Below are 54,887 nucleotides of genomic sequence, written 5' to 3' on the forward strand. Positions count from 1 at the left end.
CGCCGGGTGGAGTGATGCGTTTCTTCTCAGCCTTCTCAATAACTTAGCCAACCCTTAGGTCAAACGCGATTGCCCTGGGTACCGACTGGCGGCTGATCAGGGTTCCGACAATGCCCTAAAAAGTATTGGCGGGATGTACTTTAACGGCAACGGCGTCCCGCAGGATTACGCGGAAGCGATGACGTGGTTTCGACTGGCCGCAGAGCAGGGCGATGCCGGTGCCCAGAACAATCTCGGCATGATGTACAAAATTGGCTGGGGCGTTCCGCAGGACAATCAAACAGCGCATATGTGGTACAACTTGGCAGCTGCAAGCGGCAACCCAAAGAGTGGAAAATGGCGCGATGAGTTGGCTGCAATGATGACTCCACCTGCAATCGAAGAAGCCCAACGACGCGCTCGCGTCTGCTTGGCATCGAAGTACCAGGACTGTGACTGAGCGTAAATACGGGTGGCGGGTCTGACTTCAAAGAGCCTAATAAAATAGGCTCATCTAGGGGATTGGTAGGCCAATACGCGCGCCCGCGCGAGGCGTGGCCGTTAAGCAAACGGCGGAAAACATAATCCGCACCCTTTGCAGGGGCGTGGCATCGACCGATTGAAATACCGACGGATAATCAAAACCCGTTCTGTTTCAAGCAAGGGGGGCGGGGGCTTCCACCTTCAGGGCTGACCGCGCCGGAACCTGTGGGGGGAGCCTCATTCACACTGCGATCAAATTCAAAGGGGGGTGTCGGGCGAACGATTGAAATCAGCGCTAGCTGGCTCTGACGTTACAGAACTCGACGTTGCGACCGATGCCGCGAACAATCCGACGTTCCGGCTTTACGCCCGCAAGAGTAGCCACAAACCGATTCATCGCGGCTGGAATTTGAACCGCTGTTCCGCGCAATTCCAGCATGTTCTCGAAAGAGGTGGGGGATATTGCGGGAGATGAAATTGGCTATACGTCAATAAAATAAAGAAAAATCAATATCTTAAATGGACATGGTGGCGGAGAGATAGGGATTCGAACCCTAGGAACCCTTGCAGGCTCAACGGTTTTCGAGACCGCCCCATTCGACCACTCTGGCACCTCTCCGCAAGGTATGATCGACGCGTGATTTAGTGTGAACTGCGAAGACGTGCAACCATTTTTCTGCAGGATTGCGCTCATTGCGATAAAAAGCGGGCGGGGCCGTGCGGGCTTGGGGTTTGAATGCACGCGGTGTTGTGATCTGCGGGCGCTTGGCATCCACGCCGCAACCCCGTATCTCTGTGTGGCTTGTATTATCGGGGACCTTCGCTATGCGCCTTTTCGCCACCGCCGCCCTTCTGATCGCGACCGCCTTGCCCGTCTGGGCGCAGAACACCGACAAGGTGGATGCGCTGATTACGGCGTTGTCCTTGCCCGATATCATCGAGATCATGCACGAAGAGGGTGCCAGCTATGGCGCCGAGGTCGAGGCCGAGATGTTTCCGGGCAAGGGGGGGGCCGCATGGACCGCCCAGGTGCAGGGCATCTATGACACCGGTAATATGGCGGCCAAATTCCGCACAAGGATGCTGGCCGAACTGGCAAACGCCGACGTCGATACGATGGTGGATTTCTTCGGGTCGGACACGGGGCGCCGGATCATCGCGCTGGAGGTCAGCGCCCGCCGTGCGCTGATGGACGAGACCATCGAGGAGGCGGCGCGTGACACGGCGCAGGCGATGCAGGACAACGCCGATCCGCGCTTTGACCGGCTGGAGGCCTTTGCCGAGGCGAATGACCTGATCGAAGAGAATGTCGTGGGCGCAATGAATTCGAACTATGCCTTTTATCAGGGACTGATGGATGGCAATGCGTTTCCGTCCGAGATGACCGAAGACCAGATCCTGACCGATGTCTGGGGGCAGGAGCCTCAGATCAGGATCGACACGGTGGAATGGTTGTATGGCTATCTGTCGCTGGCCTATCAACCGCTAAGCGACGATGATCTGGAGGCCTATATCGCGTTTTCGGAAACCGACGCGGGGCAGGATCTGAACCGCGCGATCTTTGCCTCGTTCGATGTGGTGTTTACGGACATCAGCCGCAATCTGGGGCGTGCGGCCAGCCTGCATCTGTCGGGCGAGGACATCTAGGCGCCATTCGCCCGCAGGGCCAGGATCAGCGCGGCGGGGCTGGTGCGATACAGCGGCAGTTCCGATTGCAGGCGAAGGATCATCAGGTCGCGGTTCTGCGGTGGAATGCCTGCCGCATCCATCGCCGTCGTCAGGGCAGGCCCGCCGCCCGCCTCTATATCGGCCACGACGGCCCCGTAGTTCGACTTGACGGCGATTTCGGTGCCCGCTCGCGTGGAGGGATCGGCCCCGCCCATCGCGGCCACGTCACACCCCGCAAGGGCCAGAAGGGCCAGTGCGGTGGCGTATCGGAAAAGGGGGCTGAGACGGGGCATGGCGATCTCCGGTTGCGACTTGACTTTGCTAGCACATTCCCCGATAAGCCGCCATCTGCCGTTGGGCTTTCCATAGGCGGATTTATGCAATGTCGCCCGAACGGGCGCGCTGTCCGAGGTGCCGCAAGGTGTGAACTCCTGCTTGGCAGGGACCAAAGGATGCGAAAAAATGAAGGAATACCATATGTTTGCGGTCCTCAAGACCGGTGGCAAGCAGTACAAAGTCCAAAGCGGTGACGTTCTCCGCGTGGAAAAATTGGCTGCTGCAGCTGGCGAAAAAATTCAGTTCAACGAGATTCTCATGCTTGGCGGCGACTCTTTGGTCGTGGGCGCCCCCCTTGTGGCTGATGCTGGCGTTCAGGCCGAAGTCATCGACCAGATCAAGGGCGAGAAGGTCATCCACTACGTCAAACGTCGTCGGAAGCACTCGTCGCAGCGCACCAAAGGCCACCGTCAGCAACTGTCGCTGATCCGCGTGACCGACATTCTGGCAACCGGCGCAGACAAATCCGGCGTCAAGGCCGCACTCGGTGCTGGCTCTGTTACGCCTGCGGCCATGGCTGCCATGATCGAAGCCGGCACGCCGCTGTCGCAAAAGCCGGCCAAGAACACGGATGCGGTCAAAAAGATCGCCGTGAAGAAAGCCGCTGCCAAGGCTGCTGCCGCGCCTGCAAAAGCAACCCGTGCAAAAGCTGCCAAGGCCGAAACAGCCGACGCGGCCGACGCGCCCAAGAAAAAGCCTGCCGCCAAAAAAGCGGCCAAGGCCAAGACCGAGGAGTAAGAACACATGGCACATAAAAAAGCAGGTGGTTCATCCCGCAACGGCCGCGACTCTGCCGGCCGTCGTCTCGGTGTGAAAAAGTTCGGTGGCGAAGCCGTCATTCCCGGCAACATCATCACCCGTCAGCGCGGCACAAAGTGGTGGCCGGGCGAGGGCGTTGGCATGGGCAAGGATCACACCATCTTCGCCGTTGTCGAAGGTAAAGTGACCTTCCACAAAGGCCTTAAAAACCGCACCTTTATTTCGGTTCTCCCGGTGGCGGAGGCCGCTGAGTAAGCCGAACCTGATAGGGTCAAGATATCATGGGGATCGGCGCGTAGCCGGTCCCTTTTTCGTTTTGGTGCAAGAATTTCATATCTTTTCGGGAATAGAATGGCGGATAAATTGGTCCGCCCTCTGAAACTGCAGGGATTTAAGACTTACGTAATGACCATTGTCCGCAACGTGCTCTGGGAGGAGCGACGCATGACGATTGAATTGAGAGCGACCCAGCCTGTCATCGAAACAGAGCGGTTCACCCTGCGCCTCTTGCGCAAGTCGGACGTTGGATTGATGCAGATGTATACCGCCGACAAACGCGTGGCTCAGGCCACGCGGTCGATCCCGCATCCGTTGCCGCCCGGCGCGACAGAGGCGTTCATCGCCCGCTCGATGTCCGAAGGCCGGACCGAGGATATCTGGGCGATGGACGGGTCAAAGCAGGGTCATGCAGAGGTTCTGGGGGTGATCGGGCTACAGCGCATGGACCGCGACCAGTCCGAGGTCGGCTATTGGGTCGCGCCCGCGTTCTGGAATACCGGCTTTGCCTCCGAGGCGGTCAAGGCCCTGCTAGATGCGAACCCGCAACAGCGCAAGACGATCTTTGCCGCGGTGTTTCAGGACAACCCGGTGTCTGCCCGCGTGCTGACCAATGCGGGTTTCGAATATCTGGGCGACGCGGAAGCGTTCAGCGTGGCCCGCAATGCAACCGTTCCCACGTGGACCTACCTGCGCAAGCTGGGGTAGGGGCTTGAGGCGGGGGGCAATTTGCTCTACCGCCTGAGCCATAGCTAGAATAAGGCCGAATACCGATGAAATTCCTCGATTACACCAAAGTCTATATCCGCTCTGGCGGCGGCGGCGGCGGTTGCGTCAGTTTCCGGCGCGAGAAGTTCATCGAATACGGTGGCCCGAACGGCGGCGATGGCGGACGTGGCGGCGATGTCTGGGCCGAAGCCGTGGACGGGTTGAACACGCTGATCGACTTTCGCTATCAACAGCACTTCTTCGCCAAAAGCGGGCAGGCCGGCATGGGGCAGGGTCGCACCGGCGCGGGCGGTGACGACATCATCCTGAAGGTTCCCGTGGGCACCGAAATCCTCGACGAGGACGAAGAAACCGTGATCGCCGACATCACAGAAGTCGGACAGCGGGTGCTTCTGGCCAAGGGCGGCAACGGGGGCTTTGGCAACCTGCACTTCAAAACAGCGACAAACCAGGCACCGCGCCGCGCCAATCCCGGCCTCGAAGGGGTCGAGCGGACCCTGTGGCTACGCCTGAAACTGATCGCCGACGCGGGCCTTCTGGGCCTGCCCAACGCGGGCAAGTCGACCTTTTTGTCGGCCACCTCGAATGCGCGGCCAAAGATCGCCGATTATCCCTTTACCACCCTCGTGCCGAACCTTGGCGTTGTGGGCGTGGACAATGCGGAATTCGTCGTGGCCGACATTCCCGGCCTGATCGAAGGTGCGCACGAAGGCCACGGTCTGGGGATCGAATTTCTGGGCCACGTCGAACGCTGCGCCGTGCTGTTGCACCTGATCGACGCGACATCCGCGACCGTCGCCGAGGACTACCAGACCATCATCGGAGAGCTGGAGGCCTATGGCGGCGCGCTTGCCGACAAGCCGCGCCTGACCGCGTTGAACAAGATCGACGCGCTTGACGACGAGGAACGCGCCGAGAAACTGGCAGAGCTGAAAGAGGTCTGCGATGGCCCGGTCATGCAGATGTCGGGTGTCAGCCGCGAAGGTCTGGTGGATGTTCTGCGCGCCCTCAAGGCCGAGATCGACGCGCACCACCAGCGCGAACTCGACCCCGCGATCGAGGACGAGACGTGGCGTCCCTAAGCACGGCCAAACGGCTGGTTGTCAAAATCGGATCGGCTCTTCTGGTCGATCGCACCACCGGCGCCCTGCGGCAAGAGTGGCTGACCGCCCTTGCCGCCGATGTCGCGCGGATCAAGGCGCGCGGCACCGATGTGATCCTTGTGTCCTCCGGCTCTATCGCGCTGGGGCGCGGGGTTCTGGGGCTGCCGCGCGGCACACTTGCGCTGGAACAATCGCAGGCCGCCGCCGCCGTCGGCCAGATCCGGCTGGCCCGCGCCTATGAACAGGCGCTGGAACCCTTGGGGATCACGACCGCACAAGTTCTTGTTACGCTTGAGGATTCCGCAGATCGCCGCCGGTATCTCAATTCCCGCGCAACGATGGAAACCCTGATTTCACTGGGGGCCGTGCCCATCGTCAACGAAAACGATACCGTCGCCACCGACGAGATCCGCTTTGGCGACAACGACCGGCTTGCGGCGCAGATGGCGGTGACGGTGGGTGCGGACCAACTGATCCTGCTGTCCGATGTCGACGGCTTTTATTCCGCCAACCCGAACGAAGACCCCACCGCCTACCGCTTTGACATCATCGACCGCATCACCCCGCAGATCGAGGCGATGGCGGGCGACCCCACATCGGGCCTGTCCAAAGGCGGGATGAAGACCAAACTGATGGCCGCCAAGACTGCCGTTGCGGGGGGCTGCGCCATGGCGATCACCGAAGGGTCCTGTCTGCAACCGTTGCTGGCGCTGGAAAACGGCGCGAACTGCACCTGGTTCACGCCGCAGGACGACCCGCAGGTGGCCCGCAAGCGTTGGATCGCCGCGATGAAACCAAAAGGCGAGATCCGCGTTGACACAGGTGCCGCCAATGCACTGGCCCAGGGAAAATCGCTGTTGCCCGCAGGGGTCATCGCCGTTTCCGGGCGCTTTGGCCGGGGTGACCCGGTGACGATTGTCGGCCCCGATGGCGCGCTTGGCAAAGGCCTTGCACGGTATACCGCGGACGAGGCCAGCCAGATCATGGGGCGACAGTCGGGTGACATCGAGGCGATCCTGGGATACGCAGGGCGCGCCGCCCTGATCCACCGCGACGACATGGTCACCTGACCTGTCACTTTGTTCGAAAAATACTCGAATTCCGCGGCTCAAACTTTGACCAAAGGCTGATCTGATGAATGACGCAACCACGATACCCGCTTTGATGTCCGAAATTGGCGCCCGCGCCAAAGCCGCCGCCGCAACGCTTGCCTTCGCCAGCGCAGAACGCAAGCATGCCGCGTTGATCGGCGCTGCCGAGGCCGTTTGGCGCCGTCGTCAGGACATCATCGACGCCAATCTTGAAGATCAGGTGTACGCGGGCGAAAAGGGCATCAGCCCCGCAATGATGGACCGCCTTGTTCTGGACGAGGCCCGTATCCGCAGCATCGTTGACGGTTTGCGCGCGGTGGCAGAGCAAAAAGATCCGGTGGGCGAAACCATCACCGAATGGGATATGGCCAGCGGGCTGCATATAAAACGCGTGCGCACGCCGCTTGGCGTGATCGGTGTGATCTACGAATCGCGCCCCAACGTCACCGCCGATGCGGGGGCCTTGTGTCTGAAGTCCGGCAATGCGGTCATTCTGCGCGGCGGTTCCGAAAGCTTTCATTCGTCGGGCGTGATTCATGACTGTCTGGTCGAGGGGCTGACCTCGGCCAATCTGCCCGCCGACGCGATCCAGCGGGTTCCGACCCGTGACCGCGCCGCCGTCAGCGAAATGTTGACCATGACCGACACCATCGACGTGATTGTTCCCCGCGGCGGCAAGGGGCTTGTTGGCCTTGTCCAGCGCGAGGCCCGCGTGCCTGTGTTCGCCCATCTCGAAGGGATCTGCCACGTCTATGTCGATGGCGACGCCGACCCCGACATGGTGCGCAAGGTGGTTCTGAACGCCAAAACCCGCCGCACCGGCATTTGCGGAGCGATGGAATGCCTGCTGATCGACCAGACCTTTTATGACACGCACGGCGCGCCGGTGATCACGGACCTGTTGAACGCGGGTGTAGAGGTGCGGGCCGCCGGTGAATTGGCTAAGATCGAGGGCACAACCCCCGCAAACCCCGGTGATTTCGGGTTCGAGTTTCTGGATATGATCTGCGCCACCAAACTGGTCGACGGTGTCGATGCCGCGATCGAGCATATCCGCACCTATGGCTCTAACCACACCGAATGTATCCTGACGGACAATCAGGCCGTCGCCGACAGGTTCTTCACCCATCTCGACAGTGCGATTTTGATGCACAACGCCTCGACCCAGTTCGCCGACGGTGGCGAATTCGGTATGGGGGCCGAAATCGGCATCGCGACCGGAAAACTGCATGCCCGCGGTCCGGTTGGGGCAGAGCAGTTGACCAGCTTCAAGTATATCGTGGTGGGAAACGGTGCCGTGCGCGGCTAGACGCGGATGCAGATCTCTGTCTCGGACAACTCGATCTGCGACCGGCGCCCCAGCGCCTTCAGCAGATCGGGGGCGAGCGCGAATTGAACATGCGCGGCACTGATATCACGCTCTGTCGCGGGGGTCGCAAGGACATCCCAAAGATCGGGCGTCACCAACAGTTTCGCGCCCGTCGCGCGCAACGTCCAGCGCCGGTCGGTCAGGCTGACAGTGACCTTCCCGCCGTAAGGCATTGATGTTTCAAGGCATTGCAGCAAAAGAAATGCCAGCTTGACCTCGCTGCGCAAGCAGTCCCCGATCGGTTGCCAATCGGTCTTGACCCTGCCACCCTTGCCATAGCCGTCAAGGATCGACAGGATTTCCCTGCGCCCCATGCTTTGCCGCGCACTCGCCGCACCAAAAGCCACGCGAAAATACCGGATCCGCGCATTTGCGCTTTCGACGCTTTGCGCGATCAGCCGCATTTCGGGACCAACGCTATGCCCCGCCAGTTCCAACAACTCGACCCCATTGCCGATCGCGCCCAGAGGGCTGATAAGGTCGTGACAAATACGAGAGCCGACAAGAGAGGTCAGATCGACGGACTGATCAGGCATCGGCAGGCTCCGCTTTCAAGGGATGGGGATATGGACGATTTGAATTCAATGCTGGAACCGGGCATGATTGTTCGCCATCCTGATCGGCCCGATTGGGGGCTGGGGCAGGTGCAATCCAACGTCAAAGGTAAGATCACGGTCAATTTCCGCGAGGAAGGTAAGGTTGTGATCGACGGTGCGCATGTGTCCCTGATCCCTGTTTTCGACGCATAATGGCACTATCGCCACTTTGCATTTCCTCATTAGGGTTTCACGAAATGATTAATGCAACCTTAAAGGGAGTTGCCGCACCGTCAGAATTTACGGTTTGTTGCAAAACGGGCATAGAGTCCCTACACATCGCAGATCTTTGCATATGGAAAACACCGAACGCCCCACATGCCGACCGATAACCCCCAGTTTTTGGTGCGCCTTGCCCGCACCCCGGAAGATGTGACAGGTGCGCAGCGCCTTCGCTACCGTGTGTTCGTGTCGGAACTGGGCGGCGATGGCCCGATGGTGGACCATGCCGCCGGTCTGGAGCGCGACAGCTTTGACGCCCATTGCGACCACCTTGTGCTGATCGACAGCACCCGCGCGGCGCCTGAGCATGTCGTGGGCGCCTATCGCTTGATGCGGACAGAGCAGGCAGAAAAGGCCGGGCGGTTCTATTCCGAGGCCGAATACGATCTTGCGCCGCTGAAATCCAGCGGTCGCACGCTGCTTGAACTGGGCCGCTCCTGTCTTGACGCGGACTATCGCGGCGGCATGGCGATGCATCACCTTTGGCAGGCGCTGGCCGCCTATGTGCTGGACCACAGGATCGAGGTGCTGTTCGGCGTCGCCAGTTTTCATGGCACCGATATCGACAGCCTTGCTGGCCCGCTGTCATTGCTCCACGCGCGGCATCTTGCACCCAAAGCGTTGCGGGTGCGGGTGCGCGACGGGCATTTCCAGCGGATGGACCTGATGCCAGAGGAGGCCATCGACCGCCCCGCCGCGATGAAGGCCACTCCGGCGCTGATCAAGGCGTATCTGCGGCTTGGGGGGTGCGTGGGCGAGGGCGCCTTTGTCGACCACGCCTTCAACACCACCGACGTCTGTCTGGTGATGGACACCGAACAGATGAACGCCCGCCAGCGTGACATTTACACCAAGGCCCGCACGCCGTGAGCGGCTGGAGCGAGGCGGCAGAGCCGATTCACCCGCCGATCACGGCGGCGGGCTGGGCGCGCGTAGCGCTGCGCGGTCTGGTGCTGGGGGGGGTGACCTTTGGCGGGCTTGCGGTCTTGCTGCTTGTCCGGCTAATGGAGCGTCCGATCTGCGGCACCGGGCGGCCCGTCACGCCCTTTATCACGCAATTTGTCTGTAAATCCGCCTTTGTGATCCTTGGTATGGGGCATTCGGTGCGCGGATCGCAGATGCGCCAGAAGGGGGCTGTGGTGGCCAACCACGCGTCTTGGCTGGATATTTTCGCGCTGAACGCCACCAAGCGGGTCTATTTCGTCTCCAAGTCAGAGGTGGCAGGCTGGCCGGGCATCGGTTGGCTGGCCCGGGCGACCGGCACGGTCTTTATCAACCGCCGCGCAAACGAGGCCGCAGCGCAACGAACCATATTCGAAGACAGGCTGAAGGTCGGCCACAAGCTGTTGTTCTTCCCCGAGGGGACGTCGACCGATGGGGTCAGAGTTTTACCCTTTAAATCAACGCTTTTTGCGGCGTTCTTCGCGCAGAACCTCAAGAGTTTCCTCTGGGTTCAGCCGGTCACGGTGATCTACCGCGCGCCGCAGGGCGAAGACCCGAGATTTTATGGCTGGTGGGGCGACATGGAGTTCGGCCCGCATTTGCTGCACACCTTGGCGGCGCGGCGTCAGGGATCGGTTGAAATTGTCTATCATGCGCCGGTCAAGGTCGCGGATTTCGAGAACCGCAAGGCGCTGGCGCTTTGGTGTGAAAACACGGTGCGCAGCGCCTTGCCGTTTTAATGGAAACTCAACTAAATCAGGACATTGCCGCGTAAAGCTGCTGTAGTTTCATGGCGGGATCGCCGCTGTTCCAGATCTCTTCTCCGATCCCGAAGAAATCGGTCATCGGGGCCATGGCGCGGATATTGTCCTCGGTCAGGCCGCCTTCGGCGACGCAGGGCACCTCGATCACTTCGGACCAGAACTGGAACAATTCCGCATCGGCCACGGTGCCGTCGCCAAGGGCTCCGGCACCGATCGGGCCAAAGCTGACGTAGTCGGCACCAGCCTCGCCCGCGCTCATCCCGTCGTGACGCGAGGCGCCGCAGAATGTGCCGATGATCGCGTCGGCACCCAGATCGGCGCGGACCTTGCGGACAGAGCGCGGCCCGTCCAACAGGTGAACACCGTCAAGCCCCAGGCGTTCCACCATCAGGACGTGCCGCTCGATCACCAGCGCGATGTCCCGCGCATGGCAGATCTCGCGCAAGGCGTCGGCAGCGCGGGAAATCCGGTCTTCGTCCACCGTGGCAAGGGCAAGGCGCACGCAGGCGACCTCTGCCGCGTCAAGGGCGCTGGACAGGATGTCGGGGAAAACCGACAATTCGAACTCTGGCGGGGTGATCAGATAAATTTGCGGAACGATCCGTTCGTCGACGGGTTCCGGGGCGGTGGTTTTAGCTTTGGATTTGGACATGGCGCGGCCTTTCACGTTTGCGCCCTCATATCCTGCGGCGCGTGTCGTCACAAGGCCATTGCCCTTGGGCGCAGGCTTGCCTAAACGCATCGCCCATGAGCGATGATATGACAGACATGACAGAGGACTGGACCGGCCCGCAGCCGGTCGTGGTCCTTGTGAACCCGCAAATGGGCGAAAACATCGGCGGCGCGGCCCGTGCGATGTGGAATTTCGGCCTGAACCGCATGCGCCTTGTCGCGCCCCGCGACGGATGGCCCAACAGCCGCGCCACGGCGCTGGCCAGTGGTGCGGGTCGTGTGCTGGACCACGCCGAAGTCTACCCGACCACGGCACAGGCGCTGGCCGACTGTAATTTCGTCTTTGCCACGACCGCGCGACACCGCGACTTGACCAAGCCGATCATGACGCCGGAACGCGCGATGGAACACACCCGCGCCCTGACGGCGGCGGGTCAGACCGTTGGAATATTGTTCGGACCGGAACGCGCCGGACTGGAAAACGACGACATATCGCGCGCCAATGCGATTATTTCGGTGCCGGTGAACCCGCTGTTCGCCTCGCTGAACCTGGCGCAATGCGTTTTGCTGACCGCCTATGAGTGGCGCCGTCAGACCAGCATCCAGCCCGCCGAGGTGGTGGGGATGGCCAAGACCGACTTTGCCAGCGCGATCGAGGTCGAGAAGCTGGTCGAGCATTACGAGGCGCGGCTGGAGGAGGAGGGGTTCTTTTTCCCCGAGACCAAGGCGGCGGGCATGAAGACGGTTCTGCGCAACATGTGGTCGCGGATGCCGCTGACCAGTTCCGATGTGCAGATGCTGCACGGGATGCTACGCCAGCTGCTGCGCTGGAAAGACCGCGAGCGGTAGCGGGTCTGGGGCGGCGGGATTGCCTTTGGCGAGGATATTTTCAGAACAAAGAAGGGCAAGGGGCGCGACGCTTTGACGGGGTGTGCCATCTTGCCCTGCGGGCCCGCGCGGCCTAGGTTCTGCGCCAGGACATGGAGAGCGGAATGAGCACCAAACGCAGTATTTTCGAAGAGGTCGGCGCAGGCGCCAAAGCGGCACAGGCGAAAGATGTGGCGGGCGGTATCGATCGCACCCGAAAAGGCGCGCGGCGTGGTGTCAGGATCTGGCTGATGATCCTGTTCACGCTTGTCGCCGTGATGATCGCGGTGGGCGGTCTGACGCGGTTGACTGATTCCGGCCTGTCGATCACCGAGTGGAAGCCTGTCACCGGAGCGTTGCCGCCGATGACCGGGGCCGACTGGGACCAGGAATTCGCGAAATATCAGGCAAGCCCGGAATATCTTTTGCAGAACAAGGGGATGACCCTTGAGGCGTTCAAAACCATTTTTTGGTGGGAATGGGGCCACAGGCAGCTTGGCCGCGTGATCGGCCTTGTCTGGGCGATCGGGTTTTTCGGGTTTCTGGTGGCGCGGCGCATTCCGGCGGGTTGGACCGGACGCCTTGTCCTGATCGGCGCACTTGGCGGGATGCAGGGTGCGATCGGCTGGTGGATGGTGGCGAGCGGGTTGCATGGCCGGATGGTTGATGTGGCGTCCTACCGGCTGGCGACGCATCTGGGGCTGGCCTTTGTCATTCTGGGGTTCATCACCTGGTATGTGCTGCACCTTGGACGCCCCGAGGCGGCGCTGATGCAGGCGCGGCGCGGGCGCGAGGGCAAGTTGTTCGGGCTGTCCACAGGGCTGATGCATTTCGCCTTTCTTCAGATCATCCTTGGCGCGCTTGTGGCGGGGATAGATGCGGGGCGCGGCTATATCGACTGGCCGCTGATGGCGGGGCAGTTTTTTCCCGACGCCGCATTTAACCTCACGCCGCTTTGGACGAATTTCTTTGAAAACCCCGCGCTGGTGCAATTCATTCATCGCATGTCGGGTTATGGGCTGTTTGTGTTCGGGGGCGCGGTCTGGTGGACGGCGCGCGGGTCTGCGCATCCGGTGACCCGCCGGGCGTTCCATCTGGTGATGGGGATGATGGTGCTGCAAATGGTGCTGGGGATCGTTACCGTGATGCAGGCCGCCGCACCGCATATCGCGATCACCCATCAGATCGGGGCAGTGGTGTTGTGGGTTCTGATCCTGCGCGCGCGGTTTCTCAGCCAATATCCAGTCACGCAATCCATCCGGGGCACAAAAGCATGAAAACCTATACCGAACTGATGCTGTTTCAGCGCGAGACAGAGGCGCTGGCGCAAATTGCGGGGCGTCTGGGCTGGGATCAGGAAACCATGATGCCGCACGGCGCCGCCGATCAACGGGGCGAGGAAACGGCGGCGTTGGAAGGTGTGCTGCATGCCCGCCGCAGCGATCCGCGTCTGGGCGACTGGCTGGCGGCGGTGGACGAGGGCGCGTTGGACGAGGTCGGGCGGGCGCAAATGCGCCAGATCCGCCGCAGCTACGCCCGCACGATGAAGATCCCCGCGCGTCTGGCGTCGGAACTGGCGCGCGTGACTTCGGTCAGTCAGGGCAAATGGGCCGCGGCGCGGGCGGCAGACGATTTCAAGGCCTTTGTGCCGGTTCTGGAACAGGTGGTGACGCTGAAGCGCGAGGAGGCGGCGGCCCTTGCGGCGGGCGGTGATCTTTACGACGCGCTGCTTGACGACTACGAGCCGGGTGCCACGGCGGCAGAGCTGAGCGCGATGTTCGGGGCGCTGCGGCCGCGTCTGGTGGCGCTGCGCGACAAGGTTCTGGGCGCGGATCAGCCCAAGGCGCTAAGCGGAACGTTCGACGAGGCGGGGCAGCTGGCGATATCCCAGAAGCTGGCGCGGGCCTTTGGCTATGACATGGGGCGGGGCCGGATCGACAAGGCGGTGCATCCGTTTTCCAGCGGGTCCGGCAGTGATGTGCGGATCACCACGCGCACCAATCCTGCCGATCCGTTCAACTGTTTCTATTCCACCATCCACGAGGTCGGCCACGCCGCCTATGAGCAGGGGATCGACGGCCGCTATGCGCTGACGCCTTTGGGGCAGGGCGTGTCGATGGGCGTCCACGAAAGCCAAAGCCGGATTTACGAGAACCAGCTGGGCCGTGGCCGCGCCTTTACCGGCTATCTGTTTGGCGAGATGCAACAGCAGTTCGGCGATATCGGGGTCAAGGATGCCGATGCGTTCTATGCCGCGGTGAACCGCGTGACGCCGGGCTATATCCGCACAGAAAGCGACGAGGTGCAGTATAACCTGCATGTTCTGTTGCGGTTCGATCTGGAACGCGCCCTGATGTCGGGCGATCTGGCGGTGGCCGATCTGGAAACCGCATGGAACGACCGGTTCGAGGCGGATTTCGGGGTCAGGGTTGACCGCGCATCGAACGGCTGCTTGCAGGACGTGCATTGGTCCTGCGGCCTGTTCGGTTATTTCCCGACCTATTCGCTGGGCAACGTCTATGCGGGGTGTCTGTATCAGGCCTTGCGCGGCGCGGTGCCACAGTTGGACGCAGATCTGGCGCGGGGCGACACATCGGCGGCCACGGGCTGGCTGCGCGAGAACCTGCAACGCCATGGCGGGCTATACATGCCCGTCGAGGTGATCACCCGCGCCGCCGGAAAAGCCCCGAACGAGGCGCCGCTTCTGGACTATCTGGAGGCGAAGTTCGGGGCGATCTACGGGCTATAGCGGACGGATTTTCAGGCGCGTCAGCCGGTTGTCCTTGCGCTGTAGCACCTCGAAGCGAAAGCCGTGGAACGAGAACACCTGACCCTGCGTCGGGATCGACTGGGCCTCGTGGATCACGAGGCCCGCAATCGTATTGGCCTCGTCATCGGGCAGGTTCCAGTCCGTCGCGCGGTTCAGGTCGCGGATGGTCATGGACCCGTCCACAAGGAAATGCCCGTCGTCGGATTTACGCAGGGGGTTTTCGGCGTCGATGTCGAATTCGTCGGTGATTTCCCCCACGATTTCCTCGAGGATGTCTTCGAGCGTGATCAACCCCTGAAGCGAGCCGTATTCATCCACCACCAACGCAAAATGGGTGCGGCGGTGCAGGAACTGGCGCATCTGTTCGTCAAGCGCGGTGGTTTCAGGCACGAAATAGGGCTTCATCGCCACATCCATGACGTTGAAGCCCCGCAGCCCGTCAGGGGCTGCATCGGGGCCCATCGCCATCTTGTGCATGGCCCGCAGCAGGTCCTTGGCGTGGATCACCCCGATGACATTGTCGGGGTCGTCGCGGTAGACCGGCAGGCGGGTGTGGGCAGAGTTCAGGCAATGCGCCAGGATCTCTTCCGGCCCCAGCGTCACGTCGATCATTTCGATCTTGGAGCGGTGAAGCATGATCTCTTCCACTGTCCGCTCCGACAGATCCAGCGCACCCAGGATGCGGTCGCGATCGTCTTTGTGCACGACGCCTTCGGAATGGCCAAGCGACAGCGCGCCGGCGATTTCGTCATGAACGGCAAGGATATGGCTGTCGGGGTCCGCCTTTACGCCGAACATGCGCAGGACCTGCCGCACCAGCGCCCGCACCGCCATCACCATGGGTGAGAACACCAGGATCACCAGCCGCACGATCGGCGCGACGCGGCTTGCAGCGGTTTCGGCATTGGTGATCGCATAAGTCTTGGGCAGGACCTCGGCAAAGATCAGCACCAACAGGGTCATCACAAGGGTCGCCAGCGCCACGCCGCTGTCACCGAACGCGCGGGTGAACAGCGAGGTGGCCAGCGAGGTGGCGAGGATGTTCACAAGGTTGTTGCCCAGAAGGACCGAGCCGATCAGGCGCTCGTTGTCTTCGGTGATGGTCAGCGCCATCTTGGCACCCAAATCGCCTTTGTCGGACTTCGAGCGCAGCTTGCCCCGCGACGCGGCGGTCAGCGCGGTTTCGGAGCCGGAAAAGAAGGCCGATAGCACCAAAAGCCCCAGAATGGCGGCAGAGGTCATCCAGAAGGCGCTGTCGAAGACGGAGGCGGCGGTGTCCATTGTTCAATTCCCCGAGTGTTCAAAACCTTATGGAGTTGCGCGCGCTGTTCTTCAAGAGCGGGTCTTTCGGGGGCGGGTCGGGCGCATGCGGCGGGCGCAAAAGTTTTCTTGCCTTCGGCGAGGATATTTTTTCCAACAAGAACGGAAAGATCCGGGCCGTTCGCGGGTTTTTGTCCGGTCAGGGCTTACGGGCAAGCGGGTGATGGTCCATCACCAGATCCTTGAGCCTTTGGTCGAGAACATGGGTGTAAATCTCTGTTGTGGCCACGTCGGCGTGCCCCAGCAGGGTCTGGATCGAGCGAAGGTCGGCGCCATGTGCCAGCAGATGTGTGGCGAAGGCATGGCGCAATGTGTGGGGTGTGACCTTGTCGGGAGAGACACCGCCCGTGACGGACATTTCCTTGATCAGGACGTAGAAGCGGTGGCGCGTCAGGTGGCCTTGCGCCCCGGATGAGGGAAACAGGTATTTCGAGGCGGGTTTGCCCGCCAGCCGCGCGAGATCTTCTGTTGTATCGCGGGCCTTCAGCCAAAGCGCCAGCGCCTTGCGGGCCGGAGGCGACAGGGGCACCATGCGTTCCTTGCCGCCTTTGCCCCGGATCAGCAGCATACGCGGATCGCCACGCGCGGCCGAGACCGGCAGCGACACCAGTTCGGTCACCCGCATTCCCGTGGCGTAGAGCAGCTCCATCAGGCAGGTGTTGCGCGTTCTGTCGACGGGACTGCGGCCGACGCAGCGGGCGGCGGCGAGCAGTTTGTCCACCTCGGTTTCCGACAAGACCTTCGGCAGGCGCTTGTCGCGCCCCGGCCCCTTGATCTGGATCGCCGGATTGTCCTTGCGCCAGCCTTCCTCGAAGGCGAAGCGGAAGATCTGTTTGATCGCCGACAGCCTGCGGGCACGGGTCGCGGTGGCCAGTCCCTGCGCGTCGCAGTCCACCAGATACTCCTCGATGTCGCTGCGGGTGGTTGTCTCGAATGTGCGCCCGGTCCGGTTCAGCCAGTCGATGAACTTTTTCAGGTCGCGGGCATAGGCGAGCTGCGTGTTCGTTGCGGCGTCAAGCTCTGCGGCCTGCGCCTCCAGAAAGGTCTGGACCTGACGCAACATCATAGCCGCCGCTCCAGCAGCATTAGGTCAAGTGCCGTGCGCCGGGCCACGTCCTCCAGCCCGACGGCGCGCAAGAGCGACAGAGCTTCGGTGATATCGCGCATCTGCCCAGATGCCCCCCGCGTCAGTCGCTGGATCGCCATGAGGATCGCCTCTCCGAGTTGGTCGCCCGACAGCATCCGCGCGTAGGTCGCGGGGGGCGATGTTGCGGCAAAGCTTTCGGCGATGGCAGAGGCCAAGGCATCGCCTGCGGGGGATGCGGAGGGGGTGCCTGCCGCAAGGGTTTTCAGAAAGACGTCGATCGGGGTGTCGGGGGTGTAGCCTGCCGTTGCCTCTTCGTAGGTGTTGGACAGAAGGGCGACGCGAAAAGCCAGCGCGGCGCTTGCCCCGGTCAGCGGCAAGCGCGACAGGGCGGTGGCGTAGAGACGGGCAAAGGGCACCTCGAGGCCCGCGCTTTTTGCCGCGTCAAAGGCGGGGCGCAGGGTTTTATCGACCGCCGAGGGGTCGGACGCGGTCAACGCCATGTCGAAGGCCTGAAAGGCGTCGACGCGGTCCCAGATCCCCCCGGACGCGGCGGGCAGACGGTCGGTGTAAAGGGCCTGAATCCGGTTTTCGGACAGCGCACCGCTGCGCCCCAGACGCTCTGCCGCCTCGAGCTGAGATTTCCACCCTGCAGTGTCGCGCAGGTCGGCCTGTGCAAAGGCCAGCGGCAGGTCGACGGTAGACAGGGGCTCTCCTATGGCTTCGAACATGCGAAAAACCAGCGGGCTTGGCAGGGGGGGCGGTGTCAGGGGCGGTTCTGTGTCGGCCAGTTCGGGGTCAAGGAAGCGCGACAAAAGCTGGTCCTCGAAATCGGTGAGATAGCCCAGGGCCTGTGCCGTATGCAGGGTCAGGGCCGCCGCCGACCAATCGCCGTTGCGCGCAAGGCAAAAGATGCGGGCGGAAAATGTGGGTGCGATATCGGGCGTGACGCCAAGTGCCGCACACGCGCGATCCTCGGTCCCGGTCAGAAGCGAGACGTCGAACCAGAGGCGGAACAGTTCCGGCGTCTTTGGGTCGACAAGGTCGATCAGCGCCTGTGCCTGATCCAGCGCGCCAAGGTCGATCAGCTTGTCCAGACGCGCCATCAATAGCACACCGCCGCCGCCCGCATCTTGCGGCGGGTCAAGTTCGGCCAGCAGCAACGTGAACAAAAGATCTTGCAGGGCGGGCAAACCGGGGCTGGATGTGTCGCGGATCAGCTGCGCAAGACGGTTCGTGCCGGTGGCCCCCCATAAATTCTGCGGCAAGCCGGTGACAGAGACCGGCAAAAGCCCCACCGCATCAGGGCGCGGCGCATCAAGCGGCAGCATGGTGATGTCGCCGACAGAGGCGCTGCCGGTGACGGCAGGTTCGTTCGGCCATGCGGGCGACGCAGGCACTGCGGCCGGAATTGTCACTGAATCCGACAGCCAGTTTATCGCCGACATCGGCGCATCCTGCGCAATGGCGGATGAGGTGAGAAACGCACCATAAATTACTGATAAAAAAAGACTACTTTTAATCAACATTCACTGAAACCGATTGTGTGACCTCGTCCTGAACAGGGGTAAGGTCACCAAGATACGCAAAACCAACCAGCCCAATAAAGCCGATCACAGCCAGAAAGACGAGTGCCTTAAGTAATCTTACCATGTTTTTCTGCCTTTTGTTGCCTGCGGTCTGCCGTCGGGTGTCGCTGCTCTTTGGTCAGCTTACAAGTTTATATATGGCCTTTTCGGCAAGATCACGCCATTCAAGGGCAGAAATGTAAATTGAGCGGGACAACGCCCACTTGGCCTACCGTCTGAAAAAAACTGTCGTGCTTGTCGGTATGATGGGTGCGGGAAAAACCGCAGTTGGAAAAGCGCTGGCGGCAAAGCTTGGCGTGCCCTTTCTTGATTCGGATGAAGAGATCGAGATCGCCGCCGCCCGCAGCATATCCGAAATATTCGAGCGGGACGGAGAGCTGTTCTTTCGCGCCAAGGAGACCCAGGTGATTTCCCGCCTTCTGGAAACCCGTCAGGGGATTCTGTCGACCGGCGGCGGGGCGTTCATGGCGGCGGGAAACCGTCAGATCATATCCAGCAAGGGCGTCGCGGTCTGGCTGGATGCGGACCTTGATCTGCTGTGGTCACGGGTGCGGCACAAGTCCTCGCGCCCCTTGCTGCAAACTGCGGACCCGCAAGGGTCGTTGCGGTCGCTCTACGAGTCGCGCGTGCCGGTGTATGCGCTGGCCGACCTGACCGTGAAGTCAAAGCCGCGCTATTCGATCGACGACATGGCCCTGGCTGTGATTGACGAATTGCTGACCCGCCCCGATGTGCTGGAGACAACCGAATGACCGAAACCGTCCATGTCGCCCTTGGGGACCGCGCCTATGATGTCCGCATCGCCGAAGGTCTGATCGGTCGCGCCGGTGCCGAGATCGCGCCGCTGCTGCGCCGTCCACGTGTCGCCGTGATTACCGATGAAACCGTCGCCGCCCTGCATCTGGACGCGCTGCGCGACGGTCTGGCGGCGTCGGGTGTCACGATGACCGCGCTGGCGCTGCCGGCGGGCGAATCGACCAAGGGCTGGCCGCAATTCACCCGCACGGTGGAATGGCTGCTGGACCAGAAGATAGAGCGCAGCGATGTCGTGGTTGCCTTTGGTGGCGGTGTGATCGGCGATCTGGCGGGGTTTGCGGCGGCGGTTCTGCGGCGCGGCGTGCGGTTTGTGCAGATCCCGACCAGCCTGCTGGCGCAGGTCGACAGTTCGGTCGGGGGGAAAACCGGGATCAACGCGCCGCAGGGCAAGAACCTGATCGGCGCGTTCCACCAGCCAAGCCTTGTGCTGGCCGACATCAGCGTTCTGGGCACCCTGACGCCCCGCGATTTTCTGGCGGGCTGCGGCGAGGTGGTGAAATACGGCATGCTGGGCGACGCCGGGTTTTTCGGCTGGCTGGAGAAAAACGGCCCCGCGATGGCGGCGGGGGATAGGGCTGCGCGGGCCTATGCGGTGCGCCGGTCCGTTGAAATGAAAGCGGAAATTGTGATCCGCGACGAGACAGAACAGGGTGATCGCGCTCTTTTGAACCTTGGGCACACCTTCTGTCACGCGCTGGAATCGGCCACCGGATATGGCGACCGCCTGATGCATGGCGAGGGCGTGGCGATCGGTTGCGCGCTGGCCTTCGAGGTGTCGCAACGCCTTGGGTTCTGCTCGCAAGAGGACCCGAGCCGCGTGCGGGCAATGCTGAAACTGATGGGGATGAAGACCGATCTGGCGGATATCGACGGCGACTTGCCCGATGCCGATGCGTTGATCGTCCTGATGGGACAGGATAAAAAAGTGCAGGACGGCAAGTTGCGGTTCATCCTTGCGCGGGGCATCGGGGATGCCTTTGTGGCGGATGGTGTGGATATGGCGGTCGTGCGCAGCGTTCTGGCCGAAGGGCTTGCCGCGCGCGGATAACCGGGCGTATCGGGGTAAATCCGCGCTAAAGCATGGACAGCGGCCCGCGCAATTGATACGCGAGCGCAAACAACGCCACAGACGCGTTACAGACACGCTACAGACAAGGATTTGCCCCATGACCCACGGTAAAAACGGTCTCACCTATGCCGATGCAGGCGTGGATATCGACGCGGGCAATGCACTTGTCGAGCGGATCAAGCCGGCCGCGAAACGCACCCAACGCCCCGGCACGATGTCGGGCCTTGGTGGTTTCGGCGCGCTGTTCGATCTGAAGGGCGCGGGCTACTCCGACCCCATTCTGGTCGCGGCGACCGACGGTGTCGGCACCAAACTGCGCATCGCGATTGACACCGGCGAAGTCGACGGCGTGGGCATCGACCTTGTTGCCATGTGCGTCAACGATCTGGTCTGCCAAGGGGCAGAGCCGTTGTTTTTCCTGGACTATTTCGCCACAGGCAAGCTGGAACTTGACGTGGCCGCCCGCATCATCGAGGGCATCGCAGAGGGCTGCGCACAATCCGGTTGTGCGCTGATCGGCGGCGAGACGGCAGAAATGCCCGGCATGTATCCTGCCGGTGACTTCGACCTTGCGGGCTTTGCCGTCGGCGCGATGGAACGTGGATCGGACCTGCCGTCAGGCGTTGTGGCGGGCGATGTTCTGCTGGGCCTTGCATCCAATGGCGTGCATTCCAACGGCTATTCTCTGGTGCGCAAGATTGTCGAATTGTCGGGCCTTGGCTGGCACGATGACGCGCCCTTCGCCTTTGCGCCGCTGGGGCGCGCGTTGCTGACGCCGACACGGCTTTACGTCAAACCCGCGCTGGCGGCGGTGCGGGCAGGGGGCGTGCATGCGCTGGCCCATATCACCGGTGGCGGTTTGACCGAAAACCTGCCGCGCGTGCTGCCCGACGATCTGGGGGCCGACATCGACCTTGACGCGTGGGAATTGCCGCCTGTGTTCAAGTGGTTGGCCGAGACCGCCGCGATTTCCGAAAAGGAGCTGCTGAAGACGTTCAACTCTGGCATCGGGATGATCCTGTCGGTCGCGGCAGACCGTGCCGACGATCTGAAAGCCCTGCTGGAGGCCGAAGGCGAGACCGTCTATACCATCGGCACAGTGACCCAAGGGGCGGGCATGCGCTATCGCGGCAGCCTGCTTTGACCAAACGCGTCGCGATCCTGATTTCCGGCGGCGGATCGAATATGATCAAGCTGGTCGAAAGCATGACCGGCGACCATCCGGCGCGCGCCGCTCTGGTGTTGTCGAACGACGCCAATGCGGGCGGGCTGAAACGCGCGGCAGAGATGGGGATCGAGACCGATTTCATCGACCACCGCCCGTTCAAGGGCGACCGCCCCGCGTTCGAGGCCGCCCTGCACGCCCGCCTGATGCAGGCGCAGCCCGACATTCTGTGCCTTGCCGGTTTCATGCGGGTGCTGACGGCGGGTTTTGTGGATCGGTGGCAGGGGCGGATGCTGAACATCCATCCGTCGCTTTTGCCGAAATACACCGGCCTGCACACCCATGCCCGCGCGATTGCCGCAGGCGACACCGAACATGGCTGCACCGTGCACGAGGTGACGCCGGTTCTGGATGACGGCCCCGTTCTGGGACAGGCCCGCGTGCCGGTCCTGCCCGATGACACGCCCGAAACCTTGGCGGCGCGCGTGCTGGTGATGGAACACCGGCTCTATCCTGCGGTCCTGCGCCGATTTGCGGCGGGCGACCATCGCCCCGTGATGTTGCCCTAACGGCCTTTCCTTTCCTGGCGCAGGTGACTATGACGGATCAACCTTAAGGGTCGCCTCTGGCGGCCGCCAACGAACGGCTCCGTATGAAAACCTTGACCACGACCGAGGCGCTTGCCGAATTTTGCGCACATGCCGCCAATTTTCCCTATGTCACGATCGACACGGAATTCCTGCGCGAACGCACCTATTATTCGAAACTGTGCCTGATCCAGATGGCGCTTCCGGGCAAGGGCGTGGATGACGCGGTTCTGGTCGATCCGCTGGACGGTATGTCGCTGGAACCGTTGTATGAACTGTTCCGCAACGAAAACGTCGTAAAAGTGTTTCATGCCGCGCGTCAGGATCTGGAAATCTTCTTTGTTGACGCGCAGGTTTTCCCCAAGCCCTTGTTCGATACGCAGGTCGCCGCCATGGTCTGCGGCTTTGGCGAACAGGTGGGCTACGAGACGCTTGTGCGCAAGATTGCCAAGGAAACCGTCGACAAGACCTCGCGGTTCACCGACTGGTCGCGCCGCCCGCTGACCGAGGCGCAAAAGATCTATGCGCTGGCCGATGTAACGCATTTGCGGGTCGTCTACGAATACCTTGCCGCCGAGATCAAACGGTCGAACCGTCAGGCATGGGTCGAGGAGGAGCTGGAGGTTCTGCTGAACCCCGCCACCTATATCGTCACCCCCGAAGACGCCTGGCAACGGGTGAAAACCCGCACCACCACGGGAAAGTTCCTGGCGGTTGTGCGTGAATTGGCGCGGTTCCGCGAAGATTACGCGCAGACCCGCGATGTGCCGCGCAGCCGTGTCTACAAGGACGATGCGCTGTTGGAACTTGCCTCGACCAAGCCGCAAAACATGGAAGATCTGGGGCGGTCCCGTCTGTTGCTGCGTGAGGCCCGGCGCGGAGAGATTGCCGATGGTATCATCGCGGCGGTGACCGCAGGTCTGGCCTGCCCGCCCGACAAACAGCCAAAAGTCGCGGCCTTCAACGACAAGATGCAGGTGAACCCCGCACTGGCCGATTTGCTGCGGGTGCTGCTAAAGGCCAAGGCCGAAAACGCGGGCGTCGCGCAAAAACTGATCGCTACGGCGTCGGATCTGGACGCGATTGCCGCAGGGGAACGGGACGGTCTGGCCCTGCATGGCTGGCGTCACGAGGTGTTCGGGGCCGATGCGATCCGCCTGTGCGAGGGCAAGCTTGCGCTTGCCGCCAAGGGGCAGACGGTTCAGGTCATCGAGCTTTAGCGCTTGGCTGTCCGCGCGTTCCGCTCGCCCAGAATGCGGATAGAGCGGACGCCGGCCAACCGGTAGTCGGACACAAACTTCGCCACCACAACCTCGCGCGACCGCTCTGTGTTGATCTGTTCGAACCCGGCGGGCTGCTGGATACGGAACATGTAGGTCAGCACGCCGTCGACAGGCTGCTCGTCCGTGTCGGACACCAGCTCTGCGTTCCAGAAGCCCTGGGTCGGGGGCAGGCCTGTCGCACGCAAGATCGCGCCGCCCTGTGCGGGTTCGACCGAAAAGCTGACCACCTGATCGACCAATGTCCTGCCATCGGAGGCGACGACCATTTCCTCTGGCGTTATCATTTCCTCTTGCGATCCGCCGAACCAGTTGAACGGGTTCAGCCGCGATTGGCTGATGCCGGAACAGGCAGACAGGGCCATCATGGCCAGAAATGCGGCGACTAGTGGTTTGTTCATAACACGGCCCTCATTGGTGCCCCACCGAGTTAGCCCATCCTGCGCGACTTGAAAAGCCACTCGGCATGCTCTGGACGTTTGGCGCGGCGCAACTTAGGTGGATACTGTATGAAACGGAGACCGAACAGTGACCACTGACCGCTTTGAAGAGATCGCCGAGACCTTTGAATTCCTGGAAGACTGGGAAGAGCGGTATCGCTATGTCATCGAATTGGGCAAGGCGATGCCGCCTCTGGATGACGCGTTCCGCGTTCCCGCGACCAAAGTGACCGGCTGCGCCAGTCAGGTCTGGATCGTTCCGGTGATCGAAGGGCAGGGCAGGGATGCTGTGTTCCGCTTTGACGGCGACAGCGACGCGTTGATCGTGCGCGGGTTGATCGCGGTGCTGCACGCGCTGTATTCCGGCCTGACGGTCGACGAGGTGATGAAGGTCGATGCGCCCGGTGCCCTGAAACGTCTGGGGTTGGACGACCATCTGTCCGCGCAACGCTCTAACGGGGTGCGTGCCATGGTGGACCGTATCCGCAGCGTAAGCGCGGCGGCGATCGGCTAAAGCGACGCCAGCGTCGTTTCCAGATCGCCGTAGCCGGTGAACCGCCGTTCATAGGCCAGACCCAGCCGCGCCGCGCAGTCCTGCGCCTTGGCATCCAGCGCCCTGTTGTCGGTTTGGGCCTGATACACCAGTTTGGTGTAATTGCCGAAGTACATGTCGCGCAGGTCCGGGTGGCGGTCCAGACCAAGGGGTTTCCAGACAAAGGCGTCGAACTGTTTGACCAGAAAATCGGTCAGGTAAAAGGCAGTGAATTCGTCTTCGGATGTTTTGGCAAAGATGTCGTTTCCCTCAAAAAACGAATAGCAATGCGGGCCTTCGACCATTCCAACGCCAAGTTCGGCGCATTTCTTCAACAATTGCCCACCGGTGCCACAATCGGCGTAAACCACAAAGATCTCGTCATATCCGGCGCGATGTTTCAGCACCATTGCCTCGACCGCGCCGGTGATTTTATCGGGGTGATTGTGCAGGATGGCGGGCAGGCACGTCAGGTCCATATGGTCCCAGCCATTTGCGGCCTTCAGCGCCAGTATCTCATGGGCAAGGGCACCACAGGCCAGCAGCAAAATCCGGCCCGAAGATGCCGCAAGGTCCAGGCCGGTCGTAGTCAGCCTTTGGTCGTCGATGCTCATGGGTGCGCCCATCGCCGCAGGGCCAAAGCGATGATTATGATGGCCGGAACCACCACAAACCCGCCCCATGTCGGCATTGTGGCACTGACCCGGTAGGCCACGCCGATGGTCAGGGCGGCGGCGAACAGGACTGTCGCCAGAAGGATATAGAAGCGGCGCATCCGTGCCTTCCTTTGCGTAGGTTTCACCTTGAACGTGGGGCCGCGCCGCGAAAAAGAAAAGGCCCCGCACGCGATTGCGTCGGGGCCTGTTCGCGGAATATGCCCGATCTAGCTTGCTATGGCGCTGTTATGCTTGCGCGCCATCCATGTTTTGGCCGTTTCCACCGCCACGGCCGCATCGCGGCAATAGGCGTCCGCGCCGATGGCCTTGCCGAATTCCTCGTTCAGGGGAGCGCCGCCCACAAGCACGATATAATCGTCGCGAATGCCTTTTTCGATCATCGTGTCGATCACGACCTTCATATAGGGCATCGTGGTTGTCAGCAGGGCGGACATGCCCAGAATATCGGGCTGTTCGGCTTCCATCGCTTCCAGGTATTTCTCGACCGAGTTGTTGATGCCAAGATCCCGCACTTCGAATCCGGCCCCTTCCATCATCATTCCGACAAGGTTCTTGCCGATGTCGTGGATGTCGCCCTTGACCGTGCCAATCACCATTTTGCCAACGCGCGGTGCGCCGGTTTCCGCCAGAAGCGGTTTCAGGATGAACATCCCGCCCTTCATCGCATTGGCGGCAAGAAGCACCTCGGGGACGAACAGGATACCGTCGCGAAAGTCGTTGCCAACGATGGTCATACCCCCGACAAGCGCCTCTGTCAGCACGCGGTAGGGCGCCCAGCCACGACCCAGAAGGATGTTCACCGATTCCTCGATTTCCTCTTTCAGGCCGTCGTAAAGGTCGTCGAACATCTGCATGACCAATTCATCATCGGGCAGGTCGGCAAGGATGATCTCGTCGTTTTCGTCGGCCATCGAAATATTCCTGTCTTGAAGCGGGCGCGCCGCGTGTCACTCTGTCCTAAATGGTCCGATTGTCGCGGTCGCACTCGTATAAATGCGACATCCGCCAATCTGCGACCGACCCTTGGCGGTCTAACCCTGACGGCGGCGGCGGGTCACGCGGGCCGTGGGCGCGTTGTCATCGGTCCCGTCAGAGTTGGAACTGAACCCGCCGAGGGTCTGTGTGATCTGGTCCAGTGTCGGGCGCGGGCCCTTGGGGCGTGTTTCAAGCGCCTCGCGCATGGCGCGCAGGTGCTCTGGCGTGGTGCCGCAGCAACCGCCAATGATCCGGGCGCCGCAATCGCGGGCCAGAACCGCATATTCGCCCATCAGTTCCGGGGTGCCATCATAGTGGATGTGGCCGTCGTGGTATTTCGGGATGCCGGCGTTGCCCTTGGCGATGATCGGGGTCTCGGTGCCTTGCGCGGCAAAGCCCAGCACGGTGCGCAAAAGGTCGGACGCCCCGACACCGCAATTCGCCCCGAACGCCAGCGGCGGGTTCTTCATGCCTTCGACCATCGCGACCATCGCAGAGGAGGTGACGCCCATCATCGTGCGACCGGCGGTGTCAAAGCTCATCGTGCCGCACCATGGCATACCTGCCAGGGCAAAGGCCTCTGCGGCGGCTTTGTATTCCTCGGGGGCGGAAATAGTTTCCAGCCAAAGCACATCGGCCCCGCCAGCCTTCAGGCCTTCGGCCTGCTCGTGGAACATTTCAACCGCATTCGCGTGGGTCAGGGTGCCCATCGGGACAAAAATCTCGCCCGTTGGCCCGACGGACCCCGCAACAACGATCGTCCGGCCAGAGGCATCGGCAATCTCGCGGCCCAGTTCTGCGGCCAGTTTGTTCAACTCGAACACGCGGCCTTCGGCGCCGTGCAGTTTCAGCCGCGAGGCGTTGCCACCAAAGCTGTTGGTCAGAAAAATGTCGCTGCCTGCGTCTGCGGCCCCTTTATACAGCGCCTTGATGCGGTCGGGGTGTTCCTCGTTCCACATTTCCGGGGCGTCGCCGGATTGCAGGCCCATGTTGAACAGGTTCGTTCCGGTGGCGCCATCGGCCATAAGCCAATCATTGGTTTCCAGCAGGCGGGCGAGGACATCAGACATGGGTTAACCTTTTTTCCGAAGGCAGGCCGCGTTCTGCGTCTGCCCCTTTGGTTTGCAAATCGCACGTCGCGGCAGGATGCGCAAATTGATTGTTGTCATAATGGTGTTGAGGATGGCTCACATTCAAGGGGCCCAAGGGGCAGCGGTTCGGGGTTCAGAATGGCCCGCGCCACGTCGAACCCCGCCAGACAAAGGTCCAGACGGGTGGGGGCAGCCGTATAAAGGGTTTCCCAGTGCGGGGCAAAGGCCCCCTTGAACTGGCGCAGGCCATTGCCGCCGCAGATCCTGTCGAGCCGTTCGGTCATGGGCTTTGGCAGGTCACGGACCCAGCGCGGCATCAGTGGCACTGCGGCCAGCGAAACCCTTGGGCAGGCGTCCGCTGCGGCATCCAGCAGCGCATGGGTGACCAAGGCGTGCATCAGGCCGTCCGGCGCGCCGGGTGTGTGGCGCATCAGGTCAAGGGTGCGTTCCTGCGGATTGGCGTGGAAGGTGACAAAGCCTGCCAAACAGCCCCGGACCCACCCCAGATAGATGATCTGACCAGCCATATAGTCGGGCGAAAATCGCCCCATCGAAAAGCCGCGCTCTGCCCCGTGGTGTAGGGTCCAGTCGCGCGCCACCTGCGCCATCTGCGGCAAAGGCAGCGGTCCCGTCGCGCGGGTGACCGTGACGCCCGCATGCTCTGCCTGACGCAGCTTGCGCCTCAGTTGGCGGGTGGCGGGGCTGGCAGGATCGAACTGTGCGGGGGGCAGCCATGCCTCGCGGGCGGTGGCATGAACGCGGTACCGGCGCCGGCGTGCCGCGACGGCCATGCGCGCCCCGCATTTATAGACGGCAGGGCGCAGCCCCCGCGCATCTGCGGCCTCTTCCAACCCATGCAACACCCCGCAACAGGTCTGACGGAACAACGGATCGCCGATGGCGATAAGCGCCTGTCCGGTGACCGCGACCATCTGCTGTCCGGTATTCCCTGGCATCTCCAGCACGGATTTATCGCCCATGCGCAGCAATCCCGCCTCTGCCCGTGGCGCATCGCGCGTCAACTGTTCAAGGCAAAGCGGCGTTGGCACGGTCAGGCGCGGCGATGCAGCCCGCAGTGCCACCACAGGCCCGACGATCATCGCAATAGCCGCAATTCCGGCCGGAATGGCGTAATAAACCAACCGGAACGCCAGAATGGCCGCCAAAAGGGGCGCCGTCGGGGTGCCGGGGCACAGGAAAAGAACCATCACTTCGAAAGGGCCAACGCCCCCCGGACTGCCGGAAAAAAGCGCGACCCCGAGGGCAATCAGATACACGGGCAGCAGTGTCATGAATCCCAGCGTCAGGTCTGCGGGCATCACCGCATAAAGCGCGGCGCAGGCGGCGACCGTATCAAGGGCGGTCAGCGACACGACGGCCAGAACGGTCAGCAGCGAGGGCAGCCTGATCTTGCGCCCCGCCAGGGTCAAGGCGCGCCCGCGCAGTGACAAGGCGCATAGCCCGAACAGCGCGGCCAAGGGCAAAATTGCGACCGCAGACATCCACGCGGGCCCCGCGCCGGTGATCAGCACAACCGCCCCCGTGACAACGCAAAGCCCCGCCATGAACGACACCGCCACTGCAAAGGCGATGCGGGCGGCCTGCAAAAGCTGCGCCTGCGGCAACATCCGCCACCGCACGAGCGTTCCGGTCAACACCCCGAACCCAAGCGTTTGCGCCAGCGCGATGCCGACGATCCCCGCGTGTCGCGCCTGGTCCGGCGGTGTCAGGGTTGCCAGATGGCGGTGGATGACCGCGTCGTATCGCCCCACGGCCCAGAAACTGACCAACGTGGCGGCACCGGCGGCAGCCCACTGCACCGGCTGCACGGTTCGGAAGGCGGGCCAGACCAGCGCAAGGTCCACCTCTGCCAGCCGCCCTGCGAACAGATAAAGGCAGACGCCCGCCAGAAGCAGCGGCCCCCCTTGCCGCCATGCCATCGTGGACAGCTGCATCGTCGCGGTTGTCTGTTTGGTCGGGTTCTCATGGCGCATCAAACTCTCCGCATCCCTGGATTCGGACGGGTGTAACAGCGCGGGCCTACCGCTTTCTTAATGCGTCAATTTAAAATCAAAAAACGCGCACCCTAAAAGATGCGCGTCAATGTGAAACGGCAGTCATCCCGCCCAAAGGTGGAAAAAGGCTCTTATCCTTCGTTCATGATCTGGTCTTTGGCGACCGCCATCAGTTCCAGCATCTTGGTGCGGATCGTCGCCTCGTCGGCCTTGTCGCCCAGATCGCCCGAGACCTTGCGGTAGACGTCCTCGTCGCCGGCTTCCTCGAAATCGGCCTTGACGACCTCTTTGGCATAGGCTGCGGCATCGTCGCCCGACTTGCCCATCAGATCAGCCGCCCAAAGCCCCAGAAGCTTGTTGCGGCGGGCTTCTGCCTTGAACTGCATCTCTGCATCATGGGCAAACTTGTTCTCGAACGCATTTTCGCGGTCATCAAAGGTGGTCATAGCGGCCTCGCACATTGAAATATCTGGAAACAGATATGACGGCACAGGGCGTCGACCGCAAGAGGGTCGCCCGTGTTCTTGCGACAAACGTCATCATGCCGTATAGGGCGCAGGACGGGGCAGGGACTCATCCCGGCCTAGGCAGACTGGAGACACAATGGCACGCCGCAAACTGGTTTACGAAGGCAAAGCCAAAATCCTGTATGAAGGACCCGAGCCGGGAACTTTGGTGCAGTATTTCAAGGATGACGCCACAGCATTCAACGCCGAGAAAAAGGCCGTGATCGAGGGCAAGGGCGTGTTGAACAACCGTCTGTCCGAGTTTTTCATGGTCGGTCTGGGCCATGTCGGGGTGCCGACGCATTTCATCCGGCGCCTGAACATGCGCGAGCAGTTGATCCGTGCGGTAGAGATTATCCCGCTGGAAGTGATCGTGCGCAATTTCGCCGCCGGTTCGATGGCAAAGCGTCTTGGCATGGAAGAGGGCACGCCGCTGCCCCGTCCGATTGTCGAGTTCAGCTACAAGGACGACAAGCTGGGCGATCCGCTTGTGCCCGAGGAATACATCATCGCATTCGGCTGGGCGACCCAGCAGGATCTGGATGACATCGTGCAGCTTGCCTTGCGGGTCAATGATTTCGTCGGCGGTGTGATGTACGGCGTCGGGATCAAGCTGGTGGATTTCAAGATCGAGATCGGCCGCGTCTGGGACAACGACTTTATGCGCCTTGTCGTGGCCGATGAAATCAGCCCGGATAGTTGCCGTCTGTGGGACATGGAAACCGGCCAGAAACTGGACAAGGACGTGTTCCGGCGCGATCTGGGCAACCTGACCGACGCCTACACCGAGGTGGCGCGGCGTCTGGGCGTTTTACCCACGAATGTAACCCACGCGACGAAACCGACGCTGATCAACTGATCCCGCGGGTCGGTTGGCACCTTGGGATTTGAGTATTTTTGGAACAAAGTGGGGCAGGGGCGTTCAGGGAACGGCCCGCCTTGCGCGATGATAAAGGCGACAGGCGATGAAGGCTCGAGTGCATGTGATGTTGAAAACCGGCGTTCTGGACCCGCAGGGCGAGGCCGTGCGCCACGCGCTGGGGACTTTGGGGTTTGACGGTGTTCAGGGTGTGCGTCAGGGCAAGGTGATCGAGCTTGATCTGGCGGAAACCGACGCGGCCAAGGCCGAGGCGCAGGTCACGCAGATGTGCGAGAAGCTGCTGGCGAACACCGTGATCGAAAGCTACCGCGTGGAGCTGATCTGATGCGCGCGGCGGTTGTTGTTTTTCCGGGGTCCAACTGTGACCGCGATATGGCCGTGGCGTTCGAGCAGGCGGGCATGGATGTTGCCATGGTCTGGCACAAGGACACGGATTTGCCCGAGGGCGTCGATATCGTCGGCATTCCCGGCGGGTTTTCCTTTGGCGACTACCTGCGGTGCGGGGCCATCGCGGCGAAATCGCCGATCTGCCGGTCGGTCATCGCCCATGCGGCGCGCGGGGGATATGTTTTGGGGGTCTGCAACGGCTTTCAGGTGCTGACAGAGACAGGCCTGCTGCCCGGTGTGCTGATGCGCAACGCGGGGCTGAAGTTCGTGTGCAAGGCGCTGGACCTGACGGTCGAGACCAGCGACAGCGCGTTCACCTCGGGGTATGCCAAGGGTCAGACCCTGAGCATTCCGGTGGCCCATCACGATGGCAACTACACGGCGGACGCCGAGCTGGTCGCGCGGTTGCGGGGCGAGGATCGTATTGCCTTTACCTATGTGAGCAATCCCAACGGCTCGACTGCGGATATCGCCGGTGTTCTGTCGGCAAACCGGCGCGTGCTGGGAATGATGCCGCATCCGGAACGCGCGATTGATCCACAGCATGGTGGCACCGACGGCGCCGCGATGTTCGCCTCTCTTGCGGGGGCGCTGGTCACAGCGTAACCTTCGCCTATGGCAGGCAATGACGACACTTCGACGGCGGACAGTCTTTCCGGCAGGTTTTCCTGGCGGTCAAGGCTGGCCGTTATCGTGTTGTTCTTTATCGCAATCACCACGATCTGGTTCACCAACCAGTTCCTGACAGAGCGCTATACTGTGTCCACCAAGAACCGCGCCGAGGTGCGGTTGACGCTGTACTCCGGCAACTTGCTGTCGGAATTGCAGCGCAATGCGGTTGTGCCGCTGTTGCTCTCGCGGGATCCGGCGATGATCAATGCGCTGAACTCGGGCGATTTCAGCAGCACCAGCCAGCGGTTGATTTCCTACAAGGACGAAATCGGCGCGGCCTCGTTGATCCTGCTGGATCTGGACGGGCGCACCGTGGCCGCAACCGACCGCAACAATCTGGGCGCACCACACCGCACCGAGAGCTATTTCGTCGAAGCTTTGCGCTCTAACGAGACGGTTTTCAGCACATCCGACCGGGAAACCGGCAATTTCCAGTTCACCTATTCACGCCGCATCGACAGCGACCGACGCGCCGTCGGGGTTATGGTGGTCGAGGTTGATCTGCGCAAATTCGAACGCAGCTGGGCGGGGATTGCGGATGCGGTCATGGTCACCGACAGTTCCGGCACGATCATTCTGTCGACCGAACCGCGCTGGCGCGGGATCACCGAGGCCGAGGCCCTGTCGGTTGAATCCGCGCCCTCTGCCATCGAGCGGGCGATCAAGGCGACCTCTGACTGGACCGCGCTGCCGGCGGATGCCTATGTGCAGGGCGAGGCCGTGATGCGGATGGAACAGCGCATTCCGTTCCAGGGCTGGAGCATGACATCCTTCACCACCTACACATCGGTGCGCGAGCGGGTGAACGGGGTTCTGGCGCTGGAGATCATGGGATTTGCGGTTTTGTTGTCGCTGGTCTTTTGGTTCACCACGCGCAAGGCGCTGTCGCGATCCATGATCTTCCAGCGGGAGTCGGCAGAACTTCGCCAGTTGAACGCAAGGTTGCAGCGGGAAATCGCCGAGCGCGAGAAGATGCAGAAGAACCTTGAAGTGGCCGAACAGACCCTTGCGCAATCGTCGAAACTGGCCGCTTTGGGAGAGATGTCGGCGGCGGTCAGCCACGAGCTGAACCAGCCTCTTGCGGCGATGAAAACCTACCTTGCGGGGGCGAAACTTTTGCTGCACCGCAAGCGCCCCGAAGAGGCCCTGTCAAGCTTTCAGCGGATCGACGATCTGATCGACCGGATGGGGTCGATCACGCGCCAGCTGAAGTCCTATGCGCGCAAGGGCGGTGATGCGTTCGAGCCTGTGGACATTAGGGATGCGCTGTCTTCGGCCCTGTCGATGATGGAGCCGCAACTGAAACGCCGTCACACCAAAATCACCAAGTCGTTCCCCCGTGTTCCGGTCCGGGTCATGGCCGACCGGATCCGTCTGGAACAGGTCATTATCAACCTTCTGCGCAACGCTTTGGACGCCACCAAGGCCAACGATGATCCGACCATTGATCTGTTGCTTTCGGCGGGCGAAACCGCCACCCTGACGGTGCGCGACAATGGCCATGGAATTGACGATCTGGATGCCCTGTTCGAGCCGTTTTACACCACCAAGCAGCCCGGAGACGGAGTCGGGTTAGGGCTTGCTATCTCCAGCGGAATTGTAAACGACCTTGGCGGACGCCTGACCGCACGCAATGCGGATGGGGGGGGGGCTGTATTCGAAGTGCAGTTGCCCATATTAAGTGAAGAGACACAGGCAGCCGAGTGAGGTCCATATGGCACATGCGATGAAGATTGCGATTGTCGATGACGAACAGGATATGCGGCAGTCGATCAGCCAATGGCTGGCGCTGTCGGGTTTTGACACCGAAACCTTCGCCAGCGCAGAGGATGCGCTGAAAGGCCTTGGGGCGGATTACCCCGGCATTGTCGTCAGCGACATCAAGATGCCCGGCATGGATGGCATGCAGTTCCTGAAGAAGCTGATGAGCCTTGATAGCTCGCTGCCGGTGATCATGATCACAGGCCACGGTGATGTGCCGATGGCGGTCGAGGCGATGCGGGTCGGCGCGTTCGATTTCCTTGAGAAACCGTTCAACCCCGACCGGATGACGCAACTTGCCAAGAAGGCGACACAGAACCGCCGTCTGACACTGGACAACCGCGCCCTGCGGCGCGAGTTGTCGGATGGGTCGGTGCTGATGAAAAAGCTGATCGGGTCGTCGCCGGTGATGGAGCGCCTGAAAGAGGATATTCTTGATCTGGGGCAGGCGGATGGCCATGTCCTGATCGACGGAGAGACCGGCACCGGCAAGACGCTTGTGGCCCACGCGCTGCATGCGGTGGGACCGCGGGCGGGCAAGAAATTCGTTCTGGTGTCGTGTTCGGCCTATGAAGAGGATGCGTTGGGGCGGCGGCTGTTCGGGCCGGTCGAGGATGGCGGCGCGCTGCCGCTGGTCGAAGAGGCCCGCGGCGGGACGCTGGTTCTGGAAGGGATCGAGGCGTTGTCTTCGGCCCTGCAAGCGCGGCTTTTGACCTTTATCAACGATCAGGGCACGCCTGCGGAAACGCGGATCGTGGCGATCAGCAACTTGCAGCAGCAGGACAAGACGGTCGAGGACGCGCTGCGCCCCGATCTGTTCTACCGTCTTGCGGCGATGCGGATCACCCTGCCGCCGCTGCGCCAGCGGGGCGAGGATATTCTGATGCTGTTCACCCGCCTGTCGGACCAGTTTGCCGATGAATACGGGTGCGACGCGCCGGCGGTCAGCGCACAGGAGGCGGCGCAATTGTTGCAGGCGCCATGGCCCGGCAACGTGCGCCAGTTGATCAACATCGCAGAGCGCGCCGTGTTGCAGAACCGGCGCGGGTCGGGGACGATCGCATCGCTGTTGATGGCGGACAACGACGAGACTCAGCCGACGATGACGACCGATGGCAAGCCTCTCAAGGAATACGTAGAGGCCTTTGAGCGGATGCTGATCGACAATACAATGCGGCGCCACAAGGGCAGCATCGTCAATGTGATGGAAGAGTTGTGCCTGCCGCGCCGGACGCTGAACGAGAAGATGGCGAAGTATAACCTGTCGCGCGGCGATTACCTTTAGGTTGAGTGAAAGGCCACGCCTGCGGCGTGATGTCCATGTCTCGGGTCCGCATGCGCGGACCCTCGGGACGGCCTGCGGCGCGGATATTTTTTCCAAGGAGAGGGGCAAGGCAGAGCGGGGATTCGGGTCTGTCCGAATGCGCGTGAAATTGCCCATTGTAATTGTACGGGGCTTGCCCTTAAGGTCGTGATACGGCGGACTGTGCAAAATGGTGCAGGATCGTACGGATAGTTTCGCTGCTTTCAGTGAGCGGTAGGCAGAGTGCCCCGACAGTCCTGAAGGCAGACCGATTGACCGCAAGGTTGTTGAATTGCCCGATGCGCGCAAGCGCCGGGTCATAGTGATGGTGCCGCAATCGCGGCATCGGAGATAGAACCGCGATGAAACGCGCAGAGATACAGACGCAAATAGCAGGGGTCGATCAGGCCGATATGCATTTGCGCGGCGCGTTCCCCATCGCCCTTAATAGACACCTCTCCAGACGCGGCGACCCTTTGGGACAGCAGCGTTTGCACAGGTGCACACGGGTAACATGGCTAAGAAAATGCTTATCGACGCCACCCACGCCGAGGAAACTCGGGTTGTGGTGGTCGACGGAAACAAGGTCGAGGAATTCGATTTTGAGTCTGAAAACAAACGCCAGATAGCTGGCAACATATATCTGGCGAAAGTCACACGGGTTGAACCGTCGCTTCAGGCCGCATTTGTGGACTACGGCGGCAATCGCCACGGGTTCCTTGCGTTTTCCGAGGTGCATCCTGATTACTATCAGATCCCGGTCGCCGATCGCGAGGCCCTTATGGCCGAGGAACGCGAGTATGTGAAATCCTTGCAAGATGCCGAGGATGAGCCGAAATCCTCGCGTTCTCGTGGCGGAAACCGATCGCGGTCGCGGTCGTCGTCCAAGGCGGAAACGGCTCAGTCGGATGACGCGGTCGAGGTGAAAGACGCTGACGCGCCGTCGATTTCCGGCATGGATGTTGTCGATTTCGGCAATGATGATGACGCCGGGGACAACGGCGATCATAGCTCGCGCGACGATCACGCCACGGATGATCACGATAACGAGGAGGATACGCAGGTTTCCAGCGATCCCTCTGATCGTGACGACGAGATCGAATCCATCGCCGACGAAGATGTCGCCGAGGAAATCCGCCAGCCGCGCAAACCGCGCGCACGCAAATACAAGATCCAGGAAGTGATCAAGGTTCGTCAGATCCTTTTGGTTCAGGTGGTCAAGGAAGAGCGTGGCAACAAGGGCGCGGCACTGACGACCTATCTGTCGCTTGCCGGTCGGTATTGCGTCCTGATGCCAAACACCGCGCGCGGTGGTGGCATTTCGCGCAAGATCACCAATGCGGTCGACCGCAAAAAGCTGAAAGAGATCGCCAACGAAATAGATGTGCCTGATGGCGCAGGTCTGATCATCCGCACAGCAGGCAGCCAGCGCACCAAGACCGAGATCAAGCGCGACTACGAATATTTGCAGCGCCTGTGGGAGCAGATACGCGAACTGACGCTGAAAAGCATAGCGCCCGCCAAGATCTACGAAGAAGGCGACCTGATCAAACGTTCGATCCGCGACCTTTACAACCGCGACATCGACGAGGTGTTTGTGGAAGGTGCCGAAGGATACCGGATCGCCAAGGACTTCATGAAAATGATCATGCCGTCCCATGCGGTCAACGTGAAGCAATACCGAGACACAATGCCGCTTTTCGCGCGCTTTCAGGTCGAAAGTTATCTGGCGGGGATGTTCAATCCGACTGTCCAGTTGAAATCCGGTGGCTACATTGTGATCGGTGTGACCGAGGCGCTTGTGGCGATCGACGTCAACTCTGGCCGGGCCACTAAAGAAGGCTCGATAGAGGAGACCGCGACCAAGACCAACCTGGAGGCCGCCGAAGAGGTGGCACGCCAGCTGCGCTTGCGCGACCTTGCCGGTCTGATCGTGATCGACTTTATCGACATGGAAGACCGCCGGAACAACGCCGCCGTTGAAAAGCGGTTCAAGGACAAGCTGAAGACCGACCGTGCCCGTATTCAGGTCGGCCGCATTTCCGGCTTTGGCCTGATGGAAATGTCGCGCCAGCGTCTGCGCCCCGGCATGATCGAGGCCACGACGCAGCCCTGCTCGGCGTGTCATGGCACCGGTTTGATCCGGTCCGACGATAACCTTGCGCTGAACATCATCCGCCAGTTGGAAGAGGAAGGCGTGCGCAAACGCTCGCGCGAGGTTCTGCTGAAGGCCCCCGTGGCCGTCGTAAACTTCCTGATGAACAACAAGCGCGAGCATATCGCCCAGATCGAGGCACGCTACGGCATGTCGGTGCGGGTCGAGGCGGACCCACATCTTATCAGCCCCGATTTCACGATTGAAAAGTTCAAGACCGCCACCCGTGTCGTGCCAGAGATTTCGGCACATATCGTGTCCGTCGACAGCTCTTTGATGGACGAGATCGACGAGGATATGGTCGAAGACGCGGTCGAAGTGGACGAGGCCGAAGCGGCAGAAGAGACCCCGGTCGAAGTTGCTGCCTCGCCTGTGGCTGCGACCGAGGAGGGTGACGCGCAGGCACCTAAAAAGCGCCGCCGTCGTCGGCGTCGCCGCAAGCCCGGCAATGGTCAGAACGGCGATCAGTCGGCCAATGGCGATCAGTCCGACGATGACAGCGACGAAGCCGAAGACGGTGCCGAAGAGGTAGCGGCGCAAACCTCTACACCCGAGGCGACGCCCGCTGCGGTAACCGAATCAGGGGAAACCCCGACAGGCGACGCCGTGGCGCAAGACGCGCCAGCCGCAAAGAAAACGGCCCGCCGGACCCGCTCGACTGCGTCCAAATCGTCGTCGTCCACAACCAAGGCCCCTGCGGCCAAGGCTCCGGCCAAACCGCGTGCGCCGTCCAAAGCGGCACTTGCAAAGGCGAAAGCAGCGGCCGAGGCCGAGGTAAATGCCGAAGCTGGAACCGAAGCGGTTGCCGCAACGGATGCTCCGGCACCCAAAAAGCGGGCAAGCCGCAGCAGGGCAACCAAGGCAAAGGCCCCTGTGGCAAGTGAGGCTGTGGCAAGTGAGGCTGTGGCAAGTGAGGCTGTGGCAATCATCGAGACTTCTGAAGCCCCTGCCGTTCCGGCCCCCGCACCCGTTGCCGTGACGCCAGAACGTGCAGAGCCGGCTGCAAAGCTGCTGGTGCCTGATACGGCGCCTGAGACGGTAACAGAGGCCCCGGTGCCCGAGCCACAGGAGCCCGCGTCCGCTGTCGAGCCTGAAAAGGTAGAAGACACCGGCCCGAAAAAGCGTGGCTGGTGGTCTTTGGGCCGCTAAGCGCACACACCGCATCGAAAAACGCCGGGCCAGTGGTCCGGCGTTTTTGTCTTTGCGGATGTCAGTTCAAGGGGCTGCATTCCCGGCGCAGACTGCCTAGCTCTTTTTGGTCCAAATATCCTCGCGCGAAGCGCAAAACCCGAGCGCCCGCGCAAGCGGACGCGAGACAGGAAACGTCGCGCAGAATGCGCGCCCTTCTGGTGAAAACGGATCAGCCCTTGCGGATCAGATAGATCTGTGTGCCATCGGCCTCGGAGTGCGACACCAATGTGTGCCCGGATTCCACGCAGAAATGCGGCACGTCGATGATCGCTGCGGGATCGTCGGCCTGCACGCGCAGAACCTGACCGCTGGTCATCGCCAGAAGCCGTTTACGTGCCTTCAGCACGGGCAAGGGGCACAGTAGCCCCAGCGCATCAAGATCATGATCCCATTCCATAAATTCTCAGATAGGCGCGATGTTACATCTTGTCCACGTCAATGTGACAACTCGCGGCGTGACGCGGCGCGCGCGGGGCGCTATGTGAAGGGAAAGGGGATGCCAATGGAACATTTGAGCCTGATCGACGCCAGTCTGCTGCCCGCGATGCTGATCGCACTTGTGGCGGGGCTTTTGTCGTTTCTCAGTCCCTGCGTCTTGCCGATTGTGCCGCCCTATCTGGCCTATATGGGCGGTATTTCCATGTCCGAGATGACCGGCACCGGCAGATCCGCGCGCTGGTCGACGATCACTGCGGCCCTGTTTTTCGTGCTTGGCCTGTCCACGGTGTTCCTGTTCCTTGGGTTCACGGCCTCGGCGTTCGGTATGTTCTTTCTACAAAACCAGGAACTGTTCTCGAAACTTTCCGGCCTTGTGGTCATCATCTTCGGCCTGCATTTTCTTGGCGTCTTTCGCATTCCGCTGCTGAATCAAGAGGCGCGGCTTGACGCCGGCGACAGGGGCGGCAGCGCCTTCGGGGCCTATGTGCTGGGTCTAGCCTTTGCGTTTGGCTGGACGCCCTGCATCGGTCCGCAGCTTGGCGCGATCCTGTCGCTGGCCGCATCCGAGGCGTCGATCGCGCGGGGCACGATGCTTTTGGCGGTCTATGCCGCAGGGCTTGGCATTCCGTTCCTGCTGGCCGCGATTTTCATCCAACGCTCGATGGGGGTGATGAACCGGATCAAGCCCTATCTGGGGCTGATCGAAAAGGCCATGGGCGCGCTTTTGGTGCTGGTGGGCGTGGCGCTGTTGACGGGGGCGTTCACCGCCTTTTCATGGTGGTTGCTGGAAACTTTTCCGGCGCTGAGCCAGCTTGGCTAATCAGGCTTAATTTCGTCGAAATCCTGCGCTAGACTGCGGCAAAGCGTGAAGGGCAGGGTATGAGTGACGGCAAGGGCAGGCAGGTGGCGCGGCGGCGGGTATTCTATATCCCCGGCTACGATCCCATTCATCCGCGCCGCTACCGCGAGCTTTACCGCTCCGAGGGACGCGCGCAGGCCGAAATTTCCGGCTATCATCTGCACCTTCGCCCGAAAACCACGGCAGGCCCTTACGGATGGCACGTCGGGGCTGAAATCGGTGGCGTCGACGTTCAGGCCGATGTCGAGGTTCTGGTCTGGTCCGATATCGTGCGCGGCTCTATGTCGAATTCCATTCCCGCGACCTATCTGCAACTTGTGCGCACTTCCTGGATCTATATCGCCACCGGCGCGTTGCGGCGGCTGATGTGGTTGCGCAAGGGGCCGATCATCGCGGCCCTCTACCCGATCGGGATGCTGATCCTGCAATTGTGTCTTGCCGTTGCGCTTGGCATCGCTGCGGGCCATGTGCTGTTTGCAGCGCTCGACACGCTTCTCGGGGGCGGTGCGGGTCTGCTTGCGGGTCTGGGCGCGTTCGCGTCTGGCGTGGGGGGCACCGTCGCTGTTTTGCGCTGGTTCCGCAAAAAAGATGGCAAATTTTTCGCCTATTACCTGATGCATGACTTCGCCTATTCCGCCTTTTACAAAGGTGCCAACCCGCCAGAGCTGGAGGCGCGCATGGCAGAATTCGCCGGTATCATCGCCACGGCGTTGACCTCTGACGTAGACGAGGTGCTGGTCGTCGGGCATTCGTCCGGCGCACATCTGGCGGTGTCGATCCTTGCCGACCTGATCCGGGCGGGCCGGGTGCCTGTGGACGGTCCCGCGCTGGGGTTTTTGTCCTTGGGGCAGGTGGTGCCGATGGTGTCATTCCTGCCGAAGGCCGACAGATTGCGGGGCGACCTTGCCTATCTCTCGGCCCGCCCGGAACTGGTTTGGGTCGATGTGACGGCACCGGGGGATGGCTGCGCCTTTGCGCTGTGCGATCCGGTGGCGGTGTCGGGCGTGGCACCCGCCGATCAGCGCTGGCCGCTGGTGGTCTCTGCCGCCTTCACCCAGTCGCTCAGTCCCGCGCGCTGGAAGGAGCTGCGCTGGCGGTTCTTCAGGCTGCATTTTCAGTATCTTTGCGCGTTTGACGCCCCCAAGGACTATGACTATTTCCAGATCACCGCAGGGCCGGTCACACTGGCCGATCGGTTTGCCGGTCGCGCGCCGTCAAAGTCGCGGATCGCACTGGCGGCCTCGCCCTATACCTCGGTTGCCGCATGATCCCGCCCAAGCCACTATCGCGCCCTGACCGCGTCTCGCTGTGGCGCTATGTGCGGCTGTTCCGGCAGGACATTCTATCGGCGCAACCGGCAAAGCTGTATCGCGCATGGATGGCCGAATTCCGCACACCGTTTTTCCGTAGCTATATGATCAACCAACCGGATCTGGTCCGTCTTGTGCTGAACGCGCGGCCCGATGATTTCCCGAAATCCGCGCGGATCGGCGAGGGGTTGCGGCCGCTTTTGGGTAATTCGGTGTTCCTGACCAATGGCGAAACCTGGAAGCGTCAGCGCCGGATCATTGACCCCGCTTTCGAGGGCGGGCGCATCCGCGACATCTTTCCCGCCATGTTCGCCGCCGGACAGGCCGCAGTTGCGCGGCTGGCCCCGCTGGCGGATGGTCAAGCGGTGGAGATCGAGGAGGAAACAAGTTTCGCCGCCGCCGACGTGATCTTTCGCACGCTGTTTTCCATTCCCATAACCGATCACATCGCGACGCAAGTTTTCACCCAGTTCCGCGATTATCAACGCACCCAGCCCATCCTGAATCTGGCCGCCTTTGTGCCAGTGCCGCGCTGGATGCCACGCTTTTTCAAATCGCGCACCAGGGTCACGGCGCGGGCCATTCGCGGGCTGATCACCAGGCTGACGACTGATCGGATGGCCGCAATCCGCGCGGGCACCGCCCCCGACGATCTGGCAACCAAGATCATGACCACGGCAGATCCTGAAACCGGCGAGACCTTCACCACTGGCGAAATGGTCGATCAGGTCGCGATTTTCTTTCTGGCGGGGCACGAGACCAGCGCAAGCGCGCTGGCATGGTCGCTGTATCTGCTGGCGATGCACCCGGATGTGCAGGATAAAGTCGCAGCGGAGGCCCTGCTTGTCGACTTTGAAAATCCTTCTTTTTCAATGATGTCCGGCCTGAAGTTCACGCGCGATGTGTTTCGAGAGGCGCTGCGCCTTTATCCGCCTGTGCCGATGATGGTCCGGCAAAGCACCTGCCCCGAAGTGTTCCGCGACAGGCCGGTCAAGCCCGGTGCGCAAGTGGTGATTTCGCCCTGGCACCTGCACCGGCACGCGCGGCTTTGGGATGATCCCGACGGGTTCGATCCGGGCCGGTTCGCCACCGAAAACGGCAAGCAATGCATGCGTGAGGCCTATATCCCGTTTTCCAGCGGCCCGCGCGTTTGCACCGGCGCGGGGTTTGCCATGGTCGAGGGGCCATTGTTGCTGGCGATGCTGGTGCGGGCCTATAGGTTCGAGCGGGTAGAGGGGCGCGATCCGGTTCCGGTGGCGCATCTGACCGTCCGCGCGAAGGACGGGATATGGCTAAGGGTCTTGCCTCGTTAGCACGCAAGAGCGTTCCGCGATGTGAAGCCAGCGCCGCAGGGTCAGGTCCGGTAATAGCGCAACACATATAGCCGGATCGCCGAGGCAAGGCCGGTCTCAACGTCGCGCGCTGCATCAATTTCGGCAGCCAATACATTGATCGCTTTGTCTTCTTCGGCTGCAAGTTCGCGGAAGGCTGACCAGAACTCATCTTCCAAAGACACAGAGGTGCGGTGCCCTTTGAGCGTCAGAGACCGCTTTTGCGGCCGCGTGCTCATTCCTCGTCCAGCTGGTGTTGATCCAGCATCGCGCTGGCCTTGGCGGTTTTGGTGGCCTCCAGCAGGCGTTCGGCCTTGGTGCGACCGAATCTGGCCGCATTCGCGTCGGCCTTTGCCTTATCCTCGGCCCGCGCGCGGGTTTTGCGCGCGCGGTTCAGGTTGATGGGCGTGGTCATTTACGCCTTGGGCCCGATCATGTTCTCGGGGCGCACCACGCGGTCGAAGGTTTCCGCATCGACGAACCCCAGCGCGATCGCCTCGTGCTTCAGGGTTGTGCCGTTCCTATGCGCGGTTTTGGCAACCTTGGTGGCGTTGTCATAGCCGATGGTGGGGGCAAGGGCGGTGACCAACATCAGCGACTCGTGCATCAGCTTTTCAATCCGCACGCGGTCGGCCTGTAGGCCCACAACCAGATTGTCGGTGAAGGCAACCGATGCATCACCCAAAAGCTGCATGGATTGCAAGACGTTATAGGCCATCATCGGCTTGTAGACGTTCAGTTCGAAATGCCCCTGAGAGCCTGCGAACCCGACAGCGGCGTCATTGCCAAAAACATGGGCGCAGACCTGCGTCAGCGCCTCGCACTGGGTCGGGTTGACCTTGCCGGGCATGATCGACGATCCGGGCTCGTTTTCCGGCAGGATCAGTTCGCCCAATCCGCAGCGCGGGCCAGAGCCAAGAAGGCGGATGTCATTGGCGATCTTGAACAGCGATGCCGCGACGGTTTTCAGTGCGCCGGACATTTCGACCATGGCGTCATGGGCGGCCAGCGCCTCGAATTTATTGGGGGCGGTGACAAAGGGCAGGCCGGTGATCGCGGCCATATGCGCTGCGACCGTCACATCCCAGCCGACGCGCGTGTTCAGGCCGGTGCCGACGGCGGTGCCGCCCTGCGCCAGCTCATAGATCGCGCCCAGGGCCGCCTTGACACGGCGGATGCCCATGGCAACCTGATGGGTATAGCCGGAAAACTCCTGGCTCAGGGTCAGCGGCGTCGCATCCTGCGTATGGGTGCGGCCGATCTTGATGATGCCGTCGAATGCCTCGACCTTGGCCTGTAGCGCTGCGTGCAGCTTTTCCAGACCGGGGATCAGCACATCATGCGCCGTCATTGCGGTGGCGATATGCATGGCGGTCGGGAAGGTGTCGTTCGACGACTGGCCCATGTTCACATGGTCGTTCGGGTGCACCGGCGTCTTGGAACCGATCACGCCGCCCAGCATTTCGATGGCGCGGTTCGAGATGACCTCGTTCGCGTTCATGTTGGACTGTGTGCCCGATCCGGTCTGCCAGACAACCAGTGGAAAGTTGTCGTCGAAGTCGCCATTGATCACTTCGCTTGCCGCCGCGATGATCGCCGCGCCCTTGTCCGCATCCAGATCGCCAGAGGCCATGTTGGCCTCGGCGCAGGCTTTCTTGATCACGCCAAGGGCCCGCACGATCGCGATGGGCTGCTTTTCCCAGCCGATGGGGAAGTTCAGGATAGAGCGTTGCGTCTGCGCGCCCCAGTATTTGTCGGCAGGCACGTCCAGCGGGCCAAAGCTATCGGTCTCGGTGCGGGTGTTGGTCATGTCACAGTCCTTCGGTATGCAATTGTATGCACGTTTAGCGGCAGGTGAGGGACAAGGCAATTGCCGCAACGGCGCAAGCGGCGGCGCAAAGGGCTATTTGCGGAATTTATCGAGGCTTACAACCTCGGCGGCGGCGGGGCGGTCCTGCGGAACATCCTCTGCCATCGGGGCATCGCCGTCCTCTGTCTCGTCATCCTCGTCGTCGTCGCTGACCTGTGTCTCGAACCGCAGACCGAACTCGACCGATGGGTCGACGAAGGTCTTGATCGCATCGTAGGGGATATACATCGGTTCCGGCGAATCGCCGAAGTTCAAAGTGATGGAAAATCCGTCGTCGGTGACATCCATCTTGTCGAACCAGTGCTGGATCACCACGGTCATTTCTTCGGGGTAACGATCGGACAGCCAGTCGGCGATTTCGACGTCAGGATGCATTGTGTCGAAGGTTATGAAAAAGTGATGATTTCCGGGCAGGCCGTTGGCTGCCACATCGGTCAACACCTGCTGAATCAGCCCGCGCATCGCGCGATGCATCAGATTTCCGTAATCAATGATGCGGGACATGGCCTGATCCTTTTAAACGAGTAACATCAGCATAAGGGATTCGAAGCCGAAGGGAAGAGCGTTGCGGGTGAAATCTGTCCCTTCTTAAAGCCACAGCAGGCCAGCGCCCGCAAGAGCCATCAAACCAAGAACCTTTGGCAGGCCGACATGAAGGCGCAACAGCAAAACCCCGGCGATAACTGCCAATGTGACAGCTTTCAGATCAACCGTGGCCGGATCGGGCAGCCACAGATGAACCGGACCCGCAGAGAATTGCGTTACACTGCCGAAAAAGACATGCAGCGCGAACCAGAGCGACAGGTTCAGAATGACCCCGACAACGGCGGCGGTGATCGCCTGCAAGGCTCCGGTCAGGCGGGGGCGGGTGGCGATCCAGTCGATGTAGGGGGCGCCTGCGAATATCCACAGGAAACAGGGGGCAAAGGTCACCCAAAGTGTCACACTGGCCGCAAGGATCGCGGTGCCAAGCCCGCCGGAGCCGAATCCCGCCATGAAGCCGACGAACTCTGTCACAAGGATCAGCGGGCCGGGGGTGGTTTCCGCCAGCCCCAGCCCGTCCATCATCTGCGCCGCGTCCAGCCAGCCGTAATCCCCCACGACCTCTTGCGCCATATAGGCCAGCACGGCATAGGCACCGCCAAAGGTCACCACCGCCAGTTTCGAGAAGAACAACGCGAGCTGCGTCAGGAATTCCGCGCCAGATAGCCACAACAGGACAACAGGTGCCCACCACAGGGCCAGGCCAGCTATAACCGTCCGCAGACTGCGTGCCAAACTGCGCGGGTTTATCATGGCAGGGGCTGCGCCTAGGGGGCCTTTGGCGCGGGCCGCGCCGTAAAGGGCGGCGCTTGCGATAATCAGGGGAAACGGCAGCGCCAGCGCAAAAATTCCGACAAAGGCCAATGCGGCGATGATCCATGCCGCGCGGGATTTCAGCGCCCGTCTGGATACTTTCAACAGCGCCTCGATCACGATGATCACCACCGTCGCCTTGACCCCCAGAAACAGGGCCGCAACAAGCGGTACACTGCCCAGATAGGCATAGGCCACCGACAGGGCCAGAACCACGCAAGCCCCCGGAACAATGAACAAAAGCCCTGCGATCAGCCCGCCGATGGTGCCGTGCAGCCGCCAGCCCGCATAGGTCGCAAGTTGCATTGCCTCGGGGCCGGGTAGCAACATGCAGAACGACAGCGCGTTCAGGAATTGCGCCTCGGTCAGCCAGGGCCGTTCGTCCACCAGTTCCTTGTGCATCAACGCGATTTGGGCGGCAGGCCCGCCGAACGACAACACCCCGATACGGGCAAAGACGCGGGTCATTTCGGGCAGGGTCGTCTTGGGCAGGGTCATGGCCGGATCTTTCGGTCTGCGGGCCAATCGTGGCCTTCCTCGAACCCGTCACGCGCCCAGGCGTATAGCGCGTCATATAGCGAAATGCCCGCGTCCAGTTGCATCAGGTCATCCTTGTACATTCGGGATAGCCCAACCGAAATCGCCAAAAGACCAGCGGATTGCGGGGTCAGCGCATGGTCGTCCGTGTCCGCACCGCGCACCACTTTGGCAAGGCGCAGCAAGGGGTCGGTTTCAAGGCCGAAATCCCGTAGCAGGGTGTCGAACGTACACAGTGGCCCGTCGTGGCTATGGGCGACCCCTTCGATGTCAAAGGGCGTCGCGTTGAACCGTGATGCGACATCAAGCACCTCGGTCGGTGCGACGAACAGGAACCGCGCTGCGGGGTCGATGAACCGGCGGATCAGCCACGGGCAGGCGATGCGGTCGATCTTGGGGCGGTGGCGTGTCACCCAAAGGGTGGTGCCGTCGATCCGCGCGGGCAGGGCGGCGGCGGGCACCAAAGGCCCTCCTGCGTCGCGCCATGCCAATACGCCACCTTCCAGCGTTTCCACAGTGATCCCGTCGCAGCGCAGCAGGGCAGCCGCCCCCTGGCTTAGTTTTTTGCCCTTTTGACAAATTACAACAGCACGTTTGCCGACAAGTTCGGGCGCAAGGCTGCGAATTTTGTCGTGGGCAACGCGCCGCGCGGTCGGGATGACGCGCGGATCTTCGGCAAAATCCTCGGGGGTGCAGACATCGATCAGAACCGGCGCATTGGACGTGCCGATCAGGCGCAGAAGTTGAGAGGGTGTAATTTCGTTCGGGCCAGCCATACGGCATCCTTCCTGATGTCAGGTCAAGGGATGCGAGACTTGGGCATGTCGCCTCACGGGGCGTTCGCGTGACCCCATGGCACAGGGATGCCGAATGCCGCGAAACATGTCAACTGAAAGAGGGGGAAAGTGCAGGTTTCTGTTGCCAGGTACCTGCGAACCCCGCCTTACGCTGCTAGGCGCAAGGGCTTAAGATTTCGATACCTCGAACTGCTTACGCAGCCAGAGCCATCGGAGCTTTGTTGTCATTTGCAACTAGCTTTTTCGGACCGATATCGGTGGTACCTCACCGAGACAAAGCATAACCCCTTTAGACGTTCGTCGATCCTATTTCGACCCCAACGGCCCCCAAATGAAGGGATGATTGGTGGAGTCGCCGGGTACCGCCCCCGGGTCCGATCCGCGTATTACGAGCGCGTTTATGTCCATAGTCGGTTGCCCGACACCTCTGATATAGAGTGTTGAGCGGCGAATTGAAGGGGTCAAATGTTTGCGGCGGTCAAAAAAGCTGCCAAAGCCGCCTCGACACCGAAATAGGTCAGCACCTTTGCCCGCGGCGGGGCGTCGAACGCGATGGATGTCAGCCGGCCCAGTGCCGCCCCCGCATAGGCCACGCCCGTCATCGCATAGGCCAGGGGCGCGCCTATGATCAGGCACCCGACCCCCAGCGCCACGAACAGACACCCGACAGAGGCGCGGACCTCGGACAGGCCCATTGTGGTCTTGCCCTGCCGCAGGTCCAGTGCGGCCATGGTGAACCGCGGTGCAAGCCAGCCGAAGGCCCCGAACCCGATGGTCAATAGCGCCGCCGCGATGTTGAGAATGTCGATCATGATGCGTCCCTGTCACCCGTGTTACCCGATGATAGGACGGCGCGGTCAAAAGGCAAAATCCGATGCCGGATATTTATATAAAGACGCATGATAAAACGGGTGCTAGCCTTCGGAGCGGGGGGATCACTATGACAATTTTCAAAAGCCATCTGGCCGATATCGCCATTTCCGACTGCTCGGTGACAGAACGGGTGTTCCGGACGCTGTCTCTGCATCCCGAGCGTGTCGTGCTGATCGAGGGCGCCTCGGGGCGCGAAGTGACGGCCGGCGCATTGATGGAAGATGTCAAACGTCTTGCGGGTGGCCTGACAGAGGCCGGGTTCGGCGCGGGCCATACGGTGGCGCTGATGGCCCCGAACATGCCCGAATATTGCACAGTGTTTCACGGGGTCGCCTGGGCGGGGGGGACGATCACAACGATCAATCCGGCCTATACCGCGACCGAAGTGCGCCACCAGTTGAACGATTCCGGGGCCGAGGTGCTGATCACGACCCCCGATTTCCTGGCCACGGCACAAGAGGCAATACAGGGAACGGGCGTGTCAGACATTGTGGTGATCGGGCAGGCCGGGGGCGCAGCGTCCCTGTCCGACTTGATGGGCACGGCGATTGAAACTCAGGTTCCCGTCGATCTGGACGAACATATCCTTGTGCTGCCCTATTCCTCTGGCACAACGGGGCTGCCCAAGGGGGTGATGCTCAGCCACCGGAACCTTGCCGTGAACATCGATCAAAGCCTTGAGGTGATTGGGGTTCAGGACGGCGAGACGACCGTCGCCTTTCTGCCGTTCTTTCATATCTACGGCATGAATGTGATGATGAACACGTTCCTGTCCGGCGGCGCGACCCTTGTCACGATGCCGCGGTTCGACCTCGAGGCGTTCCTGACCCTTTTGCAAAATCATAAGGTGCGGCAGCTTTGCGCCGTGCCGCCTGTGGCGCTTGCGATGGCGAAGCACCCCATGGTGGACCAGTTCGATTTGTCCGCGCTCGATGTGTTCATTTCTGCCGCCGCACCATTGGGGGCCGATCTGTCCAACGCCTGCGCCGCGCGGCTGAACTGCGCCACCATCCAGGGCTATGGCATGACCGAACTTAGCCCGGTGTCGCATTTCGTCAGCCATACGGCGACCCGCGCGGGGTCTGTCGGGCAATGTGCGCCCAATACCCTGTCGATGATTGTCGATGTCGAAACCGGCGCGCCACTTGGGGTGGGCGAAGAAGGCGAATTGTGGGTCAAGGGGCCGCAGGTGATGAAGGGTTACCTGAACAATGCCAAGGCCACCGCCGAGACCATCGACGCCGAGGGCTGGCTGCACACCGGAGACATCGCCCGGTTTGACGAAGACGGGTTCATGTTCATCTGCGACCGCCTGAAAGAACTGATCAAGGTCAAAGGCTTTCAGGTCGCGCCGGCAGAGGTAGAGGCCTATTTGCAGAGCCACCCCGATATTTCCGACGCCGCAGTGATCGGCGTGCCGGATGACGAGGCGGGTGAGGTGCCGATGGCCTTTGTCGTGCCGGCACCGGGGGCAAACGTTGATTTTGACTCGGTCCGGGCGTTTTTGCGGGAACGCCTGTCATCCTACAAGGTGCCAAAGGAATTTGTCCTTGTCGATGCGATCCCGAAATCCGCCTCGGGCAAGATCTTGCGGCGGTTGCTGCGGGACGGGCTGGCGGGGTAGCAACGGATAGGGCGAAGTGAGTATTTTTGGAACAAAGTGGGGGGCGGTTTTCCGAACATGGAAAAGGCGCCCTCTGTCCAAAGATGAAGGGCGCCTTTTTGTTTTATTAAGAGCGTCTTAGAAGCCTGCTTTGATCTTCTCAAAGGCCTCTGACTGACGCTCGCGCAGGCCCTCGGCCATGGGCAGCTGAGCCAGAACCGGTGTCGTCACAGTGCCAAGTCCGGCGGCGGTCAGTTCTTCTTCGGTCCGCTCGCCCATGGATTTGGCGTTCGAGTGGCCCCATCCCCCGTCCAGAAGCGGCTGGGTCGAGGACGGGTCAAGGAACGCGTTGATATAGTCGTAGGCCTTGTCCTCGCTTCCGTCACTGTCCTTGAGGTTGACATAGCCGCAGAGCCAGAGCGATGACCCTTCGGTCGCGTCACGCTGGAAGCCGATGGGAAACTCCATCTCTGTCATCGCCGGCAGCGTTTCGTTCCAGGCCCAGGCCACCAGAATTTCGCCCGAGGCGATCAGCTGGGACAATTCGCCGGGATCGGTCCAGTAGGTGCGAAGGTTCGGGTGAACCTCGCGCAGCCAGGCGGCGGCGGCGTTGAACTGCGCGTCGGTGGCCTGCGTCCAGTTGGTGGTTCCGGTGGCCAGATAGGCCAGGGCAAAGGCGTCGTCGACGTTGTCAGGCAGGGTCATCCGGCCTTCGTATTTCGGGTTCTTGAACACCTGAAGCGTCGCCACATCCTCGTCCGGCACCTCTTTGGTGTTGTAGGCGATCGCGGTCGAGCCGAAGTCGGTCGGAATGAAATAGACATCGGAGGTGGTCGCCGCCACGTCGGTGCCTGTCAGGTTGGCGTCGAGATTGCCGTATTCCGGGATCTTGGAGGTGTCCCAGGGTTCCAGAATGCCGGATTCGGTCCATTTGTTCACCGAACCTGCGCAGACATGGCTGACATCGGCCTTGAAGCCAGAGCGCAGCTTCTGAAACGCCTCGTCCTCGTCGCCGAAAAATGCAAAGCGCGGGCTGGCGCCGTTTTTTTCGATGTATTTGCTGTGAAAGGCCGGATCTTCGAACCCGGAATAATCGAAGACCAGCAGATCCGCGTCTTGCGCGATTGCCGATCCCGCGACCGTCATCAAGGCCGCTGTGCCCAAAAACTTGGCAAACATCTTCATCCTCATCCCTCCAAGGTATAGAAATCTAACGTCAAACGCTATGAGACGAGTTTGCCCCCCGCAAGGACAAAACAAAAGGTGACGTAACGACACATTCGAAGAATCTATTGTTACGTTAATTGTTTGGCGGCGCGGCGGGCAAGCACATCGCGGCCAAGCTCTGTCGTGTAATCGGCAAGGTGCTGAAGCGCGCTGTCCACAGCCATTGCGTTGCGCGATTCCAGCGCATCTGCCAGTGCGGTGTGCAGGTCCACGATGCGGGCGCGGCTGCGGGTGGTGAAGGTGATCATGTTCATCAGCGGCTGCATCGCCTCGACGGCCCCCGCCAGCTGATAGGACAGCACAGGGTTCCCCGCGCCATCGACAAGGGCGCGGTGCAGCGTGACGTCCGACGCACAAAAGCCTTCGTCGGACAGGCCGGGTTGCCCCTGACGGTGAATTTCGGCACGGATCGTGGCCAGATGATCGGCGGTGCGGCGTTGGGCCGACAAGGCGGCGCAGGCGCGTTCCAGTGTATAGCGGGCCTCGCAGGCGGTCTCGAAATCCACGTCGTTCATCGACAACAGCAGTGTCGAGGTGGTAATCTGCTGGCCGTAGGCGTCGGGGTAGGTCATTTTGTTGACAAAGGCGCCGCCTGTGGCTCCGCGCTGTGTGCGGATCAGGTTTTGGGCGGCAAGACGTTTCAGCGCCTCGCGGACGGTGGGGCGGGACACGCCGAAGTTCTCCGACATCTCTGCCTCGGAGGGAAGGCGCGCATCGACAATCAGCCGCCCCTCGATGATTGCATCGCGGATCGCGGCTGCGATTTGCGCCGATAGATCCCGGTCGGAGGTCAGTTTGGTTTCCATCTACAGGTTGGTCCCGAGGTAAATTTCATTTGTCAGACATTTAAAAGCATGCCAGACATATTGCTTAATGGATGTGGGGAAAGAATGCACGCAGGTCAACGGATAAGAGCGATGGGCGCGCCGCATTGGCTGCTTGTGTTCGCCGTGATCCTTGGGGCCTGGGGGCTGCTATATGCGATGTCCGTGCCCGCAGATTTGCGACGGGCGGGGGTGATCTATGGCCCTGATTTCTGGCTGGAGTTGTGCCGCGTCACGCCGGATGCTGCGGGGCTGGGGCGCCTGGCGATGATGTGGGCCGCGATGTCTGCCGCGATGATGGCGCCGACATTTCTGCCGGCGCTTGCCACCTATGACGACCTGACAGGCACCGGTGCCACAAACCAGCGCGGATTTTTCGGGCTGCTGGCGGGGTATATGATTGTCTGGCTCGGGTTTTCGGGGCTGGTCGCGGGGCTGCAACTTTGGCTGTTTTCCATCGGTTGGCTGACGCCGCTGGGGCAAAGCACGGTGCCGCTGTTTTCCGCCGCATTGCTGGCGGGGGCGGGTGCCTACCAGTTTTCACCGATGAAAGAGGCCTGCCTTTCCAAGTGCCGCCAACCGATCACATTCTTCATGCAATACTGGAAACCCGAGCCATGGAACGCGCTCGGGTTGGGATTGCGCCTTGGGGCGCTGTGCCTTGGGTGCTGCTGGGCGCTGATGGTTCTGGCCTTTGTGGGGGGCACGATGAACCTGTTGTGGATGGGGTTGGCGACGGTCCTGATGGTGGCCGAAAAGATGCCCGACATCGGCCGGTATATCACAAAACCGACTGGCGCGGCCCTGATCGTCGCCGCCTGTTGGGTCATAATGACAGCCGTCACCGGCTGAATTTCAAGGAGAGCAAGCATGGCCGAGACCAAGACACGCGCACCGGCAGACCGGTTGAAAACAAACACGAAGCTGGACAGCCGCCACCCGGCCGCCCCGAAAAGTGACGCGGGGCTGACCCCTTGGGCGATCAAGGGAGAACTGATCCTGAACTGCAACTGCACGGTGTTCTGCCCCTGCGTTGTCAGTCTTGGAAAACATGCGCCGACCGAAGGATATTGTCAGGCATGGGCCGGCATCCGGATCGACAGCGGCCAATACGGCGACGAAGACCTGTCGGGGTTGAACGTCGGGCTGGTGCTGGAAATTCCGGGCCTGATGGCGCGGGGAAACTGGAAGGCCGCAGCCTATATCGACGACCGCGCCAGCCATGCCGCCTACGAGGGGCTGATCAATATCTTCACCGGCAAGGCACGGGGCACGACCGGCCTGTTCAAGGTGCTGGTGTCAGAGTTTCTGGGGGCAGAGCGCGCGCCTGTGGTCTTTGAGACCGAGGGCAAAACCCGCCGCCTGATGGTCGGTAAGGTGATCCACGGCGAAGTGGTTCCCGTGGGCGGTGCCCGTAATGGCGAGGATATAGTGGTGACCAATACCCAATACTGGATGGGGCCGGATATTACCGTCGCCACCGCCACAAAGGGCCGCGTCCGCGCCCATGGCCGCGTTTGGGATTTTGACGGGCGCAGCGCCGAAATATGCCAGATCGACTGGCACGGACCGACATGATCACCCCAGAATATTGCCAAACGATGGCGCGTTATAATCGCTGGCAAAACAAAGGCTTGTTGAGCGCAGCTAATGTTCTGGATGAAGCTGCGTTAACAAGGGATTGCGGCGCGTTCTTCGGCTCTGTTGCGGCGACCTTCAGTCATCTGATGTGGGGCGACCATCTGTGGATGTCGCGCTTTGATGGCTGGGACGCGCCGCAGGTCGGGATTGCGGACAGTGTGCGCTATGTGCCGGACTGGGCCGACCTTCGGACCAGGCGCACAATCACCGACGCGCGGATTGTCCGCTGGGCCGATGCGCTGCGCGCGGGCGACCTTGCGGGGGATATGACGTGGTTTTCCGGCGCGCTGAACCGCGAAGTCACGCGGCCAAAGGCGTTGCTGATCGCGCATTTCTTCAACCACCAGACGCATCATCGCGGCCAGATCCACGCGATGCTGACCGCCGCAGGGGCGACCCCGACGGATACGGATTTGTTCATCATGCCAGAGGATGCTTGAATGGCTTTGATTTCTGCCTCTCGCCGCTTGCGCCGCACCCCGTTTTCCGACGGGGTCGAGGCTGCAGGTGTCAAAGGGTATACCGTTTATAATCATATGCTTCTGCCGACGGTCTTTGCCTCTGTGCAAGAGGATTACAGGCATCTGAAAGACCATGTTCAGGTCTGGGATGTTGCCTGCGAACGGCAGATCGAGGTGCGCGGCCCCGATGCGGCGCGTCTGATGCAAATGCTGACGCCGCGCGATTTGCGGGGGATGCTGGCAGGGCAATGTTATTATTTGCCGATCGTCGATGAAACCGGCGGAATGCTGAACGATCCGGTGGCGGTGAAACTGTCGGAGGACCGGTACTGGATTTCGATTGCCGATAGTGATTTATTGTTTTGGGTCAAAGGTATAGCCTATGGTTATCGGCTGGATGTTCTGGTGGATGAACCCGATGTCTCGCCTTTGGGGGTTCAGGGGCCGAAGGCCGATGATCTGATGGCGCGGGTCTTTGGCGAGGCTGTCCGCAAGGTGAAATTCTTCCGCTTCGGGCATTTCGACTTTCAGGGGCGCGATATGGTGATTGCCCGGTCCGGCTATTCAAAGCAGGGCGGATTCGAGATTTACGTCGAGGGCGGCGATATCGGCATGCCGCTGTGGAACGCGCTGTTCGAGGCGGGCCGGGATCTGGGCGTGCGGGCAGGCTGCCCCAATCTGATAGAGCGGATAGAGGGCGGGTTGTTGTCTTATGGCAATGACATGACCCGCGATAACACGCCACATGAGGCCGGTTTGGGCCGGTTCTGTTCGACACAGGTCGCCATTGGCTGCGTCGGGCGCGATGCCCTGCTGCGCGTCGCCAAGGAGGGGCCGGTCAAGCAGATCCGCCCGATCGCGATCCATGGCGATGCCGTTGCGCCCTGTGATAGGTCATGGCCCGTGGTCGCGGACGGCAAAACCGTGGGGCAGGTGACATCGGCCGCATGGTCGCCCGATTTCGGGACGAATGTCGCAATAGGGATGGTCAAGATGACCCATTGGGACGCGGGAACAGAGGTGGTCGTGACCACGCCCGACGGGCCGCGCAGGGCAACCGTGCAGGAAAATTTCTGGATTTAGGAGAGAGTGATGACCTTTAACGCATTGATTGTCGACAAGGACGAGGACGGGAAAACCAGCGCCTCTGTCCAGCAGATCACCTTGGCGGATCTGCCAGAGGCAGAGGTGACAGTGGCGGTTGACTACTCGACCGTCAATTACAAGGACGGTCTGTGCGTCGGGCCGGGCGGTGGCCTTGTGCGGGCCTATCCGCATGTGCCGGGCATCGATTTCGCCGGCACGGTCGAGACGTCATCGGATCCACGCTACAAGGCGGGCGACAAGGTTGTGCTGACGGGATGGCGCGTGGGCGAGGCGCATTGGGGCGGATACAGCCAGAAGGCGCGGGTCAAGGCGGACTGGCTGGTGCCGCTGCCCGGGGGGCTGACCACACGACAGGCGATGGCTGTGGGCACGGCGGGCTTTACCGCGATGCTTGCGGTGATGGCGCTGGAGGATCACGGGCTGATACCGGGCCACGGCCCGGTTCTGGTAACGGGGGCTGCGGGTGGCGTCGGATCGGTGGCGACGGCCATTCTGGCGCATCTGAGATACGAGGTTGCAGCGGTGACGGGGC

General features: G+C 61.5%; 59 protein-coding genes, 1 tRNA gene and 1 other RNA gene (1 of these 61 running past the window's edge). 35 read left to right on the top strand and 26 right to left on the bottom strand.

Features of this window, described 5'->3' with window-relative positions; all coding sequences use genetic code 11:
• Window positions 1-133 precede the first annotated feature (133 nt).
• Window positions 134-439: a tetratricopeptide repeat protein gene (locus ACEN2R_RS15115; protein WP_442043511.1), complete on the top strand. Its 306-nt coding sequence runs from the start codon at window positions 134-136 to the stop codon at window positions 437-439.
• 552 nt (window positions 440-991) lie between these two features.
• Here the strand turns inward: ACEN2R_RS15115 and ACEN2R_RS15120 are convergent.
• A tRNA-Ser gene (locus ACEN2R_RS15120) sits at window positions 992-1,081 on the bottom strand.
• Between the two features lie 206 nt (window positions 1,082-1,287).
• On the opposite strand from ACEN2R_RS15120, the gene ACEN2R_RS15125 reads away from it, so the two are divergent.
• The gene (locus ACEN2R_RS15125; RefSeq protein ID WP_442043512.1) at window positions 1,288-2,109 is read left to right on the top strand and encodes a DUF2059 domain-containing protein; all 822 of its coding nucleotides are present in this window, start codon (window positions 1,288-1,290) and stop codon (window positions 2,107-2,109) included.
• On the opposite strand, the gene ACEN2R_RS15130 is transcribed toward ACEN2R_RS15125, so the two are convergent.
• Window positions 2,106-2,423 carry a hypothetical protein gene (locus ACEN2R_RS15130; protein ID WP_442043513.1) on the bottom strand — a complete coding sequence of 106 codons (318 nt, stop codon included), beginning with the start codon at window positions 2,421-2,423 and terminating at the stop codon, window positions 2,106-2,108. The genes ACEN2R_RS15125 and ACEN2R_RS15130 overlap by 4 nt on opposite strands.
• Before the next feature lie 184 nt (window positions 2,424-2,607).
• On the opposite strand from ACEN2R_RS15130, the gene rplU reads away from it, so the two are divergent.
• The 6 genes from rplU to ACEN2R_RS15160 all read left to right on the top strand — a co-directional run bounded on the left by rplU (window position 2,608) and on the right by ACEN2R_RS15160 (window position 7,733).
• Window positions 2,608-3,204: a 50S ribosomal protein L21 gene (gene rplU / locus ACEN2R_RS15135; protein WP_442043514.1), complete on the top strand. Its 597-nt coding sequence runs from the start codon at window positions 2,608-2,610 to the stop codon at window positions 3,202-3,204.
• Between the two features lie 6 nt (window positions 3,205-3,210).
• Window positions 3,211-3,480 (top strand): 50S ribosomal protein L27, encoded by a 270-nt coding sequence (gene rpmA, locus ACEN2R_RS15140; RefSeq protein WP_442043515.1) that lies wholly within the window; start codon window positions 3,211-3,213, stop codon window positions 3,478-3,480.
• A gap of 189 nt (window positions 3,481-3,669) precedes the next feature.
• The gene (locus ACEN2R_RS15145; RefSeq protein WP_442043516.1) at window positions 3,670-4,209 is read left to right on the top strand and encodes a GNAT family N-acetyltransferase; all 540 of its coding nucleotides are present in this window, start codon (window positions 3,670-3,672) and stop codon (window positions 4,207-4,209) included.
• 65 nt (window positions 4,210-4,274) lie between these two features.
• Window positions 4,275-5,312, top strand: coding sequence for a GTPase ObgE (obgE, locus tag ACEN2R_RS15150; protein ID WP_442043517.1), 1,038 nt, complete (start codon window positions 4,275-4,277; stop codon window positions 5,310-5,312).
• Window positions 5,300-6,403, top strand: a complete 1,104-nt coding sequence (proB, locus tag ACEN2R_RS15155) for a glutamate 5-kinase (protein WP_442043518.1) — start codon at window positions 5,300-5,302, stop codon at window positions 6,401-6,403. Before obgE ends, proB begins: the two co-directional genes overlap by 13 nt.
• Before the next feature lie 64 nt (window positions 6,404-6,467).
• Window positions 6,468-7,733 (top strand): glutamate-5-semialdehyde dehydrogenase, encoded by a 1,266-nt coding sequence (locus ACEN2R_RS15160; protein ID WP_442043519.1) that lies wholly within the window; start codon window positions 6,468-6,470, stop codon window positions 7,731-7,733.
• Here the strand turns inward: ACEN2R_RS15160 and ACEN2R_RS15165 are convergent.
• The gene (locus tag ACEN2R_RS15165) at window positions 7,730-8,329 is read right to left on the bottom strand and encodes a histidine phosphotransferase family protein (protein WP_442043520.1); all 600 of its coding nucleotides are present in this window, start codon (window positions 8,327-8,329) and stop codon (window positions 7,730-7,732) included. The two genes, ACEN2R_RS15160 and ACEN2R_RS15165, sit on opposite strands and share 4 nt — an antisense overlap.
• A gap of 30 nt (window positions 8,330-8,359) precedes the next feature.
• Here ACEN2R_RS15165 and ACEN2R_RS15170 point away from each other — a divergent pair, with 30 nt between their 5' ends.
• The 3 genes from ACEN2R_RS15170 (at window position 8,360) to ACEN2R_RS15180 (ending at window position 10,293) form a co-directional block, all read left to right on the top strand.
• Complete coding sequence (locus ACEN2R_RS15170; RefSeq protein ID WP_442043521.1) at window positions 8,360-8,542, top strand: DUF3553 domain-containing protein; 183 nt, start codon at window positions 8,360-8,362, stop codon at window positions 8,540-8,542.
• A 165-nt stretch (window positions 8,543-8,707) separates the two neighbouring features.
• Window positions 8,708-9,481 carry a GNAT family N-acetyltransferase gene (locus ACEN2R_RS15175; protein WP_442043522.1) on the top strand — a complete coding sequence of 258 codons (774 nt, stop codon included), beginning with the start codon at window positions 8,708-8,710 and terminating at the stop codon, window positions 9,479-9,481.
• A complete protein-coding gene (locus ACEN2R_RS15180) occupies window positions 9,478-10,293 on the top strand; it encodes a lysophospholipid acyltransferase family protein (RefSeq protein ID WP_442043523.1) in 816 nt (271 codons plus the stop codon). Before ACEN2R_RS15175 ends, ACEN2R_RS15180 begins: the two co-directional genes overlap by 4 nt.
• Window positions 10,294-10,309: 16 nt before the next feature.
• On the opposite strand, the gene ACEN2R_RS15185 is transcribed toward ACEN2R_RS15180, so the two are convergent.
• Window positions 10,310-10,969 carry a thiamine phosphate synthase gene (locus ACEN2R_RS15185; RefSeq protein ID WP_442043581.1) on the bottom strand — a complete coding sequence of 220 codons (660 nt, stop codon included), beginning with the start codon at window positions 10,967-10,969 and terminating at the stop codon, window positions 10,310-10,312.
• Between the two features lie 95 nt (window positions 10,970-11,064).
• Here ACEN2R_RS15185 and ACEN2R_RS15190 point away from each other — a divergent pair, with 95 nt between their 5' ends.
• From ACEN2R_RS15190 to ACEN2R_RS15200, 3 genes are all read left to right on the top strand, one after another.
• Complete coding sequence (locus ACEN2R_RS15190; protein WP_442043524.1) at window positions 11,065-11,838, top strand: RNA methyltransferase; 774 nt, start codon at window positions 11,065-11,067, stop codon at window positions 11,836-11,838.
• Between the two features lie 143 nt (window positions 11,839-11,981).
• Complete coding sequence (gene ctaA, locus ACEN2R_RS15195; protein ID WP_442043525.1) at window positions 11,982-13,133, top strand: heme A synthase; 1,152 nt, start codon at window positions 11,982-11,984, stop codon at window positions 13,131-13,133.
• Complete coding sequence (locus ACEN2R_RS15200; RefSeq protein WP_442043526.1) at window positions 13,130-14,605, top strand: carboxypeptidase M32; 1,476 nt, start codon at window positions 13,130-13,132, stop codon at window positions 14,603-14,605. Before ctaA ends, ACEN2R_RS15200 begins: the two co-directional genes overlap by 4 nt.
• Here the strand turns inward: ACEN2R_RS15200 and ACEN2R_RS15205 are convergent.
• The 4 genes from ACEN2R_RS15205 to ACEN2R_RS15220 form a co-directional block, all read right to left on the bottom strand.
• Complete coding sequence (locus tag ACEN2R_RS15205) at window positions 14,600-15,907, bottom strand: HlyC/CorC family transporter (RefSeq protein WP_442043527.1); 1,308 nt, start codon at window positions 15,905-15,907, stop codon at window positions 14,600-14,602. The genes ACEN2R_RS15200 and ACEN2R_RS15205 overlap by 6 nt on opposite strands.
• 178 nt (window positions 15,908-16,085) lie before the next feature.
• Window positions 16,086-17,012, bottom strand: a complete 927-nt coding sequence (locus tag ACEN2R_RS15210) for a tyrosine recombinase (protein WP_442043528.1) — start codon at window positions 17,010-17,012, stop codon at window positions 16,086-16,088.
• Window positions 17,009-18,478, bottom strand: coding sequence for a hypothetical protein (locus ACEN2R_RS15215; protein WP_442043529.1), 1,470 nt, complete (start codon window positions 18,476-18,478; stop codon window positions 17,009-17,011). The genes ACEN2R_RS15210 and ACEN2R_RS15215 overlap by 4 nt, the downstream gene beginning before the upstream one ends.
• A gap of 70 nt (window positions 18,479-18,548) precedes the next feature.
• A complete protein-coding gene (locus ACEN2R_RS15220) occupies window positions 18,549-18,683 on the bottom strand; it encodes a hypothetical protein (protein WP_442043530.1) in 135 nt (44 codons plus the stop codon).
• Between the two features lie 139 nt (window positions 18,684-18,822).
• Here ACEN2R_RS15220 and ACEN2R_RS15225 point away from each other — a divergent pair, with 139 nt between their 5' ends.
• From ACEN2R_RS15225 to rnd, 5 genes are all read left to right on the top strand, one after another.
• A complete protein-coding gene (locus ACEN2R_RS15225; RefSeq protein ID WP_442043531.1) occupies window positions 18,823-19,371 on the top strand; it encodes a shikimate kinase in 549 nt (182 codons plus the stop codon).
• Window positions 19,368-20,483, top strand: a complete 1,116-nt coding sequence (gene aroB, locus ACEN2R_RS15230; RefSeq protein ID WP_442043532.1) for a 3-dehydroquinate synthase — start codon at window positions 19,368-19,370, stop codon at window positions 20,481-20,483. Before ACEN2R_RS15225 ends, aroB begins: the two co-directional genes overlap by 4 nt.
• A 118-nt stretch (window positions 20,484-20,601) precedes the next feature.
• Window positions 20,602-21,648 (top strand): phosphoribosylformylglycinamidine cyclo-ligase, encoded by a 1,047-nt coding sequence (gene purM, locus ACEN2R_RS15235; RefSeq protein WP_442043533.1) that lies wholly within the window; start codon window positions 20,602-20,604, stop codon window positions 21,646-21,648.
• Window positions 21,645-22,238: a phosphoribosylglycinamide formyltransferase gene (gene purN, locus ACEN2R_RS15240; RefSeq protein WP_442043534.1), complete on the top strand. Its 594-nt coding sequence runs from the start codon at window positions 21,645-21,647 to the stop codon at window positions 22,236-22,238. The genes purM and purN overlap by 4 nt, the downstream gene beginning before the upstream one ends.
• Window positions 22,239-22,321: 83 nt before the next feature.
• Window positions 22,322-23,476, top strand: coding sequence for a ribonuclease D (rnd, locus tag ACEN2R_RS15245; RefSeq protein ID WP_442043535.1), 1,155 nt, complete (start codon window positions 22,322-22,324; stop codon window positions 23,474-23,476).
• On the opposite strand, the gene ACEN2R_RS15250 is transcribed toward rnd, so the two are convergent.
• Window positions 23,473-23,937 (bottom strand): hypothetical protein, encoded by a 465-nt coding sequence (locus ACEN2R_RS15250; protein WP_442043536.1) that lies wholly within the window; start codon window positions 23,935-23,937, stop codon window positions 23,473-23,475. The genes rnd and ACEN2R_RS15250 overlap by 4 nt on opposite strands.
• A gap of 127 nt (window positions 23,938-24,064) precedes the next feature.
• Here ACEN2R_RS15250 and ACEN2R_RS15255 point away from each other — a divergent pair, with 127 nt between their 5' ends.
• Window positions 24,065-24,490 carry a SufE family protein gene (locus tag ACEN2R_RS15255; protein WP_442043537.1) on the top strand — a complete coding sequence of 142 codons (426 nt, stop codon included), beginning with the start codon at window positions 24,065-24,067 and terminating at the stop codon, window positions 24,488-24,490.
• Here ACEN2R_RS15255 and ACEN2R_RS15260 read toward each other — a convergent pair.
• The 6 genes from ACEN2R_RS15260 to ACEN2R_RS15285 form a co-directional block, all read right to left on the bottom strand.
• Entirely contained in the window at window positions 24,487-25,122 is a 636-nt protein-coding gene (locus ACEN2R_RS15260) for a DUF1638 domain-containing protein (protein ID WP_442043538.1), read from the bottom strand. The genes ACEN2R_RS15255 and ACEN2R_RS15260 overlap by 4 nt on opposite strands.
• Window positions 25,119-25,283, bottom strand: a complete 165-nt coding sequence (locus ACEN2R_RS15265; RefSeq protein ID WP_442043539.1) for a hypothetical protein — start codon at window positions 25,281-25,283, stop codon at window positions 25,119-25,121. Before ACEN2R_RS15265 ends, ACEN2R_RS15260 begins: the two co-directional genes overlap by 4 nt.
• Window positions 25,284-25,391: 108 nt before the next feature.
• A complete protein-coding gene (locus ACEN2R_RS15270; protein WP_442043540.1) occupies window positions 25,392-26,096 on the bottom strand; it encodes a corrinoid protein in 705 nt (234 codons plus the stop codon).
• Between the two features lie 120 nt (window positions 26,097-26,216).
• Complete coding sequence (bmt, locus tag ACEN2R_RS15275; protein WP_442043541.1) at window positions 26,217-27,230, bottom strand: betaine--homocysteine S-methyltransferase; 1,014 nt, start codon at window positions 27,228-27,230, stop codon at window positions 26,217-26,219.
• Between the two features lie 95 nt (window positions 27,231-27,325).
• Window positions 27,326-29,245, bottom strand: a complete 1,920-nt coding sequence (locus ACEN2R_RS15280; protein WP_442043542.1) for a phosphatidylglycerol lysyltransferase domain-containing protein — start codon at window positions 29,243-29,245, stop codon at window positions 27,326-27,328.
• Between the two features lie 152 nt (window positions 29,246-29,397).
• Window positions 29,398-29,712, bottom strand: a complete 315-nt coding sequence (locus tag ACEN2R_RS15285; protein ID WP_442043543.1) for a DUF1476 domain-containing protein — start codon at window positions 29,710-29,712, stop codon at window positions 29,398-29,400.
• Window positions 29,713-29,869: 157 nt separating this feature from the next.
• Between ACEN2R_RS15285 and purC the strand changes: the two genes are divergently transcribed.
• The 6 genes from purC (at window position 29,870) to ACEN2R_RS15315 (ending at window position 38,079) form a co-directional block, all read left to right on the top strand.
• Complete coding sequence (gene purC / locus ACEN2R_RS15290; protein WP_442043544.1) at window positions 29,870-30,631, top strand: phosphoribosylaminoimidazolesuccinocarboxamide synthase; 762 nt, start codon at window positions 29,870-29,872, stop codon at window positions 30,629-30,631.
• A gap of 106 nt (window positions 30,632-30,737) precedes the next feature.
• On the top strand, window positions 30,738-30,977 hold the full coding sequence (gene purS, locus ACEN2R_RS15295) for a phosphoribosylformylglycinamidine synthase subunit PurS (protein WP_442043545.1): 240 nt from the start codon (window positions 30,738-30,740) through the stop codon (window positions 30,975-30,977).
• Window positions 30,977-31,645 (top strand): phosphoribosylformylglycinamidine synthase subunit PurQ, encoded by a 669-nt coding sequence (purQ, locus tag ACEN2R_RS15300; protein ID WP_442043546.1) that lies wholly within the window; start codon window positions 30,977-30,979, stop codon window positions 31,643-31,645. Before purS ends, purQ begins: the two co-directional genes overlap by 1 nt.
• Before the next feature lie 9 nt (window positions 31,646-31,654).
• Window positions 31,655-33,418 carry a sensor histidine kinase gene (locus ACEN2R_RS15305; RefSeq protein ID WP_442043547.1) on the top strand — a complete coding sequence of 588 codons (1,764 nt, stop codon included), beginning with the start codon at window positions 31,655-31,657 and terminating at the stop codon, window positions 33,416-33,418.
• A gap of 7 nt (window positions 33,419-33,425) precedes the next feature.
• Window positions 33,426-34,757: a sigma-54-dependent transcriptional regulator gene (locus tag ACEN2R_RS15310; protein ID WP_442043548.1), complete on the top strand. Its 1,332-nt coding sequence runs from the start codon at window positions 33,426-33,428 to the stop codon at window positions 34,755-34,757.
• A 532-nt stretch (window positions 34,758-35,289) separates the two neighbouring features.
• Entirely contained in the window at window positions 35,290-38,079 is a 2,790-nt protein-coding gene (locus tag ACEN2R_RS15315; protein ID WP_442043549.1) for a ribonuclease E/G, read from the top strand.
• Window positions 38,080-38,290: 211 nt separating this feature from the next.
• On the opposite strand, the gene ACEN2R_RS15320 is transcribed toward ACEN2R_RS15315, so the two are convergent.
• Window positions 38,291-38,518: a sulfurtransferase TusA family protein gene (locus ACEN2R_RS15320; protein WP_442043550.1), complete on the bottom strand. Its 228-nt coding sequence runs from the start codon at window positions 38,516-38,518 to the stop codon at window positions 38,291-38,293.
• A gap of 105 nt (window positions 38,519-38,623) precedes the next feature.
• Between ACEN2R_RS15320 and ACEN2R_RS15325 the strand changes: the two genes are divergently transcribed.
• The 3 genes from ACEN2R_RS15325 to ACEN2R_RS15335 are packed head-to-tail and all read left to right on the top strand — an operon-like array spanning window position 38,624 to window position 42,041.
• Window positions 38,624-39,379, top strand: a complete 756-nt coding sequence (locus ACEN2R_RS15325) for a cytochrome c biogenesis CcdA family protein (RefSeq protein ID WP_442043551.1) — start codon at window positions 38,624-38,626, stop codon at window positions 39,377-39,379.
• A gap of 59 nt (window positions 39,380-39,438) precedes the next feature.
• The gene (locus ACEN2R_RS15330; RefSeq protein ID WP_442043552.1) at window positions 39,439-40,686 is read left to right on the top strand and encodes a hypothetical protein; all 1,248 of its coding nucleotides are present in this window, start codon (window positions 39,439-39,441) and stop codon (window positions 40,684-40,686) included.
• A complete protein-coding gene (locus ACEN2R_RS15335) occupies window positions 40,683-42,041 on the top strand; it encodes a cytochrome P450 (RefSeq protein WP_442043553.1) in 1,359 nt (452 codons plus the stop codon). Before ACEN2R_RS15330 ends, ACEN2R_RS15335 begins: the two co-directional genes overlap by 4 nt.
• Window positions 42,042-42,082: 41 nt before the next feature.
• Here the strand turns inward: ACEN2R_RS15335 and ACEN2R_RS15340 are convergent, their stop codons facing one another.
• From ACEN2R_RS15340 to ACEN2R_RS15375, 8 genes are all read right to left on the bottom strand, one after another.
• Window positions 42,083-42,298: a ribbon-helix-helix domain-containing protein gene (locus ACEN2R_RS15340; protein ID WP_442043554.1), complete on the bottom strand. Its 216-nt coding sequence runs from the start codon at window positions 42,296-42,298 to the stop codon at window positions 42,083-42,085.
• Window positions 42,295-42,474, bottom strand: coding sequence for a DUF4169 family protein (locus ACEN2R_RS15345; protein ID WP_442043555.1), 180 nt, complete (start codon window positions 42,472-42,474; stop codon window positions 42,295-42,297). The genes ACEN2R_RS15340 and ACEN2R_RS15345 overlap by 4 nt, the downstream gene beginning before the upstream one ends.
• Window positions 42,475-43,869, bottom strand: coding sequence for a class II fumarate hydratase (gene fumC / locus ACEN2R_RS15350; RefSeq protein ID WP_442043556.1), 1,395 nt, complete (start codon window positions 43,867-43,869; stop codon window positions 42,475-42,477).
• 93 nt (window positions 43,870-43,962) lie between these two features.
• Entirely contained in the window at window positions 43,963-44,433 is a 471-nt protein-coding gene (locus ACEN2R_RS15355) for an SspB family protein (RefSeq protein WP_442043557.1), read from the bottom strand.
• A gap of 84 nt (window positions 44,434-44,517) precedes the next feature.
• Window positions 44,518-45,783 carry a chromate efflux transporter gene (gene chrA, locus ACEN2R_RS15360; protein ID WP_442043558.1) on the bottom strand — a complete coding sequence of 422 codons (1,266 nt, stop codon included), beginning with the start codon at window positions 45,781-45,783 and terminating at the stop codon, window positions 44,518-44,520.
• Window positions 45,780-46,598, bottom strand: a complete 819-nt coding sequence (locus ACEN2R_RS15365; protein WP_442043559.1) for a chromate resistance protein ChrB domain-containing protein — start codon at window positions 46,596-46,598, stop codon at window positions 45,780-45,782. Before ACEN2R_RS15365 ends, chrA begins: the two co-directional genes overlap by 4 nt.
• A 128-nt stretch (window positions 46,599-46,726) precedes the next feature.
• Window positions 46,727-47,080, bottom strand: a transfer-messenger RNA (tmRNA) gene (gene ssrA / locus ACEN2R_RS15370).
• The gene (locus tag ACEN2R_RS15375; protein ID WP_442043560.1) at window positions 47,081-47,431 is read right to left on the bottom strand and encodes a DUF4345 family protein; all 351 of its coding nucleotides are present in this window, start codon (window positions 47,429-47,431) and stop codon (window positions 47,081-47,083) included.
• Between the two features lie 128 nt (window positions 47,432-47,559).
• Here ACEN2R_RS15375 and ACEN2R_RS15380 point away from each other — a divergent pair, with 128 nt between their 5' ends.
• Window positions 47,560-49,116: an AMP-binding protein gene (locus ACEN2R_RS15380; protein WP_442043561.1), complete on the top strand. Its 1,557-nt coding sequence runs from the start codon at window positions 47,560-47,562 to the stop codon at window positions 49,114-49,116.
• 117 nt (window positions 49,117-49,233) lie between these two features.
• Here ACEN2R_RS15380 and ACEN2R_RS15385 read toward each other — a convergent pair whose 3' ends face one another.
• Both ACEN2R_RS15385 and ACEN2R_RS15390 read right to left on the bottom strand, forming a co-directional pair.
• Window positions 49,234-50,274 (bottom strand): ABC transporter substrate-binding protein, encoded by a 1,041-nt coding sequence (locus ACEN2R_RS15385; protein WP_442043582.1) that lies wholly within the window; start codon window positions 50,272-50,274, stop codon window positions 49,234-49,236.
• Window positions 50,275-50,390: 116 nt separating this feature from the next.
• Window positions 50,391-51,128 (bottom strand): FadR/GntR family transcriptional regulator, encoded by a 738-nt coding sequence (locus tag ACEN2R_RS15390; RefSeq protein ID WP_442043562.1) that lies wholly within the window; start codon window positions 51,126-51,128, stop codon window positions 50,391-50,393.
• Window positions 51,129-51,239: 111 nt separating this feature from the next.
• Between ACEN2R_RS15390 and ACEN2R_RS15395 the strand changes: the two genes are divergently transcribed.
• The 5 genes in view from ACEN2R_RS15395 to acuI are tightly spaced (at most 18 nt apart) and all read left to right on the top strand, a layout consistent with a single transcriptional unit that may run on beyond the window.
• Complete coding sequence (locus ACEN2R_RS15395; RefSeq protein ID WP_442043563.1) at window positions 51,240-51,998, top strand: DUF2182 domain-containing protein; 759 nt, start codon at window positions 51,240-51,242, stop codon at window positions 51,996-51,998.
• An 18-nt stretch (window positions 51,999-52,016) separates the two neighbouring features.
• The gene (locus ACEN2R_RS15400) at window positions 52,017-52,724 is read left to right on the top strand and encodes a DUF1326 domain-containing protein (protein ID WP_442043564.1); all 708 of its coding nucleotides are present in this window, start codon (window positions 52,017-52,019) and stop codon (window positions 52,722-52,724) included.
• Window positions 52,721-53,227 carry a DinB family protein gene (locus ACEN2R_RS15405; protein WP_442043565.1) on the top strand — a complete coding sequence of 169 codons (507 nt, stop codon included), beginning with the start codon at window positions 52,721-52,723 and terminating at the stop codon, window positions 53,225-53,227. The genes ACEN2R_RS15400 and ACEN2R_RS15405 overlap by 4 nt, the downstream gene beginning before the upstream one ends.
• Window positions 53,228-54,331, top strand: a complete 1,104-nt coding sequence (locus ACEN2R_RS15410; RefSeq protein ID WP_442043566.1) for a dimethylsulfoniopropionate demethylase — start codon at window positions 53,228-53,230, stop codon at window positions 54,329-54,331.
• A 9-nt stretch (window positions 54,332-54,340) separates the two neighbouring features.
• Window positions 54,341-54,887, top strand: partial view of an acryloyl-CoA reductase gene (gene acuI, locus ACEN2R_RS15415; protein WP_442043567.1) — the 5' portion only. 446 nt of this gene lie beyond the right edge of the window; the window shows 547 of its 993 coding nt (coding positions 1-547); it begins with the start codon at window positions 54,341-54,343; the stop codon falls past the right edge of the window.

Source organism: Pseudogemmobacter sp. W21_MBD1_M6 (assembly GCF_052119585.1).
Taxonomy (GTDB): Bacteria; Pseudomonadota; Alphaproteobacteria; order Rhodobacterales; family Rhodobacteraceae; genus JBGQOJ01.

Coding starts and splice junctions, on each gene's coding strand:
- purM (WP_442043533.1), top strand. CDS start 20,602: ATGACCCACGGTAAAAACGGTCTCACCTATGCCGATGCAGGCGTGGAT.
- ACEN2R_RS15250 (WP_442043536.1), bottom strand. CDS start 23,937: ATGAACAAACCACTAGTCGCCGCATTTCTGGCCATGATGGCCCTGTCT.
- ACEN2R_RS15380 (WP_442043561.1), top strand. CDS start 47,560: ATGACAATTTTCAAAAGCCATCTGGCCGATATCGCCATTTCCGACTGC.
- ACEN2R_RS15365 (WP_442043559.1), bottom strand. CDS start 46,598: ATGGCTGGCCCGAACGAAATTACACCCTCTCAACTTCTGCGCCTGATC.
- ACEN2R_RS15405 (WP_442043565.1), top strand. CDS start 52,721: ATGATCACCCCAGAATATTGCCAAACGATGGCGCGTTATAATCGCTGG.
- ACEN2R_RS15375 (WP_442043560.1), bottom strand. CDS start 47,431: ATGATCGACATTCTCAACATCGCGGCGGCGCTATTGACCATCGGGTTC.
- ACEN2R_RS15175 (WP_442043522.1), top strand. CDS start 8,708: ATGCCGACCGATAACCCCCAGTTTTTGGTGCGCCTTGCCCGCACCCCG.
- aroB (WP_442043532.1), top strand. CDS start 19,368: ATGACCGAAACCGTCCATGTCGCCCTTGGGGACCGCGCCTATGATGTC.
- ACEN2R_RS15410 (WP_442043566.1), top strand. CDS start 53,228: ATGGCTTTGATTTCTGCCTCTCGCCGCTTGCGCCGCACCCCGTTTTCC.
- ACEN2R_RS15335 (WP_442043553.1), top strand. CDS start 40,683: ATGATCCCGCCCAAGCCACTATCGCGCCCTGACCGCGTCTCGCTGTGG.
- ACEN2R_RS15330 (WP_442043552.1), top strand. CDS start 39,439: ATGAGTGACGGCAAGGGCAGGCAGGTGGCGCGGCGGCGGGTATTCTAT.
- ACEN2R_RS15390 (WP_442043562.1), bottom strand. CDS start 51,128: ATGGAAACCAAACTGACCTCCGACCGGGATCTATCGGCGCAAATCGCA.
- ACEN2R_RS15400 (WP_442043564.1), top strand. CDS start 52,017: ATGGCCGAGACCAAGACACGCGCACCGGCAGACCGGTTGAAAACAAAC.
- ACEN2R_RS15395 (WP_442043563.1), top strand. CDS start 51,240: ATGGGCGCGCCGCATTGGCTGCTTGTGTTCGCCGTGATCCTTGGGGCC.
- ACEN2R_RS15270 (WP_442043540.1), bottom strand. CDS start 26,096: ATGGCCGACGAAAACGACGAGATCATCCTTGCCGACCTGCCCGATGAT.
- ACEN2R_RS15210 (WP_442043528.1), bottom strand. CDS start 17,012: ATGATGTTGCGTCAGGTCCAGACCTTTCTGGAGGCGCAGGCCGCAGAG.
- purQ (WP_442043546.1), top strand. CDS start 30,977: ATGCGCGCGGCGGTTGTTGTTTTTCCGGGGTCCAACTGTGACCGCGAT.
- fumC (WP_442043556.1), bottom strand. CDS start 43,869: ATGACCAACACCCGCACCGAGACCGATAGCTTTGGCCCGCTGGACGTG.
- ACEN2R_RS15385 (WP_442043582.1), bottom strand. CDS start 50,274: ATGTTTGCCAAGTTTTTGGGCACAGCGGCCTTGATGACGGTCGCGGGA.
- rplU (WP_442043514.1), top strand. CDS start 2,608: ATGTTTGCGGTCCTCAAGACCGGTGGCAAGCAGTACAAAGTCCAAAGC.
- ACEN2R_RS15285 (WP_442043543.1), bottom strand. CDS start 29,712: ATGACCACCTTTGATGACCGCGAAAATGCGTTCGAGAACAAGTTTGCC.
- ACEN2R_RS15260 (WP_442043538.1), bottom strand. CDS start 25,122: ATGAGCATCGACGACCAAAGGCTGACTACGACCGGCCTGGACCTTGCG.
- ACEN2R_RS15165 (WP_442043520.1), bottom strand. CDS start 8,329: ATGCCTGATCAGTCCGTCGATCTGACCTCTCTTGTCGGCTCTCGTATT.
- ACEN2R_RS15160 (WP_442043519.1), top strand. CDS start 6,468: ATGAATGACGCAACCACGATACCCGCTTTGATGTCCGAAATTGGCGCC.
- ACEN2R_RS15220 (WP_442043530.1), bottom strand. CDS start 18,683: ATGGTAAGATTACTTAAGGCACTCGTCTTTCTGGCTGTGATCGGCTTT.
- purS (WP_442043545.1), top strand. CDS start 30,738: ATGAAGGCTCGAGTGCATGTGATGTTGAAAACCGGCGTTCTGGACCCG.
- ACEN2R_RS15145 (WP_442043516.1), top strand. CDS start 3,670: ATGACGATTGAATTGAGAGCGACCCAGCCTGTCATCGAAACAGAGCGG.
- ACEN2R_RS15200 (WP_442043526.1), top strand. CDS start 13,130: ATGAAAACCTATACCGAACTGATGCTGTTTCAGCGCGAGACAGAGGCG.
- obgE (WP_442043517.1), top strand. CDS start 4,275: ATGAAATTCCTCGATTACACCAAAGTCTATATCCGCTCTGGCGGCGGC.
- ACEN2R_RS15280 (WP_442043542.1), bottom strand. CDS start 29,245: ATGCGCCATGAGAACCCGACCAAACAGACAACCGCGACGATGCAGCTG.
- purC (WP_442043544.1), top strand. CDS start 29,870: ATGGCACGCCGCAAACTGGTTTACGAAGGCAAAGCCAAAATCCTGTAT.
- ACEN2R_RS15310 (WP_442043548.1), top strand. CDS start 33,426: ATGGCACATGCGATGAAGATTGCGATTGTCGATGACGAACAGGATATG.
- chrA (WP_442043558.1), bottom strand. CDS start 45,783: ATGACCCTGCCCAAGACGACCCTGCCCGAAATGACCCGCGTCTTTGCC.
- ACEN2R_RS15355 (WP_442043557.1), bottom strand. CDS start 44,433: ATGTCCCGCATCATTGATTACGGAAATCTGATGCATCGCGCGATGCGC.
- ACEN2R_RS15125 (WP_442043512.1), top strand. CDS start 1,288: ATGCGCCTTTTCGCCACCGCCGCCCTTCTGATCGCGACCGCCTTGCCC.
- ACEN2R_RS15265 (WP_442043539.1), bottom strand. CDS start 25,283: ATGCGCCGCTTCTATATCCTTCTGGCGACAGTCCTGTTCGCCGCCGCC.
- ACEN2R_RS15130 (WP_442043513.1), bottom strand. CDS start 2,423: ATGCCCCGTCTCAGCCCCCTTTTCCGATACGCCACCGCACTGGCCCTT.
- ACEN2R_RS15190 (WP_442043524.1), top strand. CDS start 11,065: ATGAGCGATGATATGACAGACATGACAGAGGACTGGACCGGCCCGCAG.
- ACEN2R_RS15320 (WP_442043550.1), bottom strand. CDS start 38,518: ATGGAATGGGATCATGATCTTGATGCGCTGGGGCTACTGTGCCCCTTG.
- ACEN2R_RS15315 (WP_442043549.1), top strand. CDS start 35,290: ATGGCTAAGAAAATGCTTATCGACGCCACCCACGCCGAGGAAACTCGG.
- ACEN2R_RS15170 (WP_442043521.1), top strand. CDS start 8,360: ATGGACGATTTGAATTCAATGCTGGAACCGGGCATGATTGTTCGCCAT.
- bmt (WP_442043541.1), bottom strand. CDS start 27,230: ATGTCTGATGTCCTCGCCCGCCTGCTGGAAACCAATGATTGGCTTATG.
- ACEN2R_RS15305 (WP_442043547.1), top strand. CDS start 31,655: ATGGCAGGCAATGACGACACTTCGACGGCGGACAGTCTTTCCGGCAGG.
- ACEN2R_RS15205 (WP_442043527.1), bottom strand. CDS start 15,907: ATGGACACCGCCGCCTCCGTCTTCGACAGCGCCTTCTGGATGACCTCT.
- ACEN2R_RS15115 (WP_442043511.1), top strand. CDS start 134: ATGTACTTTAACGGCAACGGCGTCCCGCAGGATTACGCGGAAGCGATG.
- ACEN2R_RS15215 (WP_442043529.1), bottom strand. CDS start 18,478: ATGTCGGCGATAAACTGGCTGTCGGATTCAGTGACAATTCCGGCCGCA.
- rpmA (WP_442043515.1), top strand. CDS start 3,211: ATGGCACATAAAAAAGCAGGTGGTTCATCCCGCAACGGCCGCGACTCT.
- ACEN2R_RS15325 (WP_442043551.1), top strand. CDS start 38,624: ATGGAACATTTGAGCCTGATCGACGCCAGTCTGCTGCCCGCGATGCTG.
- ACEN2R_RS15185 (WP_442043581.1), bottom strand. CDS start 10,969: ATGTCCAAATCCAAAGCTAAAACCACCGCCCCGGAACCCGTCGACGAA.
- ACEN2R_RS15340 (WP_442043554.1), bottom strand. CDS start 42,298: ATGAGCACGCGGCCGCAAAAGCGGTCTCTGACGCTCAAAGGGCACCGC.
- rnd (WP_442043535.1), top strand. CDS start 22,322: ATGAAAACCTTGACCACGACCGAGGCGCTTGCCGAATTTTGCGCACAT.
- ACEN2R_RS15345 (WP_442043555.1), bottom strand. CDS start 42,474: ATGACCACGCCCATCAACCTGAACCGCGCGCGCAAAACCCGCGCGCGG.
- ctaA (WP_442043525.1), top strand. CDS start 11,982: ATGAGCACCAAACGCAGTATTTTCGAAGAGGTCGGCGCAGGCGCCAAA.